This window comes from Tenacibaculum sp. FZY0031 (assembly GCF_036350695.1).
In the GTDB taxonomy this organism is placed as follows: Bacteria; Bacteroidota; Bacteroidia; order Flavobacteriales; family Flavobacteriaceae; genus Polaribacter.
On sequence record NZ_JAZDVY010000002.1, the window covers coordinates 1 to 57,671 of the forward strand.

49 protein-coding genes (1 of these 49 running past the window's edge) are annotated in these 57,671 nt (G+C 31.4%); 20 read left to right on the forward strand and 29 right to left on the reverse strand.

The genetic code is table 11. The annotated features are described in order from the left end of the window. Window positions 1-1,795, reverse strand: a 1,795-nt coding sequence (locus tag V1T75_RS02340; protein WP_330486961.1) for a PKD domain-containing protein, incomplete at its 3' end; no start/stop codon positions are given. Window positions 1,796-2,300: 505 nt separating this feature from the next. Here V1T75_RS02340 and mnmE point away from each other — a divergent pair. The 14 genes from mnmE (at window position 2,301) to V1T75_RS02410 (ending at window position 14,934) form a co-directional block, all read left to right on the forward strand. Continuing rightward, the gene (mnmE, locus tag V1T75_RS02345) at window positions 2,301-3,695 is read left to right on the forward strand and encodes a tRNA uridine-5-carboxymethylaminomethyl(34) synthesis GTPase MnmE (RefSeq protein ID WP_330486962.1); all 1,395 of its coding nucleotides are present in this window, start codon (window positions 2,301-2,303) and stop codon (window positions 3,693-3,695) included. 304 nt (window positions 3,696-3,999) lie between these two features. Beyond that, on the forward strand, window positions 4,000-4,239 hold the full coding sequence (locus V1T75_RS02350; protein ID WP_330486963.1) for a hypothetical protein: 240 nt from the start codon (window positions 4,000-4,002) through the stop codon (window positions 4,237-4,239). Then, complete coding sequence (locus tag V1T75_RS02355) at window positions 4,240-5,640, forward strand: GspE/PulE family protein (protein ID WP_330486964.1); 1,401 nt, start codon at window positions 4,240-4,242, stop codon at window positions 5,638-5,640. 9 nt (window positions 5,641-5,649) lie between these two features. After that, the gene (locus V1T75_RS02360) at window positions 5,650-6,615 is read left to right on the forward strand and encodes a hypothetical protein (RefSeq protein ID WP_330486965.1); all 966 of its coding nucleotides are present in this window, start codon (window positions 5,650-5,652) and stop codon (window positions 6,613-6,615) included. After that, the gene (locus V1T75_RS02365) at window positions 6,615-7,652 is read left to right on the forward strand and encodes a hypothetical protein (protein ID WP_330486966.1); all 1,038 of its coding nucleotides are present in this window, start codon (window positions 6,615-6,617) and stop codon (window positions 7,650-7,652) included. The genes V1T75_RS02360 and V1T75_RS02365 overlap by 1 nt, the downstream gene beginning before the upstream one ends. A gap of 3 nt (window positions 7,653-7,655) precedes the next feature. Continuing rightward, window positions 7,656-8,666: a cell wall anchor protein gene (locus V1T75_RS02370; protein ID WP_330486967.1), complete on the forward strand. Its 1,011-nt coding sequence runs from the start codon at window positions 7,656-7,658 to the stop codon at window positions 8,664-8,666. Next, entirely contained in the window at window positions 8,666-9,922 is a 1,257-nt protein-coding gene (locus tag V1T75_RS02375) for a hypothetical protein (protein ID WP_330486968.1), read from the forward strand. Before V1T75_RS02370 ends, V1T75_RS02375 begins: the two co-directional genes overlap by 1 nt. A 9-nt stretch (window positions 9,923-9,931) precedes the next feature. Further along, a complete protein-coding gene (locus V1T75_RS02380) occupies window positions 9,932-10,846 on the forward strand; it encodes a hypothetical protein (protein WP_330486969.1) in 915 nt (304 codons plus the stop codon). Then, window positions 10,839-11,300 carry a hypothetical protein gene (locus tag V1T75_RS02385; protein ID WP_330486970.1) on the forward strand — a complete coding sequence of 154 codons (462 nt, stop codon included), beginning with the start codon at window positions 10,839-10,841 and terminating at the stop codon, window positions 11,298-11,300. The genes V1T75_RS02380 and V1T75_RS02385 overlap by 8 nt, the downstream gene beginning before the upstream one ends. Window positions 11,301-11,303: 3 nt before the next feature. Further along, entirely contained in the window at window positions 11,304-12,536 is a 1,233-nt protein-coding gene (locus V1T75_RS02390; protein ID WP_330486971.1) for a hypothetical protein, read from the forward strand. Further along, window positions 12,524-12,877, forward strand: a complete 354-nt coding sequence (locus V1T75_RS02395; RefSeq protein WP_330486972.1) for a hypothetical protein — start codon at window positions 12,524-12,526, stop codon at window positions 12,875-12,877. Before V1T75_RS02390 ends, V1T75_RS02395 begins: the two co-directional genes overlap by 13 nt. Further along, window positions 12,867-13,328 (forward strand): PulJ/GspJ family protein, encoded by a 462-nt coding sequence (locus tag V1T75_RS02400; RefSeq protein ID WP_330486973.1) that lies wholly within the window; start codon window positions 12,867-12,869, stop codon window positions 13,326-13,328. The genes V1T75_RS02395 and V1T75_RS02400 overlap by 11 nt, the downstream gene beginning before the upstream one ends. After that, complete coding sequence (locus V1T75_RS02405; RefSeq protein WP_330486974.1) at window positions 13,328-14,461, forward strand: type II secretion system F family protein; 1,134 nt, start codon at window positions 13,328-13,330, stop codon at window positions 14,459-14,461. The genes V1T75_RS02400 and V1T75_RS02405 overlap by 1 nt, the downstream gene beginning before the upstream one ends. Before the next feature lie 53 nt (window positions 14,462-14,514). After that, window positions 14,515-14,934: a prepilin-type N-terminal cleavage/methylation domain-containing protein gene (locus V1T75_RS02410; protein ID WP_330486975.1), complete on the forward strand. Its 420-nt coding sequence runs from the start codon at window positions 14,515-14,517 to the stop codon at window positions 14,932-14,934. Window positions 14,935-15,188: 254 nt separating this feature from the next. On the opposite strand, the gene V1T75_RS02415 is transcribed toward V1T75_RS02410, so the two are convergent. The 22 genes from V1T75_RS02415 to V1T75_RS02520 form a co-directional block, all read right to left on the reverse strand. After that, window positions 15,189-16,124, reverse strand: coding sequence for a hypothetical protein (locus tag V1T75_RS02415; protein WP_330486976.1), 936 nt, complete (start codon window positions 16,122-16,124; stop codon window positions 15,189-15,191). Window positions 16,125-16,637: 513 nt separating this feature from the next. Continuing rightward, a complete protein-coding gene (locus V1T75_RS02420; protein WP_330486977.1) occupies window positions 16,638-20,927 on the reverse strand; it encodes an RHS repeat domain-containing protein in 4,290 nt (1,429 codons plus the stop codon). A gap of 30 nt (window positions 20,928-20,957) precedes the next feature. Beyond that, the gene (locus V1T75_RS02425; RefSeq protein ID WP_330486978.1) at window positions 20,958-27,158 is read right to left on the reverse strand and encodes an Ig-like domain-containing protein; all 6,201 of its coding nucleotides are present in this window, start codon (window positions 27,156-27,158) and stop codon (window positions 20,958-20,960) included. A gap of 58 nt (window positions 27,159-27,216) precedes the next feature. Continuing rightward, entirely contained in the window at window positions 27,217-27,828 is a 612-nt protein-coding gene (locus tag V1T75_RS02430) for a hypothetical protein (protein ID WP_330486979.1), read from the reverse strand. 36 nt (window positions 27,829-27,864) lie between these two features. Then, entirely contained in the window at window positions 27,865-28,398 is a 534-nt protein-coding gene (locus V1T75_RS02435; RefSeq protein WP_330486980.1) for an OmpH family outer membrane protein, read from the reverse strand. Window positions 28,399-28,471: 73 nt separating this feature from the next. Further along, complete coding sequence (locus V1T75_RS02440; protein ID WP_330486981.1) at window positions 28,472-28,999, reverse strand: hypothetical protein; 528 nt, start codon at window positions 28,997-28,999, stop codon at window positions 28,472-28,474. Further along, on the reverse strand, window positions 28,986-30,200 hold the full coding sequence (locus V1T75_RS02445) for a hypothetical protein (RefSeq protein WP_330486982.1): 1,215 nt from the start codon (window positions 30,198-30,200) through the stop codon (window positions 28,986-28,988). Before V1T75_RS02445 ends, V1T75_RS02440 begins: the two co-directional genes overlap by 14 nt. Further along, window positions 30,201-32,348 (reverse strand): type II secretion system protein GspD, encoded by a 2,148-nt coding sequence (locus V1T75_RS02450; protein ID WP_330486983.1) that lies wholly within the window; start codon window positions 32,346-32,348, stop codon window positions 30,201-30,203. A gap of 6 nt (window positions 32,349-32,354) precedes the next feature. Next, window positions 32,355-33,602: a hypothetical protein gene (locus V1T75_RS02455; protein WP_330486984.1), complete on the reverse strand. Its 1,248-nt coding sequence runs from the start codon at window positions 33,600-33,602 to the stop codon at window positions 32,355-32,357. A gap of 36 nt (window positions 33,603-33,638) precedes the next feature. Next, window positions 33,639-34,370: a hypothetical protein gene (locus V1T75_RS02460; protein WP_330486985.1), complete on the reverse strand. Its 732-nt coding sequence runs from the start codon at window positions 34,368-34,370 to the stop codon at window positions 33,639-33,641. 235 nt (window positions 34,371-34,605) lie between these two features. Further along, complete coding sequence (locus V1T75_RS02465; protein WP_330486986.1) at window positions 34,606-35,106, reverse strand: hypothetical protein; 501 nt, start codon at window positions 35,104-35,106, stop codon at window positions 34,606-34,608. A gap of 398 nt (window positions 35,107-35,504) precedes the next feature. Next, the gene (locus V1T75_RS02470) at window positions 35,505-36,785 is read right to left on the reverse strand and encodes a hypothetical protein (protein WP_330486987.1); all 1,281 of its coding nucleotides are present in this window, start codon (window positions 36,783-36,785) and stop codon (window positions 35,505-35,507) included. Window positions 36,786-36,797: 12 nt separating this feature from the next. Beyond that, the gene (locus V1T75_RS02475; RefSeq protein WP_330486988.1) at window positions 36,798-37,091 is read right to left on the reverse strand and encodes a DUF7677 family protein; all 294 of its coding nucleotides are present in this window, start codon (window positions 37,089-37,091) and stop codon (window positions 36,798-36,800) included. Window positions 37,092-37,095: 4 nt separating this feature from the next. After that, window positions 37,096-38,403, reverse strand: coding sequence for a hypothetical protein (locus V1T75_RS02480; protein WP_330486989.1), 1,308 nt, complete (start codon window positions 38,401-38,403; stop codon window positions 37,096-37,098). Between the two features lie 7 nt (window positions 38,404-38,410). After that, window positions 38,411-38,980: a hypothetical protein gene (locus tag V1T75_RS02485; protein ID WP_330486990.1), complete on the reverse strand. Its 570-nt coding sequence runs from the start codon at window positions 38,978-38,980 to the stop codon at window positions 38,411-38,413. Between the two features lie 13 nt (window positions 38,981-38,993). Continuing rightward, window positions 38,994-39,239: a hypothetical protein gene (locus V1T75_RS02490; RefSeq protein WP_330486991.1), complete on the reverse strand. Its 246-nt coding sequence runs from the start codon at window positions 39,237-39,239 to the stop codon at window positions 38,994-38,996. Window positions 39,240-39,248: 9 nt separating this feature from the next. After that, window positions 39,249-39,590: a hypothetical protein gene (locus V1T75_RS02495; protein ID WP_330486992.1), complete on the reverse strand. Its 342-nt coding sequence runs from the start codon at window positions 39,588-39,590 to the stop codon at window positions 39,249-39,251. A gap of 13 nt (window positions 39,591-39,603) precedes the next feature. Beyond that, window positions 39,604-40,548, reverse strand: coding sequence for a hypothetical protein (locus tag V1T75_RS02500; RefSeq protein ID WP_330486993.1), 945 nt, complete (start codon window positions 40,546-40,548; stop codon window positions 39,604-39,606). Between the two features lie 101 nt (window positions 40,549-40,649). Next, complete coding sequence (locus tag V1T75_RS02505; RefSeq protein ID WP_330486994.1) at window positions 40,650-41,804, reverse strand: cadherin domain-containing protein; 1,155 nt, start codon at window positions 41,802-41,804, stop codon at window positions 40,650-40,652. 28 nt (window positions 41,805-41,832) lie between these two features. Then, window positions 41,833-42,399: a hypothetical protein gene (locus tag V1T75_RS02510; RefSeq protein ID WP_330486995.1), complete on the reverse strand. Its 567-nt coding sequence runs from the start codon at window positions 42,397-42,399 to the stop codon at window positions 41,833-41,835. 128 nt (window positions 42,400-42,527) lie between these two features. Continuing rightward, complete coding sequence (locus V1T75_RS02515; protein ID WP_330486996.1) at window positions 42,528-43,265, reverse strand: LytR/AlgR family response regulator transcription factor; 738 nt, start codon at window positions 43,263-43,265, stop codon at window positions 42,528-42,530. Beyond that, window positions 43,240-45,450, reverse strand: a complete 2,211-nt coding sequence (locus V1T75_RS02520; RefSeq protein ID WP_330486997.1) for a tetratricopeptide repeat protein — start codon at window positions 45,448-45,450, stop codon at window positions 43,240-43,242. The genes V1T75_RS02515 and V1T75_RS02520 overlap by 26 nt, the downstream gene beginning before the upstream one ends. A gap of 343 nt (window positions 45,451-45,793) precedes the next feature. Between V1T75_RS02520 and V1T75_RS02525 the strand changes: the two genes are divergently transcribed. From V1T75_RS02525 to V1T75_RS02545, 5 genes are all read left to right on the forward strand, one after another. Beyond that, the gene (locus tag V1T75_RS02525; protein WP_330486998.1) at window positions 45,794-46,591 is read left to right on the forward strand and encodes a hypothetical protein; all 798 of its coding nucleotides are present in this window, start codon (window positions 45,794-45,796) and stop codon (window positions 46,589-46,591) included. Window positions 46,592-46,615: 24 nt separating this feature from the next. Continuing rightward, a complete protein-coding gene (locus V1T75_RS02530) occupies window positions 46,616-47,611 on the forward strand; it encodes a metal-dependent hydrolase (protein WP_330486999.1) in 996 nt (331 codons plus the stop codon). A 61-nt stretch (window positions 47,612-47,672) separates the two neighbouring features. Continuing rightward, entirely contained in the window at window positions 47,673-48,224 is a 552-nt protein-coding gene (locus V1T75_RS02535) for a hypothetical protein (protein ID WP_330487000.1), read from the forward strand. Continuing rightward, window positions 48,224-48,664 (forward strand): hypothetical protein, encoded by a 441-nt coding sequence (locus tag V1T75_RS02540; RefSeq protein WP_330487001.1) that lies wholly within the window; start codon window positions 48,224-48,226, stop codon window positions 48,662-48,664. The genes V1T75_RS02535 and V1T75_RS02540 overlap by 1 nt, the downstream gene beginning before the upstream one ends. Before the next feature lie 105 nt (window positions 48,665-48,769). Next, window positions 48,770-51,133, forward strand: a complete 2,364-nt coding sequence (locus V1T75_RS02545; RefSeq protein WP_330487002.1) for an FdhF/YdeP family oxidoreductase — start codon at window positions 48,770-48,772, stop codon at window positions 51,131-51,133. Window positions 51,134-51,139: 6 nt separating this feature from the next. Here the strand turns inward: V1T75_RS02545 and V1T75_RS02550 are convergent, their stop codons facing one another. Together V1T75_RS02550 and V1T75_RS02555 are read right to left on the reverse strand one after the other, a co-directional pair. Then, window positions 51,140-51,430, reverse strand: a complete 291-nt coding sequence (locus tag V1T75_RS02550) for a chaperone modulator CbpM (RefSeq protein ID WP_330487003.1) — start codon at window positions 51,428-51,430, stop codon at window positions 51,140-51,142. Between the two features lie 2 nt (window positions 51,431-51,432). Then, window positions 51,433-52,335 carry a J domain-containing protein gene (locus V1T75_RS02555; RefSeq protein WP_330487004.1) on the reverse strand — a complete coding sequence of 301 codons (903 nt, stop codon included), beginning with the start codon at window positions 52,333-52,335 and terminating at the stop codon, window positions 51,433-51,435. Between the two features lie 109 nt (window positions 52,336-52,444). Between V1T75_RS02555 and V1T75_RS02560 the strand changes: the two genes are divergently transcribed. After that, window positions 52,445-52,804: a hypothetical protein gene (locus V1T75_RS02560; RefSeq protein WP_330487005.1), complete on the forward strand. Its 360-nt coding sequence runs from the start codon at window positions 52,445-52,447 to the stop codon at window positions 52,802-52,804. Between the two features lie 60 nt (window positions 52,805-52,864). On the opposite strand, the gene V1T75_RS02565 is transcribed toward V1T75_RS02560, so the two are convergent. From V1T75_RS02565 to V1T75_RS02580, 4 genes are all read right to left on the reverse strand, one after another. Beyond that, window positions 52,865-54,829: a DUF4114 domain-containing protein gene (locus V1T75_RS02565; RefSeq protein ID WP_330487006.1), complete on the reverse strand. Its 1,965-nt coding sequence runs from the start codon at window positions 54,827-54,829 to the stop codon at window positions 52,865-52,867. 100 nt (window positions 54,830-54,929) lie between these two features. Beyond that, entirely contained in the window at window positions 54,930-56,252 is a 1,323-nt protein-coding gene (locus tag V1T75_RS02570) for a glycosyltransferase family 2 protein (protein WP_330487007.1), read from the reverse strand. Continuing rightward, window positions 56,249-57,622, reverse strand: a complete 1,374-nt coding sequence (locus V1T75_RS02575; RefSeq protein WP_330487008.1) for a hypothetical protein — start codon at window positions 57,620-57,622, stop codon at window positions 56,249-56,251. The genes V1T75_RS02570 and V1T75_RS02575 overlap by 4 nt, the downstream gene beginning before the upstream one ends. 29 nt (window positions 57,623-57,651) lie before the next feature. Further along, window positions 57,652-57,671, reverse strand: partial view of a nucleotide sugar dehydrogenase gene (locus tag V1T75_RS02580; protein ID WP_330487009.1) — the 3' portion only. 1,345 nt of this gene lie beyond the right edge of the window; only the last 20 of its 1,365 coding nucleotides appear in the window; the start codon falls outside the window, past its right edge — the gene reads right to left on this strand; its stop codon occupies window positions 57,652-57,654.

A 57,671-nucleotide genomic window follows, 5' to 3' on the forward strand; every position in this document is an offset into this window, starting at 1 on the left:
CAGTGATGGTGGGTACCGCTGGTATGGCTTCACAGTCGACACTTACATCGGCTGGTGTTGCTGATAATACGGGTGCTATAGTATCTACAACTGTAATTGTTTGTATTTTTTCTGTTGTATTACCACAGCTATCTATTAATTTCCAAGTACGTTTAACTATCTTTTCCCCATTACAACTACCTGTTAGCTCTTCATCTGTAAAGGTAGCCTCTAAGCCAGTATTACAATTATCTGATTCATTTGTAACATCTCCTGTTATACCTACACTGGCATCATAATTACAGCTAGTATCTGAAAAAATTGAAATATCTCCTGGCACTGTAAAATCTGGTGCTATAGTATCTTGAATGGTAATCACCATTGCATCTGTTCCTATTTTACCACATGTGTCAGTAACAGTAAATGTTCTTGTAACTGTAGTAATACATCCATCATCAGAACTAATTGCATCTATATAAGTTATACTTGCTATTGTTCCATCATCAGAAGCAGTATAGCCAGTTGTAAAAAAGCTGTCTTTGATATCAGAAGATGGTGCTAAACTCAAAGGGTATCTAGCATTTAAACTTGTTATACCATTTTCATCACAACCTTCAATTCCTAAGGTTTCTGGAACGCTAATAATAGGATTTTCATTGTCATTCGACACTAAAGTGATAGCCCCAACTTCTTGACACCCATTAGTGTCTGTTACAGTAACCGTATAAGTCCCTTCTGTTAATCCACTAAGATCTTCTGTTGTTGCTCCTGTATTCCATAAATAAGTATAACCTGCTGTTCCTCCTGATACGGTTAGATCGATAGCTCCATCACTTCCTCCACAACTTAAATCACTTCCTAAAAGAGAAAGTGACAATAGAGGAGGCTCGATTATTGTTACATTTGTAAAGGCAATACAATTATTGGCATCAGTAACGATTACTTGATATGTACCAGCTTCTAAACCTGTAATATCTTCAGTATTAGCTCCATTATCCCATGAATAAATATAAGGAGCCTTCCCTCCTGTTATGGTTAAATTTGCTGCCCCATCACTTCCACCATTACAACTAACATTTGTTCCAACTATACTTGCCTCAGGAGTAGAGTATACTGCAACATTTTTAGTTATTGAATTTGTATCTCCATCTTCATCTGTAACAATTAGTGTTACTACTTTAGTTCCCGAACTAGTATAATTAACCGGATGTGGGCCTTCAGTTGTTGCCATTGATGGAGAAGCTCCTGTTCCAAAACTCCACTGATATGTTAAGGTTCCATCTCCTCCAGTAGAAGTATTAGTATAGGTTACTCTTTGAAAACCTCCACTTCCACAATCGTATTCAAAAGTAAAATCAGGAGCTATTGGAGTTTGCACATCAATTGGTGGTAAATTTTCTCCTGAACATTTAGAATTTTGTGTTGAACACCCTGGTCCTACATTGCTACCGGGAGTTTGCCAAGAAAGATATACGTCGGTTAAAGTTAATTCTTCTCCACAAGTGTAGTTTATTAACTCAAACATTTGGTAAGTACTAGGACTAATTGCCCCTGAGATACCTATACTAATTTTATTTGTTCCAACATAAACATTTCCATCTTTATCAATCTTATCTGCTCCATTCATCAAGTAAAACTGCATATATAAATCTATTTTACTTGCTGCTTTAGAAATGTCTACATATAGGTAAACATTAGAGAGTTGTTGCCCTACTGTACACGTGCTTATTGGGTTTCCATTTGAATCTCCTATATAAACACTTCCTATTTCGACATCCTGAGCTCCACACCCAGAAAGGTTACAGGGACTCTGCATGGATACTGTTGTTTGTGAAAAAACATAATTAGCACTAAACAACAAAAGTATCAGCATTAGTTTTCTTAAATGAGTAGTTTTCATTCCCATACCTTAACTTTTAAAATTTAACTTTTTAAATACTCTAAATTTCTTTAGGGTATTACTCTTATTAAGTCTTAGTGTTCGCTAAAACCATCTTACGGGGATGGGGTAAAATGGGGTGTGGGGTAATTAAGGGATACGTATTTCTGATGTATTACAAGAATGCAATACTTCTATAACACACAATGAGTACACAACAAAAATTTTATGAGGAAACTAAAATAATACTGAGTGGGTATCGTATTATTTTGAGGGATTAACGTTTTTTAAGTTCTAAAAACTGTTACACCAAATGTAATGCTTATTTTTAGTTTTTAAAAATAAAATGTTAAAAAAAGGGGTTTTCCCCCATGCTTGTTCAGTAAAAAATATGTTGCTGATATTTTATAATACTTCCTACTAAATTAGGTAATTTTGCAGTATGATACAAAACGATACAATTATTGCATTAGCAACCCCAGCAGGAGTTGGTGCTATTGCTATTATTAGACTTTCAGGAGAAAAATCGATAAAAATTGTAGATTCATTTTTCACTTCTGTAAAGAAAAATAAGTCATTATTATCTCAAAAGTCTCATACCTTACATTTAGGTCATATTGTAAATAATGGAGTAATTATTGATCAAGTTTTAGTATCTATTTTTAAAAATCCGCATTCTTATACAGGTGAAGACGTTGTGGAAATTTCTTGTCACGGTTCCAGCTTTATTCAGCAAGAAATTATTCAACTTTTCTTACAAAATGGTTGTCGAATAGCTGATAATGGTGAGTTTACCATGCGTGCTTTTTTAAATGGTAAAATGGATTTATCACAAGCGGAAGCTGTTGCCGATGTAATTGCCTCAAATTCTGCTGCTTCGCATCAAGTGGCAATTCAACAAATGCGCGGGGGAATTACCAATGAACTAAAAGAATTAAGAGGACAATTACTTGATTTTGCCGCTTTGATTGAACTTGAACTTGATTTTTCTGGTGAAGACGTAGAATTTGCTGATAGAACTAAATTTAAAGAATTAGTAGCTAAAATATCAGCTGTTTTAAAGCGTTTAATTGATTCTTTTGCTTTTGGAAACGCCATGAAAAATGGAATTCCTGTTGCTATTATTGGAGAACCTAACGTTGGTAAATCTACGTTGTTAAATGCCTTGCTAAACGAAGAAAAAGCTATTGTATCTGATATTGCTGGTACTACTCGTGATGCTATTGAAGATGAACTAATTATTGATGGTGTTGTTTTCCGTTTTATAGATACTGCTGGTATTAGAGAAACTGAAGATGTTGTTGAAAGTATTGGTATTAAAAAAGCTTATGAAAAAGCAGAAAATGCTCAGTTAATTATCTTTTTAATTGATTCAAACAAGTATGTACATTCTAAAGAATTATTTTTAGAAGAAATAGCAACTATAAAACAGCGTTTTCCTAATAAACGTTTATTGGTTATTGCCAATAAAGTAGATACTTTATCGTGTCATGACTCCTCTATTTTACAATCAGAAATTGAACATTTAATTTTACTTTCAGCAAAACAAAAAATTGGCGTTAATGAATTAAAACAAGAACTTATTTCTTTAGTGAATACAGGGGCTTTAAGTAATAACGAAACAATTGTTACTAACTCACGCCACTTCGAAGCATTAAACCATGCTCTAGAAAGTATTAATTCGGTGAAAAATGGAATTGAATTAGGTATTTCTTCTGACTTATTTGCTATTGACATTCGAGAATGCTTACGCCATTTAGGAAATATTACAGGTGAATACGATGTAGATAAAGATATTTTGGGACACATTTTTGGAAATTTCTGTATCGGAAAGTAAGACTCCTCTTTTTATTTTATATTTATAATAGATTTTTAAGTACACAAATCTTTATTCTTTTCTAATGATTTTTACGATTCTTTTATATTTTAATCTCGTATTTATAACTTATCAAGATTTCAAAGAAAGAAAAGTATACCTACTTAGTTTATTCACCTCTTTAATTTTTATAAGCTTTACTCATTATTCAAATTCATTTTCAGTTTATAGTTATTTATATACTAGCATTGTAAACATGAGTTTTTTATCTATAATTTTCTTAGTATTATACTTGTATACTACATTAAAATTAAAAAAAAGTCTTTTGAAAACCATCGGATTAGGTGATCTTTTCTTTTTTATAATTATTGCTATGGGCTTTCCTACTTTTGCTTTTTTAATCATCTTTTCTTCTTCTTTGATATTTTCTTTTATTTTATTTATATTTTTGAAACCTAGATTAACTAACAAAACTGTTCCGCTAGCAGGATTACAATCTTTATTCCTAGTAATTATTTTATTACTGAATAATAATTTTGAAGTTTTGAATTTATACGCTATGTAAATGAAAAATACTCTTTTAACAGATGTTGAAGCGCTTCAACTATTATCTTCTGAACAAGCTTTTTTTTATAACATCCTTCCTAAAACAATCAAAAACAATACGTTAATTATTTATAGTGATTTTGATAATTTAGAGTTAAAACAAGAGCTAGAAGTTATACTTGGTCTAAGTATTGAATTTGAAATAATTGATTCTGACTTATTAAAAAAATCCATTAATTCAAAATATAGAAAAGCTGTTCGTAATCATGAAAAAATACTCAATTATTCAGATGATTTCCTTACAAACATCATTCAGGAAGCTAAAGAAATAGGAAGTAGTGATATTCATTTTGAGGCTTTTGAAAACTCAAATAGGGTCCGATTTAGAATTGACGGAAAATTAATTGAACGTCATGTTATTTTAAAAAGCGAATACCCAAAAATAGTCAACCGACTTAAAATTATGTCGGGTCTAGACATTTCCGAAAAAAGATTACCCCAAGACGGAAGAATAAACTTTAAAAATGGAAATGATGTTTTTGACATTCGTGTTTCTTCCTTACCTACTCTATATGGTGAAAAATTGGTACTTCGTATTTTATCAAAAGACTTATTATCCTTCAAGCTAGAAAGTTTAGGTTTTAATGAAGAAGAGTTAAACATATATCAAAAAGCAGTACACAAACCCAATGGAATTGTGTTAATCTCTGGACCAACTGGGTCAGGAAAAACAACTACTTTATATGCTACTTTACAACTTTTAAATAAACCGAACACAAATATTTTAACAGTTGAAGACCCTATAGAATATACCTTAGAAGGCATTAATCAAGTTCAATTAAAAGAAAGTATCGGATTAGATTTTGCAAGCACTCTAAGAACTTTTTTAAGACAAGATCCTGATATTATTATGGTTGGTGAAATACGAGACCCAGATACTGCAAACATGGCTATTAGAGCTTCGTTAACAGGTCACTTAGTATTATCAACCATACATACAAACTCTGCTTGGGGAACCATTTCTAGACTTATAGATATGAATATTCCCTCTTTTTTAATTGCCAGTACTTTAAATGTTAGTGTTGCGCAACGTTTGGTTAGAAAACTATGTAATAACTGTAAAAAAGAAGTAGTTAAAAATGATACTGATTTACACTTAGCAAACAAACTTTTAAATAACCACACACATTATGAAGCTGTTGGTTGTACTGAATGTTATCATACAGGCTATAAAGGACGTAAAGCTATTTATGAAATAATCCCCATAACTCAAGAATTAGTATCGGCTATAAGTACTAAAGAACAAGATATTTATACCTATCTAAAGCAACAAAATATTGCTACTCTACAAGACAATGCTCTTCACTTAGTAAAAGAAGGTGTTACCTCATTAAAAGAAATTTATCCATTATTAATATAAAAATTTATTATGAAAAAACTAATTATTGCTATGCTATGCTTATACAACCTAAGCATTTTTTCTCAAAATTTTACAACTAATATAACACCTGTAGGTATGGAGCATAACATTTTGTTCGATGCTACCAATCGCTATACCGTGACACAAACTGGTGATGCAACTGTAAATTTAAGAGCTCTTTTTGATGGCAAATTTGCAGCAAGCTACAGTAGTATACCTGTTTCTACAACCGAACCAACAGTTATTTTAATAGAGAATTTACCCAATGTTCATGTTCAAAGAGGAGGATGGATAGGCTGGTCAACGAGATATTGGCAACCAAAACGATTTAAAATTGAAGGATACAACATATACAACGGAGCTAACGAATGGAAAGTTATTGTCGATTATACCAACCAAGATTATGTAGGTTCAAAATTCATTTCTGATAAAGTCCCTAATGGTTCTTACGGTAAATTACGTTTTACTATTTATTCCACTTATGATACTGACAATAAACTTGGTTTATCAGAATTATTTTTTATCCATCCAGAAGCGACCACTCCTTATAAAGGATTGTTAGCTTCTGAAAGTGATATTACATGGAAAAAAAAAGCTTCAAATACTTATTTCAACACAGGTAATGTTGGGATTGGTACTACCACAATTCCAACCGATTACAAACTAGCAGTTGCTGGAAAAATCCTTACCGAAGAAGTAAAAGTACTGTTACAAAATAACTGGCCCGATTATGTTTTTTCTAAAGAATATACACTACCTAGCTTATATGAAGTAGAAAAACATATTAACGAAAAAGGACACCTACAAAACATTCCTAGTGCTAAAGAAGTAGTAAAAGATGGAGGTATTGAGTTAGGTGAAATGAATAGAAAATTGTTAGAGAAAATTGAAGAACTAACGCTATATACGATTCAGCAAGAAAAAAGACTACAAAAGTTAGAAGAAAAACTTAATAAACTCGAAAACAAAAATTAATGATGAAAAAGATTACTTTATTTATTTTAGTTTTGATTTCTTTTACTATTAAAGCTCAAAACTACACTCCATTAAATTATAGTTTTAATGGCACGCCTACTCATGGAATAAAAATTAAAACCAATTTACCCTATGCAAACGGTTCTCAAATGCCTACAGTCATTTTAGAGGGGTACAATTTCGGAAAAGGTAAGTCTATTGGAGTTATACTTAACTGGTATATATACAATAATAATTTTTATAGATATGGTGCTTCCAGCCATGGAGTTTATACTCCTGATATAAAACTCGCCAACGAAAATGGTAAGGTGGTTATCTTTTTAGACTCAAGAGAGTATTACAATAGGTTTCAAGTAAGAGCATATGCAAAAGGTATGACTGCCGATGACATTCCCGCTAACTATGAAAACTGGATTGCTGTTGATGAAGCTTTGTCGGGTACAAATGTAGTGACTGTTCCTTATAAGGAGAACATGAAAAGTAACATACATGTTGAAGTAGATTCAAACAACATTCCGGGAATTTATTCTGGTAAATTTATTAATAATAGTAGTCAAAATACATCCCAACACGGTATTTATATTCAAGTAGAAAAAAATGGGGGTGATCTTATCAGAACTTCAAATAATGGAGGTACTGATCAATCTGCTTTTACTGTAAGAAATAATGGAAATGTAGGGATTGGAACTGCAAATCCTGATGCTAAATTATCCGTTAATGGAACAATTCATTCTAAAGAGGTTAAAGTAGATTTAACTGGCTGGCCCGATTATGTTTTTTCTAAAGAATATACACTACCTAGCTTATATGAAGTAGAAAAACATATTAACGAAAAAGGACACCTACAAAACATTCCTAGTGCTAAAGAAGTAGCAAAAGATGGAGGTATTGAGTTAGGTGAAATGAATAGAAAATTGTTAGAGAAAATTGAAGAGTTAACCCTGTATACTATTCAACAAGAAAAATCTATTAACGAGTTAAAGAAAATCGTTAAACAACAATCTAAACAGTTAGAGAGTTTAACGACAAAAAAATAAATGATGAAGAAAATTATTATTACGGTTTTATTTGTAACCTTCTCTTTTAAAATTAACGCACAAATTGCTGAAAACATTAAAGTATTAAACACTCGATATGATAATTTTGCACCTAATTATTACAATAACGAAGTAAAATTTGAATTTAAAAAAAGAGAGAATATAGGAGTTCCTGGTATAGGATACTACTCAGGTCTTTTAACCTTTGCACCTTGGGCAGATAATACTGGAGGACATCACCATCAATTAAACTTTAATGAAGGAGGTATTTTTTATAGGAATGGATTGCCTGATGATGAAACTTGGGGTCAGTGGTCAAAAATTTTAATACAAAAAATTAATAAACCTATTGAATTAGGTCCAAAATCAACTCAAGGAGGAATTATATTTGCTCAAACATATGCTGACAATGATTATATCGGAGCATTAAGTTCTAATTACAGTTCTGGTGCTATTATTCTGGGATATGGTGCAGCAGGGATGAATGGTTCAGGTACATCAGGACAACTAGTTTCAACTTTCGATAATTTTTCTGCAAACAGAGGGGCTTTACGACTAGGACAAGGAACTCTTGAATTTTTATCTACTCCAACAGCTGTTCAAACTGCTGTTAATAGCGAATTAAATATTCAGTCTAGATTTTTCATTAATAAATTGGGAAATGTAGGGATTGGAACTGCAAATCCCGATGCTAAATTATCCGTTAATGGAACAATTCATTCTAAAGAGGTTAAAGTAGATTTAACTGGCTGGCCCGATTATGTTTTTTCTAAAGAATATACACTACCTAGCTTATATGAAGTAGAAAAACATATTAACGAAAAAGGACACCTACAAAACATTCCTAGCGCGAAAGAAGTAGCAAAAAATGGAGGTATTGAGTTAGGTGAAATGAATAGAAAATTGTTAGAAAAAATTGAAGAACTAACGCTATATACTATTCAACAACAAAAAGAAATCGAAAGGTTAAAAAAGTTAGAAGAAAGAATTAACAAACTTGAAAACAAAAATTAATGATGAAAAAGATTACTTTATTTATTTTAGTCTTGATTTCTTTTACTATTAAAGCTCAAAACTATACTCCTTTAAATTATAGTTTTAATGGCACTCCTACTCATGGAATAAAAATTAAAACCAATTTACCTTATGCAAATGGCTCTCAAATGCCTACTGTAATCATAGAAGGATATAACTATTCCAAAGGTAAGTCTATCGGAATTATGTTAAATTGGTATATATACAATAATAATTTTTATAGATATGGTGCTTCCAGCCATGGAGCTTATGCTCCTGATATAAAACTCGCCAACGAAAATGGTAAGGTAATTATCTTTTTAGACTCAAGAGAATATTTTAATAGGTTTCAAGTAAGAGTTTACGCTAAAGGTATGACTGCCGATGATATTCCCGCTAACTATGAAAACTGGATTGCTCTTGATGAAGCTTTGTCGGGTACAAATGTAGTGACTGTGTCTTATAAAAAAGATATTAATGGGAACACAACTATAAAAGGAGACCTTAATATAGGGGGAGAAACAAATACCGCTCTAAGAGTTAGACATATTAATGGAAAAAAAGCAGACAGCAATGACTTTGATAACTTATACCTAAACTATGGTAATCAAAAAGATGTTTGGGTAGGTAGCACTAGTAGTCCCTCTAATTTAGCTGTTTATGGTAAACTAGGTATAGGAACAAATTCTCCTGCAGAAAAACTGGAAGTAAATGGAAATATTTCACTAGCAAGAACTTATAAAATTAAGTTTTTAGAGAAACCGGGAGGAAATGATAGAGCATATATTAGATCAACTAATGGTGAAGGAGGAGATTTTAATTCGTTAATTTTTGCTGTAGGGACAGGAAACGAATCAATGTATTTAAAATATGATGGAAATGTGGGGATTGGAACAACCTCTATACCTACTGATTACAAATTGGCTATTGCAGGAAAAACAATTACTGAAGAAGTAAAAGTACAGCTAAAAAATAACTGGCCTGATTATGTATTCTCAAAAGAACACAAACTGCCAACCTTACAAGAAGTAGAACAACACATTAATGAAAAAGGGCATTTACAAAACATTCCTAGCGCAAAAGAAGTAGCAAAAGATGGAGGTATTGAGTTAGGTGAAATGAATAGAAAATTGTTAGAGAAAATTGAAGAACTAACGCTATATACTATTCAGCAACAAAAAGAAATTGATGAATTAAAAAAAGAAAATAGCCTCCTAAAAAAGTTAGAAGAAAGAATTAACAAACTCGAAAAATAAAAATTAATTATGAAAAAAATAATATTACTTTTTTTTGTCTTTGCTCCTTTAACTATTAAAGCTCAAAACTATAGTTTTGAATGGGAAAGTTCTTATATCACTTTTGCAAATGGGGTAGAGAATCAAGTTAGTTATATAGATTTTGGAGATATTAAAATGTGGGGATGGATGGAAGTTACAATTACTTCTGCCTATGGATATAGACTCAGTACAGGTAAATATACTAAGAGGTACCAAATAGGAAAAAACCTAGGTAAAGAAGGCTATTTTCATCACACTTCTGAAGTACCAGTTGCTTTTGGACATGTTGCTTCTGAATGGAAACTAGGAGAATTAGAGTTTAATGATAATAATCGCTTAGTTATTCCAATATATCATCTATTAAGTACAGGAAATACCATAGTAGTTACAATTAAAGGTGTAAATAGAGTAAATGGTTTTAACTCAACTACAATTCAAACAACTCCTGTTTCTACTCTCGCCAATAATCAGACTGCTGATAGAACATATTTAAAGCAAAATTTTACTATAGAAAATAATCTGACCATTGGTACACACAAACTTAATAATGGAGATAAATTAACCGTTGCTGGCAAAATTGGTGCTAGAGAAATTAAAGTAACTGTTGACTCTGGTGCAGATTTTGTTTTTGAAAATGATTATAAACTCGTTAAACTTGATTCTTTACAAGAATATATTTTTAAGAATAAGCATTTGCCCGATATTTCCTCTGAAAAAGAAATGCAAAACAACGGTATTGAACTTAGTAAATTTTCGATACAATTACTTCAAAAAATTGAAGAACTAATGCTATATACTATTCAGCAACAAAAAGAATTAGAAGCAGCAAAAGAAAAAAACAATACCTTAGAGCGTCGATTAAACGAAATAGAAAAACTTATTAAACATAAAATAGTTGAATAAAAAACAAAAAACATACTTATTACTTGCTGTAGTTGTTTGTATTTGGGGACTTATTGGTTATAAAATTTACAACCGATTATCTCCAAATACAACAACTATCGCTACTACAAACAATTCTAATCATTTTTCTAGAAAAAAAATAGTTGAAGTACAACCTTATACTATTAGGGCAGATTATAGAGATCCTTTTTTAGGTAAACTTCCTGTAAAAAGGAAAAAAGTTAGTTTTAAACCTAAAAAGAAAATAACAGGAGAAAAAAAGAATTTTCCTCAAATAGTATACAATGGTACTGTAGCATCTAATAAATCGAAATCTTTTATCATTACTATTAATGGGGAGCAAGAAATTTTTAACCTTGGTCAAAACGTTAGAGGCCTTACGTTGGTAAAAGGAAATTCAGAAGAAGTGCTTTTAAAGTTTCAAAATGAAACAAAAACTTTTAAAGTACAATAGACTATGCTGTTATTAAAAAAGGTAAAAGCAGGAGCCTTACAGTATGTTTTAGTTATTTCCGTAATTATAGCCATACTCATACTTGCCTTTATCACTTTAATACACCTTCATAAAAAAGTTCAATTAAAAGGTGCTTTATATAAAAAAACAATAGAAAACGTACAGCATACTTTCGACCTTTTAAAAACTCAAAAACTTAACGACACAAACCTAAATCAACTCAATAACACCTCGATTATAACTAAAGATTGGGGAATTTATAAAAGTGTTCACGTTACATCTTCAGAAAAAAATGAATTCTTTGAACAAATAGGGTTATTAGGTAGTTTTAACCGTAAAAAAAAGGCTTTATATCTTCAAGAAAACAATAAACCCTTAGCGATAGTAGGAAACACCAAAATTGTCGGAGATGCAAGTATTCCTAAACTAGGTATTAAAAGAGGAAATATTGCTGGAACTTCATATAATAGAAATACCTTGTTATACGGAAGGTCTACTTTAAGTAGTACCAAACTCCCTGAAATAGAAAACATAAATACTATAAAAAAGTATGTTTCTTCACATCTTTTAGATGGTAAAACTTCTTTTTTTGAGTTAGAGGAAGGTAAACACTTTAATAATTCGTTTAAAAAAGAAACGCTGGTTTATAATTCAAACTACCCTATTCATCTTAAAAACATTTCTTTAACGGGTAATATACTCATAAAATCAAACAGCAGTATTACTATACATACTTCTGCCATACTTGAAGATGTTATTTTGGTTGCCCCAAAAATAACCGTTCAAAATCGAGTGAATGGAACATTTCAAGCATTTGCTAAAGACACCATTAATGTGCAATCTAATTGTACATTACACTATCCGAGTGCTTTGGTTGTGATAAATGAAAAAAAAATAGATACTAACAATAACCCTGAAATTATTATTGAAGAAAACTGTCAAATAAAGGGTAGTATTTTACTATACAGTACTAGTAAAACCATGAATTTTAATCCACAAATTCATATCAAAGAAAAAACAACTATTACTGGAGATGTATATTGTAATCAAAATTTAGAATTGTTAGGAACCGTATACGGAAGTGTATATACGAATCATTTTTTAACAAAACAGTTTGGTAGTACGTATATAAATCATGTATACAATGTAGAAATTAATAGCACTAAACTTCCTAATCAATTTTCTGGATTACCTATAAAAAACCAAAATTATTCCGTAGCAAAATGGCTTTATTAAAGAAAATAACGGGTCTAAAAGTAAAAGCGTCTTCGTTAACCGAAGTAATTGTTGCTACTGTAATTATTTTACTCATATTCGGAGTTGCTTTATTAACAGTAGATAACCTGTTATTTAACACGGTTAAAAATAGCACACATAAAATAGAAAATGAATTGACAGAAATTGTATATCAATATAAAAACGGACAGATTACACTCCCCTATTCTTCTGAAGAAAATGAGTGGATTATCTATTCAGAAGAAGTTATAGAAGAAAACCAAAAACTAGTTGTTTTTGAAGCTGAAAACAAAACCTCTAAAAAGAAAGTCACTAAAAAAACTGTAGCTTATGAAAACTAAAAAAATGGCTGCTTTTACACTAAGTGAAATGTTAATTGTTTTAGTGATTACAAGTCTTGTCGTTTCCTTAACTTTTTTAATATTAGACACGGTTCAAAAACAACTCACTACTATTAAAACAAATTTTAAAAGTCAGCAACAATACCAACTTTTAGAGCGATTATTATGGAAAGATTTTAATAGTTATCATGTAAACTACTCTCCTATTAAAGATACTTTTTTAATGACGAATGCCATTGATACTATTACGTATGATTTTAGCAATGATTATATTTTAAGACAAAACGATACAATTTTCATCAATTTTCCTGATAAATCTTTATTTTTGGACGGAAAAGAAGTTACACAAGGTACTATAGATGCTATGAAATTATATACAAACCCTACCTACAACTTCAAACAGATTTTTATTTACAAACAAAAAGATGCTGCTTTTTACCTAAACAATTAATGGCTTTTCAACTCAACAACATATCAGAAAAACCCAAAAAAGAAAAAACTTCTTTTGATATAGACTCACTATTAAAAAAAGAAATTAGCCTGTTTGGAAATTCTTTTTCTAATAAAAAGAAAGAAAATTTTTATATTGAACTGGGGATACTTTTAAAAGCTGGTTTAGAGTTAAAAGACGCCATTGAACTCATTGGAAATGAACAAAAAAAAGCTTCTGACAAAGAACTATTTAACAGCATCGTTGATGATTTAATCAATGGTAAAAATTTATCGGATGCTATAAAAAGGCATAAGTCATTTACCAACTACGAATTCTACTCTCTACAAATAGGTGAACAAACAGGAACACTGCAAAAAGTAAGTGAAGAGTTGGGTAATTTTTATAAGCGTAAAAATGAACAACGTAGAATAATTGTAAGTGCCTTATCGTATCCTATTGTTGTGTTAATAACAGCCTTTTTAGCGGTGTTTTTTATGTTACGAATGGTGGTGCCTATGTTTGCTGATATTTTTAAACAAAACAAAGTAGAATTGCCTTGGGTGACTAAAAAGATCATTGCTTTAGCTGATTTTTCTGAAGAAAATGCTCCCTTGTTTTTTCTTTTTATTCTCCTTATTGTTGGTCTTCTCTTTGTTGTAAAAAATAAATTGTGGTTTAGAAAAATAAGTTCGGCTGTTTTACTAAAAACTCCTTTTATCGGTGACTTTACAAGAAAAATACGTATTGCACAATTCACACAAGCCATAAGCTTACTTGTTGCTGCTAAAGTCCCGTTATTAAACGGATTACAGTTAACGCAAAAAATGATCCGTTTTTACCCCTTACAAACAGCCTTACAACAAGTTGAATCAGATATTTTACAAGGAATTAGCTTACATAAAAGTGTTGCTAATCAACCTATATTTGATAAAAAAATGGCTTCTCTATTAAAAGTTGCCGAAGAAACCAATCAAAACGAAATTATTTTCAAGCGTTTAACCTATCAATATAACGAAGAAATAGAATACAGGTCTAAAATGATTAATGCAACCATAGAACCCATCTTAATTTTAGTGTTAGGAGGTATTGTTGCTGTCATTTTAATTGCCATGTACTTACCGATGTTCAAGCTAAGTACAGTAATTACCTAATTATTTTATTTTTTTACGATAAACAATTACATTTACCGACTAAAAACGAAAAAATGAGCTTTTATAAAAAGATTGTACTAAAAAAAGTAGATGCCTATAACTTACAAGAGTTATTAATAACCTTAGTTATTATTGGTATTTTAATTTTAATTGCATTGCCTAACTTAATGCCTTTAATTTCTCGTACCAAAAGTATTGAGGCTCAAAATCAATTAAACCACTTACATTCTTTACAGCGCAATCACTTTTTTATGCACTCTACCTATAGTGCTGATTTTAACGTACTAGATTTTGTACCTCCTGTTACCGTTGCTAATGGTGGTAGAGCGAATTACCAATACGAAATTATTGAAAGTACTAACAATACGTTTAAAGCTCGTGCTACAGCTATTACTGATTTTGATGGTGATGGACAGTTTAATGTTTGGGAAGTAGATCAGGATAAAAAGTTGGTTGAAATTGTTAAGGATTGATAGTTTATCTATAGAAGAAGAAAACGTAAGGTTTTATTAATTTAAATCTTAGTATTATAAAGATTTCTCATCACTCTTGCACTCCCTTTATCGAAATGACGAATATTTCACTGTCATTTTGAAGTGTAGAGTAATGAAAGGAGAAACCGTGGGTTCAGCGGAGCTAAATCTCAAAAATGCAAATTTCTTCCTTAAGGAAAGTTTAACTACATTGATTTTTACGGTTTTTCGTTTTTCTTAAAACTACATTTAAGTTAGTTAACTGTAAAACTCGTTACCTCACTTTTGTCGCTTCTATTCCCTGCTTTATCAAAAGATTGAATATACCAGTAGTATACTTTTGCTTCTACATTTTCTTGTGTAAAACTTTTGTCTGTTCCCTCAGCTTTAAAAGCTAGCTTATTTAAGCTTTCATCTGTATAAACGTATAAGCTATCTAATTCACTCGTTCCTGCTATATTTTCTCTTTTCCAAGTAAAGCTCACCGTAGTTTCTGTTTGTGAACTAGCATCTGCAGGTGTTGTGTTTTCAGGGGTATTTGGTTTTACCGTATCAACAGTTAGTTTTCTTGATACATATTTACCATTTTGTGTGCTGCTCTGCGGTCTAACCTGCCATGTATAGGTTCCATCAGAGAAATCAACATCAATCGTTGTGTTAGTTATGGTTGTATCTTCTTCTAAAGTCCCGTTGGTATCTGGTTTCCAAATTTGGACTCTATACTCTACCGCTTCTGGTAATTTTTCCCAAGATAACGTTTGATTAGATACATTTGTCATGACATCATCTTTGGGTGAAGTTAACACCAATTCTTTGGTTGTAATATCTCCTTCATATACATAAAAAGCTTGTGAGGTATAAGGTGTTTCGTACTCTGAATTTTTCGCTCTCACTCGCCATTCATAATTTCCTTTTGTCAATGCTTTTGCAAAAGAGTTTTTACTGATTGTTGTATCTAATACTACTTGTGCTGCGTTTTCAAAATTTGGACTCGCTACTTGTAATTGATACTTCTCTACTCCTTCAATACGTTCCCATAAAAAAGAAATACTCCCTTCTGGTAGGCTCACCCCTTCTTTTGGAGCTGTAACGGTTACTGCTTTGTCTGAAATATCATCTACAAACACTGCTTCACAGGCTGCAATAAAAGTTATTACGAAGGCTAATAAGATTGTCCACTTTATTTTCATATAATACAATTTATTTTTCTTGAATAGAAAGTAATAATATAGTTCTAATCTCCTACAAATGTAAAAAAATACTATTTACCCTAATAGCTTTTTTAGTGTGAATAATGTTGCTATTTTGAAAGAATATATACAAATTTCGAATAAGTAGATTACTTCGTCGCACACTCCTCGTAATGACACATTAGAGCCGTCATTGCGAGCAAAACAAAATGAAGCGAAGCAATCTTAACATTACATAACTAAAAACAACAATACAAACTCAGAATAAGCAGATTACACCTGTCATTTCGACTCTAAGGAGAAATCTTATTCAAAGAAATAACTCATATTATCTATTGTTATAATTTTGTTCCACTAAACCTTGTAGTTTCTAGGTCATAAAGAAGTAGATTTCTCAGTCGCATACTCCTTCGAAATGACACTTAATTACCCGAAACAAGTAAACCTCTTAATGACAAAAAACTACTCTAATTACTTAAAGTAGTTTTATAATTCACTATTGGTATTTTCTTACTATTTCCACCCCATGGTCGCTCCACCACCTCCAAAGCCACCACCTCCAAAGCCTCCTCCAAATCCACCGCTTAGTATTCCTGTAGTATCGAAACTATTTATCTGTTCTGTTATATCATTATACTGACTTTTAACATTATTTAGTTTTCTTAGAGTGTTCTTGTAATTCAACTTAGCTCCGTTATTAATCGCTCCTGCTGTTTTAGCTATTATTGGCTTTGTATACATTAGAGCTACATGAGCTTTATTATTTATAGATTCTAAATGAAAATAAGCTTCTTTTTCTAACCCACCTTTATCTAAATAGTCAATATAATCATTAAAATATTTTTCAACACTTTCTCTAATCTTATTTGGATTGTCTAATAAGTGCTTTATCTTATCTTTTGGTAGTCTACTATATGCTTCTAAATACTTAGTTGCCACACTTTTTAAGGCTCCCTTTTTTGTCAAATCTCCTGTGATATCTTTAATCGCAGCATCTCTTGCTAATTGCCTTTCTAACTCATATATTTGTTGATTCAAATGAAATTGCTTATTAACTAAAGAGTTATATTTATTAGCTTTAGCTGTAATTACAACTTCATCCAATAATATATTATTATTTTGATTATTATTACATGGTGGATTTGGGCAATCCGTCCCTCCATCAGGGTCAACTCTAGAAATTGGGTTATTCCCCATTCCTAAATAAGGACTTGAATATTGTCCTGCAGGATCCGTGGTTAACCATCTACCAATACGTCCATCCCAAAGCCTTAATTGAAACGCTTCTTTCCCAGTTTCAGGGTCTTTTTCTTGTCCTTGGTACTTATAACGATACTGACTAGCTCCATCATTTCTTTCAGGCATTGGCATACCAAAAGGATAGTAATCGGTTCTACTTATTGCTGCAACATTCGTTCCTTGTTTTTCAACAACTGCTCGTACATTTCCTAAATGATCTGTTAACTGATAAACGCTTTTATTGGTTCCTTTATTGTAAACTCCTAACCTACTCGCTCCATAAATAGGAATCTCTTTTTGCTGTAAATTTTCATAAATGGCTAAAGCACTTCCAGATGCATCACGTACGTAGTGCGTAGTTTTATTAATAGCCCCTGTAGTTAAATAGTCTACCTTTTTTACTCGGTGCCCTTTATCATTGTAAAAGAATTGTACCTTTAGCTTACTATCGTAAAATACCTTTGTAACTAAACCACTTGCATTGTATTCGTAGGTTACCTTTTCTTTTTTATTCTCAGTTAATCTACCTATACTATCATATACATAGTTTCCTTCACTTTGAGTATCAATATCGTTTACACCTGCATTTCCTAGAGCATCTGTAATATAATCTAATTGGTTTTTACCTTTTAGATAATTATAACTTAATTTATCCATGGCATTACTACTATCACCATTCTTATTACGGTTTAGTGTTTTTATATTACCATTGGCATCGTAACTTAATCCATACACCTTGTAATTACCATATGCATTTGGGGTAATAGTACCTGTACTATTTGCTATCCCAAAATTTGCCTCTTGCAACCAGTTATTTTTGTTATAGGTAAATACTTGTGAAGCTTGTGTACTTCCTTCTTCATTAGACCAACGTGTTGCTTTGATATTACCATTGTATTGGTTATTAGCTTCAAAACCTGTTGCTACGGTTACTGGTGTAGGTGTATTGGTACGGGTATAATCTCCGTTATAATAATCTATTGCAAAACCAAATAAATCACCGGCTATTCCATTAGTTCCGTCTTTTCCTGGGTCTAAAGAATTGCTTCTAGATGGGTGGTTTATTGCTTTTAATTGTCCATTTAAGTTATAAATATAGTCAATTCCTTGTACATTTTCTGCTACTTCAACACGTTTTAAGGCACCTGTTTCGTAGTACTTGTACTTTGCTTGCTCCGTAAACGTATTATTATCAGTAGAAGTTTCTACTTTATACAATTCTCCTGCAATATTATAGGTGTATTTATGAGCAAACAATTCATTTGCTTTATGTTTTTGGTATAATACCTTAGTTAGCTGTCCTTTCGCAAAATCATATTCATAATCAATAGTTTTTACACCTAAACCATCAATATTTTGTACCATCCAAGTAACTCTACCATACGCGTCATAGCTATACCAAGTAGTAGTGGTACTAGGATTAACAGTAAATGTTTTTGCGACATTACCCGCTACAAATGTTTGCTTATATGTCTCTACTGGTAGTCCTGCACTTGTTAGAACCGTTTGTAGATTACTATCAGCTACGTCATATACAGTAAAATGTTGTTCTTTTTTGGTTCCTGAAAAAGAAGTTGCATCTGGATTCAAAGTAGTATAGGTTCCTATGGCAACTCCACTCTCTACTGGTCTTCCAAAACTATCATAATTGGTATATGAAAATTCACCATCTAGTGCTTGCTGCTCATTTTGTGAAAATCGTATTTGACCATCTTTACGGTATTTAAACGCTGCTTCTCCTTCATCTGGACTTGAAGCACTTTGTAATTGCCCTAGGGTATTGTATGCATAAGTACTTGCTATTTTTTTGCTTAATGGTTGTGTACTTTTTACTAAACGATTTGCTTTATCGTAATAATTTAAACTATAATCGTAGTAGTTAACATTATATTTAATTCCTATTGTATTTATTGGATCTAGTAAAGCTGGGGTAGAACCAGATAATTTCACATAAGGAAGCGGGGCTTCATAAGCAACTATATGCGGAGTATCAATTAACTCTACTCTATAAACCCCTGGATTAAGAGTAAATGAAGGTTGAGAACTAATGCTTATATTCTCTTTTACTTTCATTTCACTAATTAAATCATATACATTAAGTCGTATTCCTCCTACATAAGCTCCTTCTAAACTAGTAGGTATTCCTAAATATTTTTTATTATGTAAAATGCTTACTGTTCCTCCACACCCTTTAGGAATATGAATATCTACATAGCCTTGTTCATTAATTGGAGATATCACCGTTTTAACATTCTTTTGACCATCTTCATTTCCACTTCTAGCAGCTGCTAACACATTCCCATCAGTATCAGTAAACACAACACTTTCTACACCATGAACATCTCTTATAACTGTTTTTTTTCCGTTTAAAAATACAGGTTTTCCTAACGGGCAGTTATATGCCTCCATATCATTTAACCAAATAAACTCCTCTAATTCAGTACTGGATCCTCCTGGTGGTGGTAAAAGTTGTTCTTCTCCACCACTACTTTCAAACTCAAAACCTCCTCCTCCAGAAGACACATAATGAGGTTCTCTTGATATAACTTTATAATACCCCATTTGACTTCCAAGTGTAATTTTATAAATGTATCCTACATGCAGTGTATAATTTTCTGCCAAACGCTTATCTGAGTATACCGATCCCATTCCATTACAATTACTTTCATCCACCTCTTGTAAATCATAAGTGTAATATATATCACTAGTTCCATAATACGCTTTTCCATTACTATTTTTAGTAATAACTAACTCTCTTTCTGGGAAGTAACCTGGTTCAAACTCATAAAAAAGCTCTTGAGTCATGGGCATATCAAAAGAATAGCTTTGCAACCATTCTTTTGGGCTAGATGCGGTTTTTTGTATTTTATTCCCTCCCAAAGTTTTTAAAGGTATACCTGGTCTTAATCTACTATATATAACTTTACTATATGGATGTGCTGTAATATCTTGGTATTTTTCAGAAGTATTATTTTCACTGTAATACCATCCTAAAGTGTTTTCTTGGTTACCTATAATACCTACAGCTGTATTATCCTTTATACTTTCTATTTGTGATTTTGATAAATTTCCACCAGTAGTTGTAGTTATAAAGTTATTTTTATATCCATACTGTGTGCCAACAGGAGCACTTAAAGTAGAAAATGTTGGTTTTCCAAAGGCATCATATCGTACTTCATTTGTCCAAATTTTACCAGTTTTAACATCTAGAGAATGATTTTGAGTAGCTTTACCTAGTGTATTAAAATAAGCAACACCACTTGAAGTTAGGTTACCAGATAAATCATAAGAACTACTAGATATCCAATTTAGCGCCTCATTTTTCATGTATGGTGCGCCTTTAACCACATCATAAATATTTTCTGGAACAATTCGTGCGATAAAAGGAGTTAATCCTGTAGCACTAAATCCTGGCAATAGTGTTATACTGTTAGTGGCTTCTACTGTTCTTGAAGTTGTTTCAGGTGAGCTTAATGTTATATCTGGTTCTATTTCTTGTGAAAATAGAAAATCACTATTGGCTAATAAACTAATCAACACTACTATTTGTATATACTTTTTCATATAATTATGTCTTTTCTTATTAATTATATATTATTTAGGTTCTTCTAATACTGGACCGTCTCCCATGCTACCTCCACAAGGTCCTGTAGCACTATTTACAGTTTTTACCTTTCCAGAAATATTGTCTGTAATTGTGCAAGAAATTTGATAATACTCATTTGCTGAACAACTTGTACAAACATAGTAATCTGAACTTCCTGTATGAGTACTTACTACATTATCGTTGTAGTCTATCTTTTTCCACACATATGTAAAAGAACCACTACCTCCAGCAATTGTTACTTTAAAGGTGGTGCAAGCTTTATGACCAACGTCTACAAAATCTGTAATTTTAATAAGAGGGAAGAACGTATCTTCTGTCAAACTTATATTTACTGTAGCTGTGTTGCTTGACTTAGCAGGTGTGCCATTATCTTTTATTGAATAAGTGAAACTATCTTGCCCATAAAAATTCGCATTAGGTGTATAAACAATTTTATTATTGTTTATGGCTACTACTCCATTACTTGGAAGTGACACTATTTTGTCTATTGTTAATACATCTAATGAATTAGGATCATAATCATTAGCTAACACATCTAATGTTAATGCTTCATTTGTTACTACCTTAAAATGATAATTGTCGGACATCGCTGTAGGTGCATCATTAACATATACAACTCCATCGTCTTCACAGCAACCACATATTCCTGAGTTAGATGGTGCGTTTTTATACCTATATCGATATTCTTTTAATAATTTGAAACCTCCAATATTTATGCCTTGATTTAGAACTTCTTTAAAGGTTTTACATAATCTACCTGCCTTATCATATTTAAATTCAGTTGCCAAATTATTAGCATCTAAAATAAAGCGCAACTCATCTGTATTCTTATCATACACATAGCTATTCATACTTGATGCTACTGGGTGAATTCTAAAATCATCAATAATACCAGACGTAGACAAGCCTTCATTAGTTAGATATAAATCTAAACTAGTATTATCAACTACTGTGATAAAATGATTTACCAACGTCCAGTTTCCAGCTTTCACTGTTTCTTGCGATGCTATATTTTGAGTACCATATATTAAGTTAGCATTAGGAACATCCTTTGATTCTGTATCTGGAGTATACAACCAATATGATACTTTATAGTTTCCTGGTCTAAACTTTTTTCCTAATAAAGTAGAACCCTCTCTTGAATCTATGTGTAACTTAAATGCTTTTGATGTTGCTCTCACAACTACTGCAGATTCTCCAGTGTGAGCTTCAGAACTCAATTGTGTGTTTTCAAATAAAAACTCTCCTTCTCTACCACTTTTATACTCTTCTAAACCAGAGTAATACATTTCTGTATATTGGGCATTTCCTCCTGCTATCGTTTTACTAAAATTAGCATCCATCTTGGAAGATGCGTAATTATCATTAATATCCCTTGCTTCTATTGGAACTGAATAATGTGAATAACGCATTATCTCTGAAACTTCTTCCCACTCGGTATTTGTTTGCGTAGCTCCAACACCCCAATTAAAAGAGTTTTGGTTAAGGAGTTTTCCATAAGTTCCATATTCATCTATAGCTCCCTTCCAAACAAAACTTTTGTGTTTACGCCAAATTTTTTCATTATCTGCAGTTGGTTTTAACTCTCCTCCATCTTTATCTCTATACACCCAGTCATTATTCCAAGTAGTAACCCCAGCACTCGTAGTTCTCCAATTATTAGGGGCGACTTCTACGGAGGTTACATTCATAGCCTCTTGTGTTAACATATTTCTATAAGATGGATTATTTATTTTAGACCCCATCTGAATATACTTTTCATAAGCAGGATACTTTGTTTCTTTTACTTTAGTTCCGTCTGCTTTGGTTTTTATAGAAGTTCTATATGAACCTAAATATGGGTCTTGATTTAAGTACTCTATTGAAGAGGTTCCATAGGGTGTTACAGAGGTTACTTTATTTAAGATTTTTCCTCCTTCAATTTTTGTTGATTTTGATAAAGCTCTTCTTTTTAAATTTCTATTGTAATAATTACCATTATCTTCATCATATGAATAGTCATAAATTGACTTCATTGATGTAAACGTTTCCTGGTATTTTCCTAATTTGTTTGTATACTCATTTGTTGTTTTATTCAACAATTGGTTTTCTGCATTAAACTGCTCTATAGAAATAAGCTGCCCTATTTTGGCTAAATTGGTTTCAATTGTAATGTCTTTAGCCTTAATTTTCTCTTTTGGAATGTTTATATCATTTACCGTAGCCTTAAATAAAACCTCTCCGTCGTTATCCTTCATCGTAAATCCAGGATCAAAAATGTGGAAATTTGGCTGTAAGGTATAATAATGATATCGTGTACTTTCAGATGGTAGTTCTTTCCCTGTAGCATCATATCCTCTTGCTTTCATAGTTACCCATTCATACATAACTCCTGGCCCTGGTAATTCATTTTGATATGGTACGAATGTTGTTCCATAAATTGGGTAAAAAGAGGTAATTCCTGAAGATTTATCAGTAAATCCACCATTTACAAAATCAGGAACTCTATAGTCATAGGTTGTTTCATACGTAGCTCCTGCTTCATCATTTACTGTAATTTTCGCCACTTTTAATCCACCTCCATTATTTCCTGATGGAGATTTTGTTGCTAGTAACTTATATCTAATTGAATGTCCTGGTTCACCTCTAGATACATCTCCTGGGGTTTGTCCTCTTTCTTTGTTTGAATAGTAATCACTGTAACTCCAATTTCTCTTTGACCACCAAGCAGGTTTAGAAGTAAAAGTGCTAATATCAAAATAAGAAAATGGTAATGATTGCTTACATTTTCCACCACAATTTCTGCAGTCGTTAATATCATTCCCTATAGCTTTTAATACTATTTCTGTATCAGTTAAACTTTTAAGCTCTAAGCCTTCTTCTTTTGGAAACACATCTATTTTCCCTCTAGAATCATGACTATTAGTTACGCCTTCGTGCAGAGTAACTCCAATCCATAAATCCAAAAACACCTTATCGTCTGACTTAAAATAATTAGTAAATTTATCTCTATCTCGTACAACATACCCATCATCATACTTAATGTGAATTTCGAACTCATCAACTGGAGAATCTACTGTTTTAACCACATTAAACTTCAGGTTATCTTCCCAAAACCTTCTTGAAAAAGCTTCCACATAATAGTCATCCTCTTCATAAGCAATATCAATTGTACTTCCTTGAGGGGTTTTGATACTATTTAAACTCCAAGTATCAGCCAATGTTTTTCCGTCAGCACTTTCTCCAGCAATAAAGCCCCAACTATCTTTTTTATTAAATTCTTTCTCTTTTCCTATAGCATCTGGTGAATCGTTTCTTGAAAAAACTACTTCAGTTCCATCCTTTCTTATACCTTTTTTATAATTGAATTCATATGGAGGCATATAATCATATAATTCACTTTCTGTTGCTCCTTCTTTCATTCCTCTTCCATAAAAATGTACTTTTTCTAAAGTTAACCTTCCTTTTTCAGGAGATATAGAGTTAGGAGATTGTTTTGCTAAATCATAGCTATGTGAAAACTTAATTACTTTTAAAGCTTTGCTATAGTCGTAATTTTTCACATCATCATCATTTACGTCTAATACGTTATTTGCCTGGTGCAACCTGTGTGATTTTGCTGCATTAGGAATATATTTAGAAAACAACGTTCCATTATTTCCATTTAATGTCGTATTATAAGGTGCATTTTTCGTCGATGCACTAATTCCACCCAATGCATTTGATGAACTAATTGTATTTAAATTAGACTCCTTATTTTTCTCAATGATAATTTTGTCTAAACGAAGTAAATACTCTGTTTCATAGCTAGCATATTCTTCTCCTAGAATTACCTCGTCATTTCCATTCTCATCAACAAATGTTGAACCCGCCGTACCTATAGCTAATTTGCTGATTTGATTATCTCTCCAGTTCTTTAGAGTAACGTACTGAACAGATGAAACTCCATACCTCTCTTTATACTTATCTAACACAGCATTTAGCCTTGATAAATTAACAGCATTACTAAAATTATAATCTAAATCTGTTCCTAATCCATCTTTACGAATATCCTTAACAAAATACGCTGTTTGTTCTCTTGATACTATCCTATCCAGATAGTACAAATCTTTTCTACCCTGTAAAAAATGACCTGCATCTGCTTTGTTAACATCGTTCTCATTATATGTAGAGTATCTACGGTAATCCTTATTACTTGTAATACTATTATCTTGTCCTACTAAATCGCTATTAGCGTATGGAGTTCTCCATGTATAAGCATTTGACCATTGTCCATGTTCTAAACGTAACCAATACCCATAATCTCCATTATCAGGATAACTATTTCCATTTGTATCTACATAATCAGGCCCTGTAATTGCGGTTAATAACCAGTGTGTTGCATATGGAGTAGCTTCTCTTTTTGAACTTGAGTTTAATCCACTTATGTTTAATCCTTTATCTATTTCTATAAAATTATGTTCAACTTTTTCATATTGATACACCGGTTGTCCAAAATGATACACTTTCCCATCTGGAGTTGTAATCTTATATCCTCCAATACCATCTTTTTCATAACCTAAATTAGCAACCCTTGAAGTAGTTGTATTTGTATTCGAATTATAAACGGTATTAGGCTTCAACATTAGCCCAGGGTTTTGATCTAATTGTGTATTCGTAAATACTTCTACAAAACTTCCTGTTTTAGGACGTTGCTTATAACTCCCAGATTTTCTAGCAAAATCATTTAAATTTAAAGCTGTAGTGCTACTTGAAAAATTACCAAGGTATCCTCCTACCGACATATAATTCATTATTTGACCATCAAACGCAAAATATAAGTTGTTGTCAGAAATACTTTTATTTGTTTTTAAAGTAACTTGAGAAGTTTCTCTATCATAGGAATTATGGTAAAACACTTTCATCTTCTTATTAGAATCATCAGTATCTTTTCCTTCAAATCCTTCCCCTATCAATACCGAATTTTCCCCAATAATTGGTGACAAATTCCCACTTATACCACTAGCATTAATTCCATAACTGTCGTATCCAGCGAAAGTAAAGTTGATTTTTTCAATTGAATTTCTATAATCTTGAATAAAATCTATTTCATGTTGCGCTAATTCTTGATCATAAATATCTCCATAAAAATTTCTTCTTTGTAGGTCTTCAAAAGCGCTGTCATAATAAGTTCCATTAGAATCAGTAGCGTCTTTTCTTTCTCCTAATTCTGTGTTAAACACCTCTCCTGTTTGGTAGAAACTACCAAAACCATATCTATTTAACCCTTTTTTATATTTAATTTTTTGTCTTTGATACCCGAATCCAAAATTGAAAATCCAAATGTTAATTGGAATATAAAAACCACTAGAACTAACACTCATATCAGCTGCTGAAAAGCTACCAATACTACCTCCTCCTCCAGCGCTTCTTTTACTTTTTCCTTCTCCTGAACCTCCTCCAATTGAAAATCCAGCTCCTACTCCACTACCAGAAATAGAAACTCCTAAACCTGCATTTAATCCTCCTTTACTATAACCTGCTGATAATCCAACCGAGATCCCACTTTTTTTTACGTTACCGCTAATCGACAAACTTCCCCCAAATGGTGAACCACTGTTTGTTCCACCAGGCTTATCAAATGCACCATCAAACCCTAAACCATTCGATATTACGCTAGTACTTAATCCTACACCATAATTTCCATCAGTATCAATTGATGCAGAAATTGGACCAATTGCAGCAGAAACAGACCCTGTTAAAGATTTATTTGATCCCCATGACAAACCAACACCTACCTCGGCGGCTTTACCAAAACCAACTCCTACATTAACCGTATAGGTTTCCGTTTCATAATAGTAGTATGTAAACTTCATACTTCTACCCATATTCCAATCATCTGGAGTTGAAACTACTCCCCTTGAAATAGATCCAGTATTAATATTCCACCCTAGTCCTGCCCATGAAGCATCCATATCCATAGGGATTCCCGCATGATAAGATAATGTTACAGGAAACCCATCAACTTCTAATAGTGGTAATACGTATGCCATATCTCCTGAAGACAGGTTTACCATATCGGTAGCATTCACAGGTTCAAAACCTGAAGCTTCTGGTGCATCTGGACCATTATTATTTGCATACAATGCATTATAAGGTAGCATTGTACTTAAAAAATTTAACAAGAAAAAAATAGCAATGGTTCTTCTGGTTTGTTTATTCTTTATCATATTTGGTTGGTTTTCTATAAATAGATTGCTTCGGTCGTTTCCTTCCTCGCAATGACAATTAATTCTTAAACTTTATCGTGGGTTCGTTTTTTATAATTTTAGTGGGTACTTTAAACTTCACTTCTCCTGTATAGGTTCCCAAATCTCCTATGGTAAGGTTTAAATATGCTTCTTGTAAATACTTCTCTTCTCTGGGATATACAAACAGCATTGTCGTAGCTCTGCTCATTCCATACATTCTCGGGTATACATAATCCAGTAAGTCTAAAGTGTCTTTCTTGGGAGTAAACACATGTACTTTCTTATCCATTCCAAAAGCCAACTCATTTACCATAGCGCCAAATTCTTGTCGGTTTCTTGGAGTAGTACTTAGTAGTTCTTTATTGTCTCTTGACATTGACAACGTAAAGTAAATATACTGACTATACTTTTCTCTTAGTTTGGCTACCTTTTCTGAGGTTACTTCATCTCCCAACTCCTGATCTACTAATAAATCTGTAGGTTTGTATAGCAACGTAAAATCATAACCATTTACATTTTTTTCTTGTAAATAGTTATGATTTTTGTCTTGTAAGTACTTCCACATCAATTCCTTTGTTTCAAAGGTTTTTGACGTACAACTACTAAGAAGCATCAGTATTGATGCCAACAATAAACAAATACGACTCATAGCAATAACAGTGTATTTTATCCTCTTTAGCTTTTTTTACTTTCCTTCGAAGTCTGAGTTTAATCCCTGCAACACTTCTTCTGTTAAGTCAGCACTCTTATCGGCATACATTACATTTCCTGAACCACTGGCTCCGAAAATAATTTTATAGCCTTTTTTCTTACCAAACTCCTTTACAAAGTCATTAATATCGTTCACAACTGTTTGGGTTGCCTTTTTATCTTCTTCTTGAATTTGCTTTTGAACAGCTTGTTGATAGTTGTTTATTTGCTGTTGTTTATTTCCTAACAACTCTTGCTTTAACTTCAACTCTTTGCTTGAATAGCCTGAACGTTCTTTTTCGTACAGTTTTAATTCTTTTTGCCAATCGGTAACTAAACTATCTACATTAGATTTTAAAACCTTGGCTTTCTTTTCAAATTCTCCTCGTACTACCTTAGTTCTTTTATAACCATCTAATAATTTATTTACGTCTACATATACTAACTCTGAAGTATTCTGTGAATAAAAAAATGTAAATAACGACACAATTAAGGACATAGAAGCTAAGCCTATAGCAATTTTTTTCATAGTATTTCTAATGTTTTGTTTTCTTATAAATCTCCGCAAAAATAATATTTTCTACTTTTTACCCAACTATTTTTCACTTTGTTTTTACTTTTTGTAAATAAATTTTCAGAAACAACTCAAAAGTGTTTTTTCTATAATTTTTATTTTTTATAAAAGTTATAGAAGTTACCTCACCTAACCGTTGATTTTCTAAATAATGTAAAAACGATAATAATGTTGTAAAACTTCCTTGAACTTCAATAACATAAGTTTCTTTGATTTGTTTTGATTCGAACTTGTGCGGTGAACTTAAAGAGGTAAGTTTTAGACTTGAAGTATCTTGCGTATATTTTGTTATTTTATTCAGTAATAACTGTTGAAATGATGCATTAACTTGTAAATCATTCACTTTTAATATTGAATCTAAAAACACATTCTCTTGCACTAATGTATTAATTAGTTTATCAGCATTTTTCGCATATTTTAGCCTTTGCTGTTCTTTTTTATAGTTGTTTTTTAAATCAATCGTTTTTTTTATCGTAAACGGATAACTAATCAAAAGCACCATTACAAAGCCTGTAACTAAGAGTATTAAATTTGTATTTGAACTATTCTTTTTCATTAATAATTGTAATAAATAATGTAAAAGAGTTTTTTTGCCTTGTTTTGTTTTCTAAATCATTTACAACAACATCATCAACCCATTTTAATTTAGCTAGTTCATCGACCCATTTTGATATTTCATAACTATCAACAGCTTCTCCTTCAACTACAAAAACATTTTTCTTATATAAAATTTCTTTTTCTTTTTTTATCTTTTTTTGTAATGGTTGAAAAGTTATCTCTTTTAACAAAATACTACTTGGTACTCTATAAGCAATTTCATCTACATACCATGAAATTTTAGATTCCAATACAGAGTTGAAATTATTAATTAATGCTGCTTTTCCTTCTCGTTTTGTTTTAAGCTCTTCAATAAAGTCTTTGTTATCTTTTAATGATGATAATTCTCCTTCTACTTTTTGAATTTCGGTAGTATAATGACTAAAAAAAAGAAAATTGACTAGAAACAAAAGAAAAAGGAAAATTAAAGAGACCATAAGTCCTTTAGAAAACAATCTTTTTTTTACGAATTCCTCTTTTAGAGCTTTTACACAACTTTCTTTATTAGATTCAATAGGAATTATTACGTCAAAGAAAAAATATAAAATTGAAGAAAAGCCTAGTAAATTTTCACATGATAACTCTACACCATTTACATCATATCCTTTGCTATTTCCTTTACTTTCTTCAATACTTAAAAACTCATTTCCTTCAAAATAAATCTTTGAATTAGAAGTATAAATAACCTCTTTTGAAATATATGAAAATATATTTTTTACTAACCCGTTTCCTAAATAAAAAGCTACAATATTCATTTTAGCTTCTTTAAAAAGCCTTAGTAGTTTGTTAACGTATTCCTTCCTAACTATAGATACTAATCCTTTTTCTTTTCCTTTGTATACTTCATAAAAAAAATCATCTGTACTTATATTGGGAAATGCAGATTGAATTACTTCATTTTTTCTACCTGACAAAGAAATTAATGAGACTAATTTTGTAATTACATTTTTATTATTAAAAACGATACAAGTAGGTACCAATGTATCTTTTGCAAACATTAATAGTTCATCTAATTTTGTAAAAGAGACAGTTTCTACAACTATAAGTTCATTCTTTTTTTTCTGTAATTTTAAATAATTTATACATTCATTACCTTCAGCATCAAAAGTAAATTCAATTGCTGTAAAAATATTTCCGTATTTTAAATTACTAAATTTCATTTATTTAATAATGGTAGGTCTTATCAGTACAGATAATCTTGATTTAGATGCAGTACGTGTTCTTTTACTGAATAGCCATTTTATTATGGGAATTCTTGCTAAAAAAGGAACTCCTGATCCAGAATTTTTCTTTACATTTTCTTCTAATCCCCCTAAGATTACTACATCCTGATCTTTAACTCTTACTGTTGATGTAAACTCTCTTGAGTTCATACCCGGAGGTGCTTCCGCATCAATACGTTCTCCATTAAAACTAGATTGTAGCACATTCACGCTTAATGTAATTTGTTCATCTCCTGCTACTAATGGTCTAATAGAGATTGACAAGTTTGCGTCTATTGGATAATAATTCTTTATCTCCGTTGTTTGCGGGTTTTGCGAACCTATTACATCTCTTCTTGTTACCGCGTAATACGATGTTACTCCGTTAGATAATGTTGCATTATGCCCATTAAGAGTTGAAAGTTTTGGCGTTGACCTTACTTTTACGTTTCCGTTAGATTCCATAGCATGGATACGTGCATAAAAGTTTGGAGTAACTTTCCCAACATTTAATGCTCCAAAACCATTAAAACCTCCTATTATTTTATTTATTGATGCTGCTCCTAAGGTTAAGTCTGTTGATGCAAAAATTTTTCCACCGTCTTTAACTTCACTCTCTGCCAATCCAAACTCTACTCCTGCATTTAATGTATTGGTTTTGTTTACCTCTAAAATCATAACCTCTATTAAAATTACAGGTACTGGTTTATCTATTCTATTAATAAAACTTTTGAATTTTTCTATTTTTTGCTGATCTCCAGTAACAACAAATGCATTGTGTTCAATATCTGTTTTAACCTCTAAGTCTTTAATTAATTCTTGAGGTAAAATATTTACTAAGGCTTCTGATTTAGACTGATGACTACTAAAAGGTTGTCCACCGGTATTGTTTATTCTTTGTTGATAATTATTACCCACTCCCCTAGATTGCTGACTGTTAAAGTTTTGCCCTCCATTAAAAGAAGAATTATTATTGTACAAGCTATTTTGAGAGAAACTTGAGTTACTTCCAAAATTTGCACTACTTCTTCTACTCTGCATCGGTTGGTTCATTACTTCAATCGACCTATGCATTAACGGGATAACAACCGAATTCCTTAAGGAGTTTTGCTCTCTTTTACCAAAGAAATAAATATTGTTTTCTATTTTAAAAGTATACTCTGTGTCTTCTAAAACTTTCTCTAGTAAATTATCATAACTAATTTCACTTGCTTTTACCGAAGCTGTTCCAATATTTGTTAATGGGATATTTGTAAAGCTATTTACATTTAATTCATACCCAATATCCTTAATAACAGATTCAATAGCTACGTTTTCAAAATCTACCTCTAATTTTTTACTTATAGAATCTAAGATCTTAAAATAAAAATTGGTATTTCTATACCTAGCTGGTCTAGGGTTAACTTGTGTCTTTCTAGTATCTCTTACATTTTTTGAAACAGTATTATCTACAAAACCTTCAAATAAGTAATAATTATCTTTAGTTTTTGTTACCGTAAGATTATTAGAAAACGCTAATTTATCTACAGCACTCTCAAATGACTTTTCTTTTATATATCCAGATATTTTTTTATAGCCAAGCCCTGGTGAAAACACTAAATTTTTCCCAGTAACATCTGTTATTTTTTTAAACGCTATAGACAAAGTATCATTCTGTAAGTCTATTGAAAAAAGATCTTTACTTTTATCATAAGTAACGGGTATATTTCTAGGCACGTACTTTTTTACCTCTTCCTTTTGCTGAGGCAACTTATTAAGTGAAATAATATTTCCTGTTAATTCTATAGTCAAATTGTACTCTTTACACAAGTACAACAATACATCTATAACTTTTGCGTTAGAAAATGAGTGTGTCAAATTGATGTTTGACAATTGTGCATCTACACTAATGTTAACTTCACTATCCTTTCCTACTGCTCTAATAAAAGTAGGCAATTGAGACTTACTTATATTAAAATCTACAGGTTTTAATAATCCTGGTACTTTAGTAGTTAACTCATTAAGCTGGTCTCTTAAGGTAGAAATTCGTATACTTTCATTGTTGCTTTGAGAAAAAACAACTCCAGATATCACGAATAGCACTATAAAACTAATTCTTTTTATCACAAAATCTTATTTTATATTGTTAAGAATAGTAGCAACTTTCTTTTCTAGCTCCTCTATTCTGTTGGTTTTATCCTTTAAATTTTTATTTTCTTCTTCTAGCTTTTTCAGCCTATTTTCTTGTTGAAGTGTATACAAGGTTAATTCTTCTATTTTTTGAAGTAACTTCTTATTCATCTCTCCTAACTTTACTCCATTCTTTTCCACTTCTTTTGCACTTGGTATATTTTGTAGATGTCCTTTCTCTTTAATATGCTTTGCTACTTCTTTGAGTGTTGGTAAATTATATTCTTTTTCAAAAACATAATCTGGCCAACCTACCAAATCTACTTTTACTTCTTTTGAATGTATAGTTCCATTGACAGCTAGTTTAACATCAGGATTTGTCGTACCTATTCCTATATTGCCATTAGTTCTTATAGTAAGACGTTCAATCCCATTAGTCTTTAATAATAAATTTTCATCTGCATTAATTCCTAAATTAAAATGACTAACCCCTTCTGTTCCTATATAATGTGTTGAATTACCACTTGTAGCTCTTTTACCTTGAAAAGTAATCCCAGCTGAATTACTTGTTGATGTAGTAGATATTTTTATTTTACTATCTCCATTATCTTCTACATGTAGTTTTTCAGCAGGGGATATTACACCTATCCCTACATTTCCATCAGACTTAATAACCATCTTTTCTGATCCGGGAGTACCATTATAGCCTGTATAAAACCGATGGTTATGTTGGCTAAAATAATCCAAATCTCCACTACTAATTCCAAAGCCAAAATAGTTGTTGTCTCCTCCTTGCCATAAAGTGATTTTATTTGGCGAAGCGCTAGGATTAGAATGAGAATTATCAAAAATTAGTTTATTTGCTTTAAGTACTTTTACATTCCAATCTATAGTACTCTTATTCGCATTGGCAGATGTGTAAAATGTTTCCCAATTACTCCATCCTTGATTGTTATACTTTCCTAGCCTAATCTTAGGAGCATTACCTCCATTTATTCCTTCCCCATAAGGAAAATATAATTGAAATGTACCACCGTCTTGTGTTGTTGAGTAACTTCCACCTGCTAAAACTGTTCCATAAGAAAGAAAACCATTAACTGGTCTAACAAAAGATAATTGAAGTTTTTTTGAAAACGTTTTAGGTTCATCTGTGCTATTCCAAACATTATCCGCTAAAGCAGTTAATTCAGTTGTTTGTGAGTGTAAAGAGAATGATAATATAGACGCTGTTATAAAAATGTATTTTTTCATAATAAACAATTTTTGTTTTTCTTTTTCTAACTTCTATTAAAACTTAAAGCTACTTTCAGTTAATTGTTCTAATAGCTTATTCGGGTTTCTATTGGTGTTCTCATTACAATTTTCTCCTTCGTCTAACAAAGCCCCAATTTTTAGTTTTTTTCTATCTGTTAACTCCCAGCAAAATGATGATAGATCATATCCAAACGTTACCATACCATATAAGTTTAGCTTATCTATAAGTTTACCATTTTGGTATAGCATTAAATACTGTTCTTTATTATTAAGCGTTTGCAAATAAAACGCATTTGTTTTTCTTATCTTTTCAAGGTTTGAAGGTGTAACTACAACTCTTACTTTTGATACTAATGAGCTTGTGTAATTACTTTTTATATACTTATAAACTTCAGGATTTTCATTATTTAGAGCGCTTATCACCCCAACCTTGTCCATAATTTGTAGTTCGATAAATTTTGGTTTTTCTGCTATAGAATCTATATACGTTATTGTATTCGCATTTGAAGTTTGCTGTATTGATTTTATATACCTGTTATACGTTGTTTTATCAAAACTTTGAATAACCGCAGCTACTTTAATTCTTGTTTTATATCTGGGAATACCAAAAACACGATACGCTGTTTTTTGTATCGATCTTTTTTGTTCTCCTATTACCCCTAACTCAATTGGAGAAGAAGCTAAATGTAAGGTCTTTTTTTTAGGTAATACATTACACGATATCATCATTGAAGCAATGATAACTAAAAGCAATTTTTTCATCATAAAATATATAGTATATTTCTAATTCAACGCAAATGTAAAAAATAATTTTAAAGTAACGCTTGTAGATACTTAATAGAGTTTAAAATGTGTTGATTATGAAATGTCGTTGGTTTAAAATTACCTCCCGTAAAAGCAATTCCTCTACATGGTAGTATACAATATACCACTCTCAGATTTTGCAATAATCTTTTCTGTTTCTCTTTTATCTTGGTATGGGGTTATGTAATGTCATTCCTCAGTTTTTAAATCGATGCATATTGACAAGTTCGACGGTTTCAAATATAACTGTTTTGTATGAAGATTGTATCTTTTTCCACATTACAAACTTTGACTTAGACTCTTTTGTTTTTCTATAAATATTGACTTTAACACTCTCTTCTTCCTTAAGAATTACACTAACATAAGTTGAATCGGTTGCAAAAGTTTCAAGAATAGTCGTAATATATTTAAACTCTTCAACTGCTGAAATTCCATTTACGTGTGTAACATATTTATAGTCGTTTTTTTGGGTGTTTACTTTACCTATTGCGTAATTATTGGGATAATGATACCTATCTGAATACGTACTTTTATCTTGATATGCAATTTCATAATCTCCTATTTTAATGACTTGTACCAGCTTACTAGGAATGATGCGCATGTCAACCAATTCAATCACCAATTTTTCTTTGTTAACTGGAAAAGTACAGCTAACTAGGAATAAAAGCACTATTAATTGTAAGATAATGTTTTTCACCTGTCAATATTTATTGTTTTAGAGATCAGATACGGTACCAAAAATTACTATATCGGTTACATTTACATGTTTTATTAATAAATATTTCATAACTTTTTTAATCAAAAATAGTCTGTATAGCACTAATCTTTTTTTAACAAGTATCATAGTCTAAACCTTTAAGGTTACCTTCTTTAAATATCTCATACTTGTTTTAAGGGCTCGTTTATATTAACTAATTGGTATCCTAATTTTTTTTCGATAGTATGCTCTTCTACACATTGCAATGTTTGTAAAGACTTGGCTATTCATTCTTTATCTACATCCACACTTAGCCTAAAAAGCATAACCAATCCATTAACTGGTTCAGGTTCTTTACAGGTGAGTTTTTTTGCTTTAAGTAAGGTCTTCATACTGTATTAGTTTGAGCACAATTTAGGAATGTATAGTTTAAGTTGTTTCAGTACCTCTAAAGGTAGCTTCTCGGTTTTAACTTTGTCATCTCCCTTTAATTTTATTTCTGCCTTGTTATTTGAAGAGTTGCAAGAATAGCGATAAGTTTCTTCATATTCCTTTGATAATAGTTCATTCACTAATACTTCTATTTTGAATGTTATTTCTTTGGTATTACGATTCATTACTATTTTGTTTTCTGAGTAAATCATTGCACAACCAGAACCGCAAGAGACGACAAAGGAATTTCTTGCTTTTTTTTCTGAATTGATCAATCGAATTCCCTCTGAATTATATTGAAACGTATCTATTTTCGTATAGCGATTTACACTATTTTCTCGAACGTTTATCACACTAACTTTATAGCTTATTACAATTGTTTGCTTTTCGATATCTGTTTCCATCAAGATTTCATCAAACGTAGATTGTACGGTAGCACCATTAGGTATGGTAGGACAACGTTTCAGCTTTTTTAATGATACTGTATCTTTTAAAAACCATTGGTTTAAGAAATCTAAATGCTTGTCGGAACATTGATACCCCAAATTTAAATAAGAAAGAAGTTTACACGCTAGGTTAGTTCTATTTTGATCAGGTTTTCCACTCCTCCATTCGCATTCGTTCCCTACAAAGGTTGCAACAAAACCTAAAGCAGCTCTTTCGGGTTCAGTGATGTTTTTTTGATAATCTTTATTAAGTACTATGGTGTTAATATCTGTTTTTAATTCTTCGTCATACACCGTGTCACGCCATAAAACTTTTATGCTTTTATTAGCAGATATACTTGAACTTATTTTGTTAAATGAAACTAAATACGGTTTTAAGTATGTTACATCTTCATCCCCCGCTTCTTGTAAAATTTTTAATTCCCATTTTATGGAAATTATATCTCCTTTCACTAATTCATTTATCGAAATATCCTGATACATTACTTGTACAGTATCCTTATTTTTTTTAGCTAAAAAACACCAATAATCATAATTATCATCGTAACTTAAAAAAGTTACAGTATCGGTATAAATTGTTTTGAGTTCTAATTGTTCATCTGGCCTTAAACGGCTTTTAAAACTATCAAGAGTCTTACTTTCTTCTTCTGAATACTTTATAGTGTCTTTATTATCTGTTTCTACTTTAAATACTGTGTTGCTTTCTGTCTTAATAGGTTTTTCTGATTTATTTTTACAAGAGGTTAAGTTAAGACTCAGTAAAATAGCCAGTAAAAAAAATGGTGTAATTTTATTTTTCATTTTTTTTAGAAATTAATGCAACTCTAATTCCCAGTCTTCGTAGGGAAACGTTACTTTAAAATTAGAATCACAATACGAACGAATATAATCTACCGCTCTTTTTTCGGCATGTTTTGCATTGAGTACTTCTCCATTTTCATCCAGCTCTATGACATTGGCAAAAATGGCAAAGGCTTGTTCAATTGCACTGGGCTCTTCGCCATAAAGTTTAAGATAATCAATACCTTTTAACTGGTAATGTGTACCGCTTGCCATAAAATAAGCAAAGGTTCTAAGTGCTCCGCTAAATGATTCGCTTAGTTTCATATATTTATTTATAGGTTTTTCCATCAAATTTTAACACCAATGTTTTAGTAAAAATGGTATCTTTCTCATCACAATCTCCATTTTCGTCTTTAAAAAGTAAGCTATTTGTTATTTTATTCTTTATAACGATATCAAAATACGCATTTGTTTTTTCTTCAGAAATAATGAGTGTTTTTTCTTCAAGGAGATATCTTTCATCACAACCTCCATTAATTTCACCTGTACCTTTCTTTACTTCAAAATTATGCAAGACTTTCTGTAAGCTATTATTCTCTATTATAAACAAGGAAAGACGGTCATTTTCATAAGGATTTGCGCGCGAACTACCAACAAAATGGGTTTTAACACCAAAGGCACGCTCGTTTTCTGTAATAGTATATGGTGCGGTGTCTATAATTATTTCTGTTAGCATTATGGCATCTGAAACCCAACCGTTGGTTTTCGAGCTTTCAAAATAGTGAAATAACACTTGTTTGTTTTCCATATTAACGTAGGCAATATGTGTGTTGAATGTAAAATAATGTTCTTCTTCGCTTCCTTCAACAATTTCAGGAATAACTACAATCGCTTCATGTGGACGGTTGGGCAGTATTTTAAATGCTTGTAAAACTGGCATTAGTTTAGAGCGGTTTATATTTAATTCGTCTATTACCAATTCATAAAATATATCACTGATGTTTAACATTCTTAATTTTCCGTTGGGCTCAATTTTAACAAAACCTGTTTCTTTGCTTACCCTATATTGATAATTGATGGTAATGCGATCTGTTTCTATTGTTGATTTTGTTCGAACCCAGCTTTCAACAAGCTCATCATAAGCTATCATTTCAGAAGCAATCACATTGCCTTCTAAGTCATAATTTATAAGTCTAGATTCTATTACCTCATCGCTTTGTAATGCTGTTATTACTACGGTATAAAAATCTTTAGACAATTTTAATCGGTATGCATCAATGGCACGGTAATTAGATTTGAGTTCTTTCCAGTTTTTATAAACTTTAGCAAGCTTTAATGCTTCTGTATTTATTTTTTGATAATCGCCCTTGTGTGTAAGGTTACCAAACGAAGTACTATCTACCAAAGGAACGCTTTTTAGTTTTAGTTTTTGTAGTTCTTCTCTAAATGTTGGAAAATATTCTGAGGGAGATTGAGCTGCTGCTTCAATTTCATCTGCTTTTGCTTCTACAGCATTTTCAATTTCAACAGCCACATCTACAGGAGTTTCGAATTCGATAGATTCTCCCTTGTTTTCTTTGGTCTTTTGAGCGCAAGAGAGAAACATTAGTATGAACAGTATGTAAATGTTTTTCATTTTAAATCTATTTTTTTTGTAATGTAAGAGTATCTGTTTTTACAGGATAACCTTTCTCATAGTATTCCAATATCCCATAATGTTGTGTACTGTCTTTTTTGTAAGAGTAAATCTGTAAGATGGCTAATTTTTCTTTTTGATACATATTCAAATCCTCTACCGAAAATCCTCCTAAATCCTCTTCATTTTCTATAAAATAGGCAGTACCATAATCCCCAAACACTAATAAATTCCAGTTTTTTGTGTACTCATAAAAACGTAAGGAATAATTAGTGTCTATGTTTTTTGTTTCTGCAAGTTTTTGATTTACAAAGTTTTTAATTGACTTATTCAAAGCATTCTTATTCTCTGTAGGTTTTTTAACTAGATATAAATCTGAATATATTTCAGATTGGATAAATTCCATTTTTACAATGAATAGTTGATAAATGGCAATGCTAATAATTGCAATAAGAAGTATTGATAATGCTCCAAGAACTCTTACTTTTTTAGTTACAACCCATTTTAATATTTTATAGAGCAGGAATATGCCTACACCAAGGAATAAGAATAAATAAATGATAACAAGTATTTCCATTTTACTAACTTATTTATTCCCAAACACGCATTGTAGCATTACAATATCCTGTAACTATATCTAAAATATCATCAGCTCCGTCTTGCAGGGTTTGGTTGGCTGGATGTTCTATTTTTATTTTTTTTAATATTTCAATAGCTATATTTTGTGTTCCCTCAGAGTCTTTAAAAGCAAATAATACTTTTCTAACTTCTTCGTTAAAACAATTACCTTGTTTAGCAAATTCTAATAGGGTTTTATATAGTTGTTTGTTGGTCATTTACTGTTTTTAAATTACATCAATCACTTTTTCTAACAGGTAATGTACTACTATCACAAAAGCAGTAACTATCATAAGAGCTCCAAACTGAATAGAAATTAGTTTACCATTATTTTTCGACTTCTTTTTTAGGTAAAAAACATCCAAAAGAATAAATAACAACGTAATTACAAATCCAATTATCAAGCCTACATGAAATAGTCCCCAATTGTAAAACATGTGAGCTAAATAGCCCAATCCTTCTTTAGGTATATTATTAGCCCCTAAAACAATCCGCATATACGTTATACCTAACACTATGGAAACTATTGTCCATAACATATAAGCAAAAAGTTGTTTTAGTTTTTTCAATTTTCCAAACAGGTTAATCTTCTAAATAAGGTAATGCCTTTTCTTTATAATATGCTTCATATTCGATCATACCCAGGTTACTAGCTGTCCAATACAGCAACTTATACAATTCATATCGATGCAAATTAGTATTTTCAATTGGCGTTGCTTTAACTTCAGCCATTAATTGTTCTATTTTCCCTTCAGCATCTTGATAGTCGTGAAAATAATTCAAATCAAAATAATATTGAGCTAATATTAACTGCTGAATAAAAGGCGACCATTCATTTATACGGTTTAAATAATTTTCATATTCTTCAACGCTAGCTCCCCACTTAGGTGATACAAATGCTAAATAATTTTTGTGCAATTCAGCATCTTCTGGAAATTCATTTATCACATTTTCGAAAAGTTGATGCACATATTGTCTATTTGCATCGATAGCTTTATAAATAACTAATAAACAAGCAACAGCATTGGTTTTAAAAATGCTATTTTTATTGTTAACTTCAATTAAAATAGCTTCTGCCTTTTTTAGGTGTTTTTTAAAAGATGCTAACTTTTCGTTTGATACACTGTCAATAGTTCCACGACCGCGAATTTCCCAAGCTTTATAAATTAATTGATATCCTTTAATTATTTTGGGTAAATCGTTACTAGGCTCTTTAGCAATCCATTCGTCACTTATCTTGATATCTCCATATTGTCCCAAACTTTCAAAAGCAAACGAACGTTGGCTAGAATTCATACTTTTTAAAGTTTGCTCTACATTACTAAACTGTTTTTTGTTAAAGAAGGTTATTACTTCTTTAAGCTTTGGATCGTTTAAATGTGCATGACTTTTAAATTTATACCTACCTATGAGGTTTATTAAATTATCTATGGGACTAAAAATGCCATATTTGTCTAAAAAGTAAAGAATTCCAAATCCTACTAGAATCCATTTTACCAATGGGTATTGCGATAAAAAATCTATCATAATTATAAATTTGTATTGTTAAGTAACTCGCTTTAAAAGCGAATAAAAAAATCGTATAAAGAAAATGTTTTCTACGATTTTTTTATCATTAGAGTGTTATATTAAAAATCTGTCCAAGCTCTAACAGCCCTCACATTTAAATTATTAATTCCTTTACTAAAGAAACTATTATATCCATCAGAAAATCTAAGAATCCTAGCTACACCATCACTAGATTCAGTGCTACTCCAATAAGCGGACGACCAAAAAGCAGTTTCTTCAATAGCAGTTCCTGAATTTTGAAGAGAAGTTTCATTAATAATTTCTTTATTATTATACATTTCTTCAAGTTCATCTATACTTGGCAGAAACCAATCATCATAATTATTTAAACTTAAATCATTACAAATTTGTGCCGCATAAGAACCAACTCCTTGAACATTTACAATGGCTGTAGTATTTGCTTGTCCTGTTCCAATTTCTAATGCTGTAGCACCTGTACTAACATTTGTACCATTCCACCATTGAATTCCTGTACTTTGGTCACTTACAGCACATACCATACCTTCATCTCCTGATGCATTAACCCAAAAGATGACACCTCCAAACTTATACTCACCAATTTCATGTTGGTCTTCTAAATTTATGGTTGCTGTTAGGGTTTGTGTATTTCCAGAATTATCCACAGAAATTGAAGCTGTAATAACAGGGTTGATTTCATAATCGAATAAAGCAGCATCGGCAACGGTCAACTCTCCTGTAGAAGCATCAATACTTAAAGCTCCCACTGGTGTTTGAGAAGCAATACTAAAGCCAAGTGTTGCATCACCGCTTGCTTGAACTATGCCCAGTGAGTGTCCATTAGTAGGATTTTCATCAACAGTCGTAGTATAGTCTTGTACGCTTAACTCATTTGTATTGGTTACTGTAATAGTTACCGTAGCGGTATTTTGAGCTTTATCTGCAGCAACGGTAGCCGTAATTGTAGGATTTGTTTCAAAATCGAATAAGGTAGCATCGGCAACAGTTAATTCTCCTGTATTTTCATTTATTTCGAGAGCACCATTGGGTGTTTGTGAAGTAATACTAAACGTTAAAGATGCATTATTATCGCTTTCAACGGTTCCTATAACTTGTCCTACAGAAGGATTTTCATCTATTGCAACCTCTAAGTTTTGAAGATTAATAACAATTGGGTTATCGTCTTTACTACAACCATAAGCTATTATCAATACTAATAAAAGTAGTGTTTGGGTAAATTTGATTACGTTTTTCATATTATTTAATTTTTAAGTTTATTATATTTTAATAATCCATTTCAATAAAATCTCCATTTAATTTATATCTGAATGTAAATGTTGTACCTCCGTTTTCAGGATTTAACATGACTACATATTCGGTTTTAGTCACATCCCCATTCTTTGGAAACTTGATATACGCCATGTTTAAAACAGGATTTTCTATACTTTTTTCAGCAGTTAACTGCGTACTCGATTTTTCAACCAATTCACCTAATTTAGATAAGTTGATTTTGTTATTTAATTGAAACATGAAGTCTGCTGCTTTACTTCCCTGAGGTACTTCTAATGAGATTTCTGAATTTTGCTTCCAGTTATCTTGCATATGGTTCCATTGTCCCATTTTTAAAGATTCAGGAGCTGAGGTAACAGTTACTCCTATAATATTTCCTATAGATTTATTGTAAGTAATCGTTACATCTGTGTAATATGCATTATTACCAAATTCGCTTTTAACCTCTTTTTCTATAGCGGCAAACCCTTCTTTATTGGCCACTTGCTTGCTTGTCGAATTTCCGCAAGAAACCAACAAAGTAAATACTGCTATGATTACTATGAATTTTACTACTTTCATTTTCGTGTTTTTTATAATTACACGACTAAAAGTATGTAGCTAAAGTGAAGTAGAAAATAGAGAATCTATTTCTGGGTTTTTTGAATAAATAAGTGCGATACTTTATAAAATATCCGTAAAACAGGAAGTTAATTATTTGTCCAGTTTAAAAAAGTATGTAAAAAATGTTCTTTTTTCCGAGAAGACACAGGTATTTTCTTACCACATTTTAAATGAATAACTCCAGTTTTATCATATTTATCTATGAATTTTAAGTTAACCATGTAAGATTGATGCGGACGTGTAAAATTGGCTTTACACAGACGTTCTTCAAACTCTTTTAAGGTTTTTGAAACCATATATTTTTTATTGTCACTACAATAAAATGTAGTGTACCCCTTGTCTGATTCGCAAAATAACAGTTCGTCTAAATCTACTACTTGAAAACTATCCTGTAATGATAAAATTATCTTTGAATCTTCATTGTTCCATGCTTGTTTTGCTACTTGTACTTGTTGTTTTTGTCGGTCTATTGGAAGATGAGCTACTTTTTGAAGTGCTGTTTGTAATTCATCTATATCAACAGGTTTTAGTAGATAGTCTACCGCACCTATTTTTAAAGCACGTAAGGCATGCTCTTCATAAGCAGTAATAAAGATGACTTTAAAATTGAGGTTTTCGGTTTGTGCTAAAAAATCAAACCCTGTACCATCGGTAAGGTTGATATCTAAAAAAACCAATTCAGGTTTACAGGCATTAGCAACTACTACGGCATCTTTTACGGATTCACATTCACCTAATACAGTTATTTCAGTATCAAGTAACTGTAATAGATTTTGCAAACCTTTCCTAATATATTCTTTATCCTCTATTATTAATGTTTTCAATACTTTCTATTTTTATATAAGGAATTGTCAACGTAACTACAGTTCCTTGTTCATTATATTTTTTTCTATCTTCAATAGTAACAGAACCATTCATTTTAAAGTCTTTCGATAGTATTTTTAATCGCTCTGAAGTAATCGTTGTCGATAATGATTTTTTGTCTTGATTTTTATCTTTCTTTAAATCCTCTAGACCTACACCGTTATCTTTAATAACACAAATTAACTCTTGGTTAGAATAACTGAGCTCAATATTAATGGTTCTATTTCCTATTAGATTTACAAAAGCGTGCTCTATAGCATTTTCTACAAATGGTTGAATAAGCATTGGAGGAATTTTAAAAAGCGATGTCTCAATATCTTCTTCTACAGAAATAGTATAAGTATATGATTCGTTTTCTAAGTTTTGAAGTGCTAAATAGTTTTCTACAGCTATTAACTCTTGAGAAAGTGATACAGTTCTATCTCGAGAATTTTCTAAAATAGTTCGAAGTAGTTTTGAAAACTTAGACAAATAAGAAACCGATTTTTTCTGTTCTTTGTTCAAAATCATGCCTTGTAAAACTGAAAGTGAATTAAAAATAAAATGCGGCGTCATTTGCGAGCGTAACAATTTTTGCTCCATGATTACATTTTGTGTTTTTGATTTTTGATTCCTCAGTTTTAAGAATAGAATGATGATACCTAAAACCAACGTTGTTATTAAAAAAGCGACGATACCTAACAACAAATTACGTTGTGACTTTTTTAAATTTTGAGAAGTATCAAGTACTGTTTTGGTTAATTTTAATTCTCGAATACTGGCTGAATCCAAGGCTTGTTTGTATTTGTACTCATACTCTATTTGAGTTATTTTTTCAATATTCTCTTTATTGAAAATACTATCATTTAATATTTTGTATTGCTGATAGTTTGTAAGAGATTTTTTATAATCACCTGTATTTTTATAAATTATAGAAAGAAGCTCTACGGTTTCTTTTTGCAGTTCTAGTAATTTCATTTCAATAGCTATTTCTTGACTTTTCAAGACATAATTGAGCGCCTTCTGATATTGCTTCTGAAAGTTGAAACACCTAGCTAGCCCTAAGTAGGAACGACATAAACCGATTGGAGAACCTACTTCTTTATTCACAATCCCAGCCTCTTTGAAATTCTTAAAAGCTTTTCCTTCTTGTCGTACTAAAATTTGAACATCTGCTACATCATTCAAACTTATACCAACTCCTCTTTTATCGTTAATTGTTTGACGTATTTGTAAAGCCTTTTGAAATTGTTCTAAAGCATTTATATAGTCTAACTGGGTTTTATAAATAGTTCCTTTAAGGCTTAAACATATAGCAATAGTCACTTGACTATTTTGCTTTTTAGCCACTTCTAAAGCTTTATTTACATATATTAATGCTTTTTCAATATTGCCAAGGTTATTATAAACCATTCCCATATTCAACATTAATCTTGCTGTATAGTTAGATAGTCCTAACTTTTCATAAATACCCACTGCTGTGTTAAAATTCTCTAGTGCTCTAGGGTAATTTCCTTGTTCTCCAAATATGCTTCCAATGTTAGTGTATGCTCTTGCAACACCCATAGTATCTTTGACTTTTAGTTTTAATTCTTTAGATCTAGTATAATTACGAATAGCTTCTACATAATTTCCTTGATTAGCATAGATATTACCTATATTATTTAAACTTCCAGCAACACCTTTTAAGTCATTTAGTGATTCATCTATCTCTGCGGATTTTTTATAATACACTATAGCATTGGAAAAATCACTTTGATAATAATAAGCCATTCCTATACCATTGTTTGCATAAGATTCTCCTTTCCTATTATTTAAAGATCTGTATAATTTAATCGCTTCTTTAAATTTCAGAATGCTTTCTTTGTATTTAGATTTGTTAACATCTATATACCCCTTGTAGTAGATAACATCTGCTTTACCTGTAGCGTAATTTATTTTTTTTGAAATTGTTTCGGCTTCATTCAATAATAGTCTAGCTTTTTCATTTTCTAAATCTTGAATCTCATAATAAAGACGTACTAAAAGATTAACTCTTATAGAATCTTCTGCTTTATTATTTTCTAATCCAGTTTTAAGGCTATCTATTTTTTTGTTTTGAGCCTGAACATTTACAATAAAAATGATGGAAACAACTAATGTAAGAATATACTTGATGAATTTCATAAAATTTTTCTACTGGTTTATAGCAAAATAACGGAACTAAATCTAGTAAAATTAATTTTAATAGCTTTTAACTAATACTTATTCTAGTTCTTATTTAAAAATAATAGATGATTAGGTTAGAGTGTAAAAACCAAAACACAAAGTTTGAAGTATAGAATAAAATTTTATCACCTAATCTAAACGAAGGGTTTACTTGATGATTTCTTGTTATAATTATAACTTCAGTTAAAAATACTCTTCTATTTTTACTTCAAATTTATAACGGTTTACTACGTTTATAAAACAGATTATTTTCATTTCACTGAGGTTTATAATTTTACTAGTCGAGACTCAATTTATACTCATGGAAAAAGACAGAAAAATAAAATTACAAGAAAAAAAATATCAATCCGTAGGAAAACTTACTACAAGTAAAATTATTGATCTCTTTATCGAAAGTGAAAACGAAGCTTTGCACCATAAATTTCAAGGTCAATTTTATCCTTCCCGTCATTATGATATTAACGCTACATTGACAAAAGCCCTCAAGGGAATTGACAAGCAAAAAATAATTGATGCTTATTTTCATGCCGCTAGATTAGGAATTGTAGTAAAGGTAAGAGAAGACAATTACCCTCTTTTCTTAAGAGGAGTTGAAAAAACACTATTATCTCTTGGAGAAGGATACAATATCAATGTTTTAAAACCTAGTAAAGTATTTATCCTTTTTGGTATTACTTCACCAAATGACATAGAAAACCTGTACAATACATCCTACAACGAGTTTTTAGAAACCTTAAAGTTTATCACCAAAGTTAATTCTTATACCAGTTATCCTAGTTTACGAAAAAAGTTAAAAGCTACGCTTTTCTTAGAAAACCCTATACTTTTAAAAAGAGCTCAAGAAATGACTCCCTTCTTTAATCAATTCAATTTCGAAACTGCTGGGGCATTGGTTTTATTATTGGTTGACGCTTCTAGTACCTCTAAACAAATTCTTCTAGCATATCATAAAACAAGTTTGCCTAGAGAAACCGTTTGGGTTCTTGGAAGCTTTTACAAAGACTTTAAAACTTCGAAAGCAAACAAGCTATTACTTAACGACTTGTATAGTACATATCCAACGAAATGGATTGATGAATACTATCGTTCTATTTACTAGTCGTTTTATAAGTATTTTTGCCTTATGGATTCACTTACGCAAATTGTTTTGGGTGCAGCAGTTGGAGAGGCTGTATTAGGAAAAAAAGTTGGTAACAAAGCAATGCTTTACGGTGCTATTGCGGGTACAATTCCTGATTTGGATGTGTATATTGGTAAGCTTTTTAATACCGTTACCGCACTTGAAATACACAGAGGTTTTACACATTCTGTTCTTTTTGCAATTGTTTTTGGATGGATTTTCGGCTGGCTCATTTCTTTGTATGAAAAAAAAGCCTCCACCAAAGAGTGGGCTAAACTCATGTTTTGGGGATTTATTACGCATCCAATTCTAGATGCACATACCACTTGGGGAACTCAACTTTTTTGGCCTCTCGATATTCGATTGGCTTTTAAAAACATTTTTGTTATTGATCCTTTATACACACTGCCTTTCTTAATATTTCTACTAATGGCAATGTTCCAACGTAAAGGAACTGTAAAAAGAAGAAAGTATAACAACTTAGGACTTATTGTAAGTAGTTCTTACATGGCAATTACTATTGTTATCAAAGGAATTACTTATACTAAATTTACACATGCTTTAAAAGAACAAGGGATAGCTTATAAAGAGTTAGAAACCAAACCTACTCCTTTTAACACTGTTTTATGGTCTGCAAATGTTGAGACAGATGATGCATATCTGATTGGTTATTATTCTTTTTTTGACACCAAACCGATTGAGTTTTACTCCTATCCTAAAAATCATCATTTACTAGGTGATTATAAAGATGATATTTCTGTAAAACGACTTATAAAGATTACTAAAGGTTGGTATACTATTTTAGAAAAAGACAATGCTTTATATTTAAATGATTTGCGCTTCGGACTGCTTAGTGTAGCTCCAAATTTTCAACAGTTTGCTTTTAGCTTCAAAATAACTGAAGAAAATAATAAATTGGTTATAAAAGAAGTTCCTAGAGATAGAGAAAAAGCCAAAGAACTCGTAAATGATCTTTGGGTTAGAATTCAAGGAAATTAATTGAGAAATCGCTGTATATGTCGTAAATTTGCAATACTATTTAAAGCAGTATTCCTCAGGTTTGAGACAAAAATATTTTCACTTTTTTTCTATCATTTTTTTAGTTCTTACTCAATTCGCTTTTATTGCTGCGTTATTGCTAGAACATAAAACTGTTTTTACGGTAATATCTTTAACAACACTTATTACTACACTCCTAATTTACACCTATATAAAGTTCTTTAGAATTAAAGAAGTAAATTTTGAACCATTTTATGTAATGATTTTTGTCATAGCCGGCGCTGTACTTACAAGTTACCTACATCTTTTTACTCAATTGAATACTGTTTTGGCTGCAGCACTTATTGGTACCATTGCTTCTTTTTTACCCAATTTGAATAAAAGATCAATCGTTTTACAAAACATACCTAATGCTATGTACTGTGGTTGTTTTGTAGGAATGTCGCAAAAACACGTTGCTATCGATTATAGCTTTATAATTATTGCCGGCATTATTGCTGGTATTTTTTACATGCTTTCAAAAAACCTATTTCATGGAGTTGGTGGTAAATTAGGTACTCTTGCTTTTGGTAGCGTTGTTATTTCATCTTTATTATTGTTAATTCTCTCATAATGCTTACAACAATATCAATATACTTAACAAGTACACTTGGAGCTTTTTTAACCTTTTTAGTAAGTACCAAATACAAACAGGGACCTGTACGTGCTTCTGCCCTATTAACGCTTATTGTAGCTGGTTTTTGCTTTCTTTTTCCTAAGATGTTTTCAGAAGATATAACCAACCAAATTCCTTGGGTGTTTTTTGGGGCTTCTTTTGTTGGCATGACTTCTGGCAAGCTTACTCGAAACTATATTTCAATTATTTTCGCAGGAATAGTTTTCGGGTTCGTATATACATTTAGTCCTGATTTTTTTAATGGTTATGGAGGGGCTTTAGGAACAGCTGCATGTATTTCCATCTTAGTCGTTATTGGAATAAACCACCTTATCCGACTTTCAAAAGTCTCAAAAAAGAAAAAAGAGCTACTTAAAAAAGTTTCCCTTAAAAGTTAAGTTCCTTATAGGCTTGCCTCCTAAATCTAAATACAAAATCATTCAACCCACTACAATCTCCTTTATTTTTTCTTAACTTTATCTTCTTAAGATTAGAGAAAAAACATGGACAATACATCTAAAAAACAAGCTTCTGCAGAACCTCCTTATAAATTATTAAGTTTAAGAACAGGTAAGCCAAAAGATTGGGCTGCGGGTATTCCTGCTGTAAAACATTCTATAAAAAACCTTATTGACGAAAAAACGTTGATTCGAGGAGGGAAAGCGCTATTTAAAATGAATCAGTTTGATGGTTTTGATTGTCCAAGTTGTGGTTGGCCTGACCCTGATGATGAACGTTCTCCTATTGCTGAATACTGTGAAAACGGTGCCAAAGCTTTAGCTGAAGAAGCCACTAGTAAAAGAATTACTGCAGATTTTTTCAAACAAAATTCCGTGTATGATTTATCTCAATTAACTGATTATGAAATCGGACACTTAGGTCGTCTTTCTGAACCTATGTATCTTCCCAAAGGCGGTACCCACTACGAGCCTATAAGTTGGGAGGATGCTTTTAGTAAAATTGCCGAACACTTAAACAAACTCGAATCTCCTGATAATGCTGCTTTTTACACCTCAGGAAGAACAAGCAATGAAGCTTCCTTTGTTTATCAACTTTTTGTTCGCGAATTTGGAACCAACAACTTTCCTGATTGCTCTAACATGTGCCATGAAACTTCTGGTTTCACCCTAGCTCAAACAACAGGTATTGGAAAAGGAACTGCTACTTTAAATGATTTTTATGATACTGACATTGTAATAATTATCGGGCAAAACCCTGGAACAAACTCACCACGAATGTTGAGCGCTCTAGAAAAAGGAAAAAAGAACGGTGCTAAAATTATTGCTGTTAATCCACTTCCTGAAGCTGGGTTAATGGGATTCCGAGATCCTCAGAAAATAAATGGGATTTTAGGAAATGGAGTTCAACTTGCCGATCTATACCTTCCTGTTAGAATTAATGGGGACTTAGCTTTGTTAAAAGCTATCGAACAACTCTTGTTACATTTTGAAAAAGAAACACCTGGTAAAGTTTTCGACCAAGATTTTATTAAAAATAAAACGGTAGGCTACGAAGAGTTGATTCAGCAAATTGAACATTACAACATCGATGAATTAGCTACTATAGCTGGTGTTTCTAAAGAAGCTATTCAAAAAGCTGCTGAAATGCTTGCTTACAAAGATCGAATTATTATTTGCTGGGGAATGGGACTTACACAACAACCTAACGGAGTTGATATTTTAAAAGAAGTGCTAAACCTATTATTCTTAAAAGGTAGTATAGGTAAACCCGGAGCAGGTTCTTGTCCTGTACGAGGGCATAGCAATGTGCAAGGAAACAGAACCATGTTAATTAACAATCATCCTTCCAAAGAACAATTAGACAAACTTGAAAAAGTTTTTGGCTTTAACCCACCAAGAGAGAACGGTTATGACGTGGTAGACACTATAAAGGCAATGAATGAAGGAAAAATAAAAGTACACTTTAGCATGGGAGGGAATTTCTTGTCAGCTACGCCCGATACTACCTATACAGCAAACGGATTAAGACAACTATATTTATCTGTTTCAGTTTCTACTAAGCTTAATAGAACTCACTTAATTCACGGTAAAGAGGCTTTAATTTTACCTACCATTTCTAAAAGTGAAATTGATATGGTTAACCATAAACATCAATATACAAGCGCCGAAAATGCAATGGGAATTGTCGAGTGGTCTAAAGGAGTATTAAAACCTATTTCTGACAAGCTTATCAACGAAACACAGATTGTTTGTAGAATGGCCAAAGCTACTTTAGGAAGCAAAAGTGTAGTTGATTGGGATCGTTACATGAACAGTTATGATGCTGTTAGAGATGATATTGAAAAATGTATTCCTGGTTTTGAAAACTACAATGTTCGTGTAAAACAAAAAGGTGGATTCTATCTTCCCAACAATGCTCGTGAAGGAAACTTTAAAACAAAAGAATATGGCAATCGCGTTCCTTTTTCGATTACAACATTGCCTAAAAACACATTAGCCGAAGATGAATTTTTAATGGCCACAGTAAGAACACACGACCAATTTAATACTACTATTTATGGCTTAGATGATCGTTATCGTGGTGTTTATAATGAACGTCGTGTAGTTTTTATGAATAAAAACGATATAGAAAAAGCTGGTTTTAAATCTGGTGATAAGGTAGATTTATATAATTATGATAATGACACAGAGCGTATTGCTCCACTATTTATTATTGTTGAATATCCTATTCCTGAAAAGAACACAGTTACTTACTTCCCTGAAACCAATGTATTGGTTTCAATTCACAACACCGTAAAAGGAAGTAATATGCCTGCCTCAAAACATATTAAAATTAAAATTAAAAAGCACAATCCTGATATCTATGATAAAATAGACGAAACTCTTTATAAGAAATCTAACTCATAAATTAGTTTACTCGTAGCGTTTTAATTTATTTTCTAATTGTTGAATTGTTTTATGCATAGAATCCATTCTATCAAGCATATTATTAATTACATCAATACCTTGCATGTTTACCTCTAAATCGTAGTATAATCTGATTATTTTTTCTAAAACAGGCAGCTGTTCTATGTACAAGTATTTATTCGAGTCTTTTACAACAAACTCTATGAGTTGAAAAGACTCAATACTTTCTATAAATTGTTCATCCAAGTTGTGATGAACAATAACTTTTTGTATGCTTATTAATTCTTTATCATTCATCTCTATTTCAATTTAGATAGTTTAGTAAATAACGCTCGTTGTTCGTCTGTTAAATGGCTAGGAATTTTTATGTTGTAAGTAACGTACAAATCACCAAACTGCCCTTCTTTTTTATACTTTGGAAAGCCTTTACCTTTTAATCGAACTTTGGTTCCATTCTGAGTTCCTCCTTTTACCTTCAGCTTTACTTTATCTGTAAAAGTATTTATAACCACCTCTCCTCCTAACACTGCTGAGTATAAATCAATAGTTTGCTCTGTGTACAAATCAGCACCATCACGTTTAAAGTTTATATCCGGGGCTATTTCAAAAGTAATGTATAAATCTCCTTTAGGTCCTCCGTTCAATCCCTCACCTCCATGTCCTTTTATTTTAATGGTTTGTCCATTTTCTACTCCTGCAGGGATCGTAATTCGTATTTTTTTACCGTTTACCGTCAATACTTGTTTTTGTGAAGCATATACATCTCTTAAGTTTAATTGTAAGGAAGCATTAAAGTCCTGACCTCTAAATTGTGCTGTCCTCCTTCCTGAACTTCTACCACCACCAAATGCAGCATTAAAAAAGTCGGAAAAATCTGTTCCCTCAAAATCTGAGGACGAATATTGTTGGTGCGAGTCTCCTCCACTGAATCCACTTTGATTTCCTCGTTGTTTTTTAGCTTCTTCATAAGCATCGGCATGCTGCCAATGTTCACCATACTCATCGTACTTTTTTCGATTTTCAGGATTACTCAACACCTCATTCGCCTCATTAATTTGCTGAAACTTCTTTTTAGCTTCTTCATCATTCGGATTTGTATCTGGGTGATATTTTCTCGCCAACTTCCGATACGCTTTTTTTATTTCAGCAGCAGTAGCTGTTTTATCTATTCCTAAAACTTTGTAATAATCTATAAACTCCATAGTATTAATAACTAGTATAAAACACTCGAAAATATACGAAATATTATCATGTTAAACTAATGATAACCTCCACTTAATTTATTCTTATTTTTGCATTTTACGAAGATTTATGACGATAGAAGATTTAATAGGAACCTACAATATTATTGGTAGCAACCAAGACGAAAGTAGTAATACATACAAAGGAACACTTTCTTTGACTCTTGATGAGAATAACAGAATTATTGCCAAATGGCTCATCAATAATGAACAAGAACAATATGGAACTGGTTTCTTTAAAAATAATATCCTTGTAATTAATTTTAACTACACTGGTGATGACAATACTATTTATAAAGGGGTTGTAGTTTATTCTTGTCTTTCTAAAAATATTTTAGACGGGTTTTGGTCTGAAAAGCACGGAAATCCTTTATTTCTTGGTGAAGAACGCTGTTTTAGAGTACAAAATCAAAACGAGCTAATCAATTAAAAAACTTTTAGAAAGAGCCAATATAGTTTTGTTTAAATTACATTGGCTCTTAACTTAAATCTATATTTGGTTAAATTCTGAAGTATCAATAGCGCTTGGATTTGATGCTGAAATTTCAAATATTGCATCATTAAAATCATTGTCTCCATTAGGAACTGAGATGTCTTCAAAGGCTATTACTGTAGAATTACAAGTTTTATCATAGAAAATTATACTTTGTTGTCTTCCACTTAAGTTAAAATCAATATCCGTATACTGAGAGTAATAACCATCTGTGATAGAACCATTTATCCAGCCATTTGCTATTAAAAAGAAGCCTACTACTGTTCCAGGTTCAAAGGTACCAAGTAAACGCATTGTATTACCTTTTATCAACTCTCCTCCAGATCCTTTCGCTGAAGCATTTGGAAAAATTACTACTTTATCTAGTTGATCCTCACTTGTAGGCACACTCCCTTCTTGATAGGTATAATAACCTAATACATTTTTATAACCTGCTCCTTCATCTACAAAAGTTAAATACAATTCTGTTTCTTCTTTTACAACTATATTTTTTACAGGGTTTGTGAAGTACTCAGGATGTGCCTCTATAGCATTTTGACGTTCAGGAAGGACATTTGCATAAATATTAGGTAACAAAGAGCTACACACTTCTTTATCCTCTTCTAACCCATCTGGTTTACCATTTGTGGTATATGTTGTAATAGTTTTATATTCATCTTTTATTCTTTTTCTTAAAATTTTAAAACCTCCGTTACCTTTAGCTACAAAAACCCATTCACCATCTGCAATAATATAATTAGCTGAAGCTCCTTCTTCTGCTAAATCCCAATAAAAAACTGGTTGAATATTTTCTCCTACACTTGTTGGATGTGGTGATATAGAGATACCATCTGAACCGTTAGCGGCGTACACATAATCATTATCTGTGCTTACGCCATTGGTGTTTCCTACAACCAAAAAACTTCCTTTAGATTCATTTATTATTTCTCCATTTGTAACATCTACTAACGCAACTCCGTTTTTACCTTTTGCTACATATATTTGATCACTATTTAAGGGAGAAAATTCCATTGTAGATTTTCCTCTGTATGCTTCTACTACATTTTGATGAAAAATTTCTCCAATACCATATATAGTAGAATTTAATCCTTCCGTTACTGTATTAACTCTTAATTGCGCATTATCTCCAGTAACCAGACTTACTATTTTTGAATTATCTGAAGTACTATTGACAGCGATATATTTTGCATCACTGTAAGTTTCTTTACCAATTGCAAATAAGTCATCTTTATTCAACTGAACAGTACCTCCATAAGTCTTTCCTGAAGTTATGTATAAATAATTATCGGTAACTGCTATCCCGTTTGCTGATGCTGAAACTCCATCTTTTAAAATATTAGACAGATTTACTCTTTGGTAATTTTCTGTAAATATTCCGTTGTTTGTTTCTAACTCAAACAATTGTGCGCCATGTGTTGCATCTGACATTGCTAACCATACTTTTCTTGATGATAAATCTCCTTCAAAATCTGAGGTAATTGCATTGATGTCAGAATTTAAAAATGTTGCTTGACTCATAATTTCTGGAAAATTCGGATTGGATAAGTCGAGTATTTCTACCGCTCCTAAATGCTCATTTCCTTGTTTATGATAACTTACGTAAGCTTTAGTACCTGATAACGTAATATGTGTTGCACTTAGTGTTTTACCTTCTACTACTAACGGAGCTACTTCTGCTACATGCTCCCAATAATACATTTCTTGTGTTCCGTTAACTCCTTCTGTTCGGCTAGCAAACTTTTGACCTGTTAAACCACTAACTATTGATTTAATAGTTGCTGTTCTATTTATATAGCTAATTCTAGAAGATAGAGAATTTCTATAATTGTTTAACATATACGGGCTTTTTGTTACTATTTCTTCTGCTGCTTCCATATTATCAATAATATCGTCTTCTATTTTTGATTGACAACCAACGAAAATGCCAACCAGTATAATTGCTAAAATTCTTAGTTTTTCCATTTTTTACTTGTTTTAATTATACTGTAAATTTATTTTTTCACTCCCTGTTACTGTTCTTTTTTCGATTAATTACCGGCAAGTATAGATTAATGGTAATCAACTACAAACCAGCTCTTTTAGCTTGTATTGAAGATTTATATGGATTCCAAGGGTCTTCGAATGATCGTTTGAAGAAGAATTCTTTATAATAAGCTATAGTTCTTACTATTCTTAAGTAAGTTCCTGTATATATCGTCATTAAAATTACATAAGGCCACAAGTATTTTTCTTCTTCTCTTCTTTCTGAAAAAATGTAAATACTTAGCATTTGTACATACGACATTACAAAGTATAATGTGAAGTTCATTGGGATAATAAACTGTAAAGAACTGTTATAATTTACAATAATATCTATGATATAAACCCACCACATGATATCTAAAATAACATTGTAGAATACGTTTTCTGCAAGTGAAAAAAAAGTTGACCAATTAAAATTTGCCGTAGGAAAATACACATCCTTATGTTTTCGAACTCTAAAACGAATTATAGATTTATCCCAACGTAAACGTTGTTTTGTCAAAACCTTAAACTTAGAAGGCGCATTGGTTAAGCAAATTGCTTTTTCTTGAAAATACACCTTATAACCAGACTTTCTAATCTTTACTGTGATATCTCCATCTAAACCTGGACCTATATCCCATCCGCCAATACTATCTATTACATCTTTTCTAAAAGCTCCAAATGCTCCCGAAATAATTTTATAGATTCCTAAATAAGACGTAATGATTCTCCCTACTGATACTGTTTTTAAATACTCAATTGCTTGTAGTTTTGCACACAAGCTTTCTTTGTAGTTTCTCACTTTTACATTTCCTCCTACAGCAGCAATTTTATCGTTTATAAAAAAAGGTAAAAGTACTTGTTCAATTGCATCGCTATCAAAAGAACAATCGGCATCCAAATGCACAATGTATTTACCTTTGCTAAAACGCAGCGCTAAATTTGCAGCTGATGCTTTTCCTCCTCTCATCTCATTTCGTATAAACATATCTATCAACCCTAAACGTTCAAGGTTTTTACCTATGATAGGAGTATCATCATCAGAGCCATCATCAACAATAATTAATTCAAAATTTTTAAACGTTTGTTCTGCCAATGATTTGGTTAACTTATACAAGTGTTTTCCTTCATTTTTCCCTGGAATGATTACAGATACAAAAGGATTTTCTTGAAAAAATTTTCTTTTAGCTTCTTCAAATTTTTTAGCTCTTTTTTTTCTTGTAATGAGAAAAACAAATGCGATTACATAGTCTATGATTATATAACGTGTAAACTCAAAGATTACGAAATACCAAAACACTCTTATAAATTTTGGTAAGCCAACCACAAACCAGTAATTAACATATTCTGGAACTAAATTATGTAGGCTTAAAAATATCATTCGAAATACGTATTTGAGTTATCAGTGCCTAAAATTTTATGAATCTCTATTCTTATTTCTTGTTGGGTATCACTCAAGTTATCTGATAATAACTTTGATAGATTATATTGTATGTTCTCTAGTCTTTCTAACTGATTTTCTTTAGTTTCAGGGAGTAAAATATAGTAGCTATTAAACTTTTCTGCAGATAAGATGTCTGAAGCTTTTAAATACGATTGTATTATTGAACTTATTTCTTTGGTTAGGTTTAATTTTAAATCGGTGTTTAACAATTCTAGTTGCTTATTTTCAAACGTTATTTTTGTCAAATAACTGTCTCCTTGTGTTACTTCTATTCTCTTTATTTCTTGGTTTACTATAATTTTAAAAAGACTCGTGTTCATACTACCTACAGAAATAGTTTCCGACTGAGGTTGATTTGTACTTTCTTGATTAAATAATATTTGTTCTCCTATTTCGGTTATTGTATAACTTCCTATTGTTTTCTCTAAAAGTTCATCTAACTTGTTTTCTGTTTCACAATCTAAACACAAAGCTTTCATGTTGGCATTTTGAAATTCATGATTACAAGTATTACACGAATAGATTGATGAAGGTTTATCATAATCTATTCCGATATGTCTGAGGTTTTTATCACATTTCGGGCAGGCCAACCCATCGTCAACTTTAAAATCCTTTTCTGGTGCAACATGGGCACAAACAAAATGGTGAACCATATCATTTGCTATGATGTCGATAGAATCACATTTCGGACAGCATTCTCTAAAATTTAGATAATTACCAGAACAACTTTTACAAAGGTGTACATAGTCTTTTAAGCTTACAGATAAACTATTTTCTTTTACTGCTTTTTCTAAATTTCTTAATAATGATGTTGCTTCATTTTTTTTGTAGAATAATGAGATAAAGGGAAATTCATATCCTATATAACTTTCTCTACTTGTAATTGGTGTTAAAACTTTATTTCTCGAATAAGAAAATGCCATTGTTTTTAACTGAATAAGCTTTTCATGAGAAATTGCTTTAGGTACTGTTAAATTCTTTATTCTCTTTTTTATAGTTATTACTCTTTGTACATAAGAAGAAAGCATGTTTAGCTCTACGTCACCATCGGTATGAATGGCTACTTCTTTAGGTAGTTTGTAAATGCTATTCACAAACAATGGTGACAGGCTAACTTGAATATTTTTGTGTGTTCTTATACTATAAATAATATCATTTGCATTGGTTAAAGTATCTGTATCAATAATAAAACCATCTAAATATGCTAGCTCTTCGTTTTGTAACTCGCTAGTATGTGAAACCAACAAGAACGAATAACCATCTTGTATGATTCTTCTCGAATTTGATTTCTTTAAAACATTTAGCATGATTTCTACTTTTTGGTTGATTTTACACTTTACAATGACATATATACTG

Bases quoted from the DNA above. Each gene is read 5' to 3' on its own strand.
- mnmE (WP_330486962.1), top strand. From the start codon at position 2,301: ATGATACAAAACGATACAATTATTGCATTAGCAACCCCAGCAGGAGTT.
- V1T75_RS02355 (WP_330486964.1), top strand. From the start codon at position 4,240: ATGAAAAATACTCTTTTAACAGATGTTGAAGCGCTTCAACTATTATCT.
- V1T75_RS02360 (WP_330486965.1), top strand. From the start codon at position 5,650: ATGAAAAAACTAATTATTGCTATGCTATGCTTATACAACCTAAGCATT.
- V1T75_RS02365 (WP_330486966.1), top strand. From the start codon at position 6,615: ATGATGAAAAAGATTACTTTATTTATTTTAGTTTTGATTTCTTTTACT.
- V1T75_RS02370 (WP_330486967.1), top strand. From the start codon at position 7,656: ATGAAGAAAATTATTATTACGGTTTTATTTGTAACCTTCTCTTTTAAA.
- V1T75_RS02375 (WP_330486968.1), top strand. From the start codon at position 8,666: ATGATGAAAAAGATTACTTTATTTATTTTAGTCTTGATTTCTTTTACT.
- V1T75_RS02380 (WP_330486969.1), top strand. From the start codon at position 9,932: ATGAAAAAAATAATATTACTTTTTTTTGTCTTTGCTCCTTTAACTATT.
- V1T75_RS02390 (WP_330486971.1), top strand. From the start codon at position 11,304: ATGCTGTTATTAAAAAAGGTAAAAGCAGGAGCCTTACAGTATGTTTTA.
- V1T75_RS02395 (WP_330486972.1), top strand. From the start codon at position 12,524: ATGGCTTTATTAAAGAAAATAACGGGTCTAAAAGTAAAAGCGTCTTCG.
- V1T75_RS02400 (WP_330486973.1), top strand. From the start codon at position 12,867: ATGAAAACTAAAAAAATGGCTGCTTTTACACTAAGTGAAATGTTAATT.
- V1T75_RS02405 (WP_330486974.1), top strand. From the start codon at position 13,328: ATGGCTTTTCAACTCAACAACATATCAGAAAAACCCAAAAAAGAAAAA.
- V1T75_RS02410 (WP_330486975.1), top strand. From the start codon at position 14,515: ATGAGCTTTTATAAAAAGATTGTACTAAAAAAAGTAGATGCCTATAAC.
- V1T75_RS02415 (WP_330486976.1), bottom strand. From the start codon at position 16,124: ATGAAAATAAAGTGGACAATCTTATTAGCCTTCGTAATAACTTTTATT.
- V1T75_RS02420 (WP_330486977.1), bottom strand. From the start codon at position 20,927: ATGAAAAAGTATATACAAATAGTAGTGTTGATTAGTTTATTAGCCAAT.
- V1T75_RS02425 (WP_330486978.1), bottom strand. From the start codon at position 27,158: ATGATAAAGAATAAACAAACCAGAAGAACCATTGCTATTTTTTTCTTG.
- V1T75_RS02430 (WP_330486979.1), bottom strand. From the start codon at position 27,828: ATGAGTCGTATTTGTTTATTGTTGGCATCAATACTGATGCTTCTTAGT.
- V1T75_RS02435 (WP_330486980.1), bottom strand. From the start codon at position 28,398: ATGAAAAAAATTGCTATAGGCTTAGCTTCTATGTCCTTAATTGTGTCG.
- V1T75_RS02440 (WP_330486981.1), bottom strand. From the start codon at position 28,999: ATGAAAAAGAATAGTTCAAATACAAATTTAATACTCTTAGTTACAGGC.
- V1T75_RS02445 (WP_330486982.1), bottom strand. From the start codon at position 30,200: ATGAAATTTAGTAATTTAAAATACGGAAATATTTTTACAGCAATTGAA.
- V1T75_RS02455 (WP_330486984.1), bottom strand. From the start codon at position 33,602: ATGAAAAAATACATTTTTATAACAGCGTCTATATTATCATTCTCTTTA.
- V1T75_RS02460 (WP_330486985.1), bottom strand. From the start codon at position 34,370: ATGATGAAAAAATTGCTTTTAGTTATCATTGCTTCAATGATGATATCG.
- V1T75_RS02470 (WP_330486987.1), bottom strand. From the start codon at position 36,785: ATGAAAAATAAAATTACACCATTTTTTTTACTGGCTATTTTACTGAGT.
- V1T75_RS02475 (WP_330486988.1), bottom strand. From the start codon at position 37,091: ATGAAACTAAGCGAATCATTTAGCGGAGCACTTAGAACCTTTGCTTAT.
- V1T75_RS02480 (WP_330486989.1), bottom strand. From the start codon at position 38,403: ATGAAAAACATTTACATACTGTTCATACTAATGTTTCTCTCTTGCGCT.
- V1T75_RS02485 (WP_330486990.1), bottom strand. From the start codon at position 38,980: ATGGAAATACTTGTTATCATTTATTTATTCTTATTCCTTGGTGTAGGC.
- V1T75_RS02490 (WP_330486991.1), bottom strand. From the start codon at position 39,239: ATGACCAACAAACAACTATATAAAACCCTATTAGAATTTGCTAAACAA.
- V1T75_RS02500 (WP_330486993.1), bottom strand. From the start codon at position 40,548: ATGATAGATTTTTTATCGCAATACCCATTGGTAAAATGGATTCTAGTA.
- V1T75_RS02505 (WP_330486994.1), bottom strand. From the start codon at position 41,804: ATGAAAAACGTAATCAAATTTACCCAAACACTACTTTTATTAGTATTG.
- V1T75_RS02510 (WP_330486995.1), bottom strand. From the start codon at position 42,399: ATGAAAGTAGTAAAATTCATAGTAATCATAGCAGTATTTACTTTGTTG.
- V1T75_RS02520 (WP_330486997.1), bottom strand. From the start codon at position 45,450: ATGAAATTCATCAAGTATATTCTTACATTAGTTGTTTCCATCATTTTT.
- V1T75_RS02525 (WP_330486998.1), top strand. From the start codon at position 45,794: ATGGAAAAAGACAGAAAAATAAAATTACAAGAAAAAAAATATCAATCC.
- V1T75_RS02530 (WP_330486999.1), top strand. From the start codon at position 46,616: ATGGATTCACTTACGCAAATTGTTTTGGGTGCAGCAGTTGGAGAGGCT.
- V1T75_RS02540 (WP_330487001.1), top strand. From the start codon at position 48,224: ATGCTTACAACAATATCAATATACTTAACAAGTACACTTGGAGCTTTT.
- V1T75_RS02545 (WP_330487002.1), top strand. From the start codon at position 48,770: ATGGACAATACATCTAAAAAACAAGCTTCTGCAGAACCTCCTTATAAA.
- V1T75_RS02550 (WP_330487003.1), bottom strand. From the start codon at position 51,430: ATGAATGATAAAGAATTAATAAGCATACAAAAAGTTATTGTTCATCAC.
- V1T75_RS02555 (WP_330487004.1), bottom strand. From the start codon at position 52,335: ATGGAGTTTATAGATTATTACAAAGTTTTAGGAATAGATAAAACAGCT.
- V1T75_RS02560 (WP_330487005.1), top strand. From the start codon at position 52,445: ATGACGATAGAAGATTTAATAGGAACCTACAATATTATTGGTAGCAAC.
- V1T75_RS02565 (WP_330487006.1), bottom strand. From the start codon at position 54,829: ATGGAAAAACTAAGAATTTTAGCAATTATACTGGTTGGCATTTTCGTT.
- V1T75_RS02570 (WP_330487007.1), bottom strand. From the start codon at position 56,252: ATGATATTTTTAAGCCTACATAATTTAGTTCCAGAATATGTTAATTAC.
- V1T75_RS02575 (WP_330487008.1), bottom strand. From the start codon at position 57,622: ATGCTAAATGTTTTAAAGAAATCAAATTCGAGAAGAATCATACAAGAT.